This window comes from Achromobacter sp. HZ01 (assembly GCF_003267925.1).
Classification (GTDB): domain Bacteria; phylum Pseudomonadota; class Gammaproteobacteria; order Burkholderiales; family Burkholderiaceae_B; genus Achromobacter; species Achromobacter pulmonis_A.
This window is the reverse complement of the sequence record NZ_LWKV01000002.1, coordinates 221,434-276,500: the sequence shown is the minus strand read 5'-3', so window position 1 is coordinate 276,500 and position 55,067 is coordinate 221,434. Positions and strand designations below refer to the sequence as shown.

Here is a 55,067-nt window from a genome sequence, read left to right as displayed (position 1 = left end):
AACTGGTGGCGCAGCCTGCGCGCCACCGGGGCGCCGGTTTCCAGCAGCGGCACGCCGGGGCCGGCGGCCGCCTCGATGGCCTCGCGCAGGAACGGGAAATGGGTGCAGCCCAGCACCAGCACGTCCGCGCCGGCCTCGCGCAGCTGCGCCACCGGGCCGCGCACCGCGGCCTCGGCCTGCGGCCCGTGCAGCACGCCTTGCTCCACCAGCCGCACCCATTCGGGGCAGGGTTGCAGCAGGATGCGCACCTCGGGCGCCTCGCGCCGCACCAGGGCGGCGAACTTGGCGCTGGCCAGCGTGCCGGTGGTGGCGAACACGCCGACCACGCCGCTCTGGGTCAGGTGGGCGGCCGGCTTGATCGCCGGCTCCACGCCGATGATGACCAGCCCGGGATGGCGCTGGCGCAGCTGCGCGATGGCGGCCGCGGTGGCGGTGTTGCAGGCCACCACCATGGCCTTGGCGCGGCAGGAGACGAAGTAATCGGCCAGCGTGGCGGCGCGCTGCGCCACGAACTGCGGCGTTTTTTCGCCATAGGGCACGTGCGCGGAATCGGCCACGTACAGCAGGGATTCCTGCGGCAGCGCGTCGCGGATCGCGCGCAGCACGCTCAGCCCGCCGACGCCGGAGTCGTAGATGCCGATGGGGGATTCGGAAAGCATGAAAGAAAAGCGGATTGGGGTGTGCGGCAGTGTAGCGCCGCGGCGCTCACGGCGATTCCTGGCGGTGGCGGCGGACCTCTTCGATCAGCCTGCGGGCCGCGCCCGACAGGGGCGCGTCGCGCCAGATCAGGTTCAGCGGCGCGCGCAGCGAGGCGGGCCGGCTGACGCTGACGTAGACCACGCCCTCGATGTTGACGCGGCGCAGCGACGCCGGCACCAGCGAGACGCCCAGCCCGGCGGCCACCAGGCTCAGCGTGGACAGCATGCGCGGCGCTTCCTGCGCGATGCGCGGGCTGAAACCGGCGGCGGCGCAGGCCGCCAGGATGGCGTCGTACAGGCCCGGCCCGCTGTGGCGGCGGTACAGGATCAGGGATTCGTCGGCAAGTTCGGACAGCGCGATGCGCTGGCGCGGGCGCCGCCGCACCGCCGGATGGTCGGCGGGAAACGCGGCCAGCATGGTTTCGTCCAGCACTTTTTCCACCACCACGCCGCGGTCCGGGCCATAGGGGCCGCGCACGAACGCCACGTCCACCCGGCCGTCGCACACGTCGTCCATCAGTTCGCCGGTGCTGCTTTCCTCCAGCACCAGCCGCACGTTCGGCGCCAGTTCGCGAAAGCGCCGGATCACCGAGGGCACGAACGGGTGGAAGGCGGCCGATCCGGTGAAGCCGACGGTCAGGCGGCCGGCCTCGCCCTGCGACACGCGGCGCACGCCTTCGACCGCCTGCTCGGTGAGCGCCAGGATCTTGTGCGCGTCCTCCAGCAGCGCGCGGCCGCTTTCGGTGAGTTCCATGCCGCGCGGCAGGCGGTGGAACAGCGTGACGCCCAGCTCCTCTTCCAGCACGCGGATCTGCTGGCTGAGCGGCGGCTGGCGGATGCCGAGCCGCGCCGCGGCCTTGGTCAGGTGGGATTCTTCCGCCACCGCCACGAAGTAGCGCAGCAGCCGCAAGTCGATGGACGCCATATGTACCCGATATGAGTCAGTAGATTTCCATATATTAGACATTATCTAGTGGGGAGAGTAGGCTGCAAACTCTTTACTGGTCACATAAAAATGAACGCAGCAGCACCCTCCACCACCGAGGCCGCCTTGCGGCCCCCGCCCACCTGTGGGCAACTGTTCTACGGATTCCTGATGTTCGGCCTGACGGCCTTCGGCGGCGCGCTGCCGCTGGCGCGCCGCATGGTGGTCGAAAAGCACCGCTGGCTGAGCGGCCCCGAGTTCACCGATCTGCTGGGCCTGTGCCAGTTCCTGCCGGGCGGCAACATCATCAATCTTTCGGTCGCGCTGGGCATGAAATTCCGCGGCCCGCGCGGCGCCTTCGCGGCGCTGATGGGCCTGATCCTGGCGCCGTCGATCATCGTGATCATGCTGGGCATGGTGTACGACCGGTTCCAGGACGATCCGCACATCCAGCACCTGTTCGCCGGGCTGGCCGCCGCCGCCGCGGGCCTGCTGATCTCGATGGCGGTGAAGATCGGCACCCCGGTTTTCAAGCGCCGCGACTGGCTGGCCGGCGCGGTCGCCACGGTGTGTTTCATCGCCATCGCCGTGCTGCGCATTCCGCTGCTGCCGACCATGGCGGTGCTGACGCCGCTGAGCATCCTGATGGTGTGGAGGCAGCGTCGATGATCCATACCCTTATCGCGCTGGGCCTGATCTTCGCCGAGCTGTCGGTGCTGGCCTTCGGCGGCGGCAACACCATCCTGCCCGAGATGCAGCGCCAGGTCGTGCAAGTGCATGGCTGGATGAGCGCGGCGGACTTTTCGGCCCTGTTCGCGCTGGGGCAGGCCGCGCCGGGTCCCAACCTGATGGTGGTCACGCTGGTGGGCTGGCACGTGGCCGGCGGCCTGGGCGTGCTGGTCACCACCATCGCCAAGTTCGGCCCATCCTCGGTGATCACCGTGATCGCGCTGGGCCTGTGGGAACGCTTCAAGGACCGCCCGTGGCGCGGCGTGATCCAGGCCGGCATTTTCCCCATGACGGTGGGCCTGGTGGCCGCCAGCGCGGCCCTGATCACCGAGGCCTCGGTGCACAGCTGGCTGCTGGGCGCGATCGCCGCGCTGGTGGCGCTGCTGGGCAGCGTGACCCGCATCCATCCGCTGTGGCTGCTGTTCGGCGGGGCGCTGGCCGGTTTGCTCGGCATCGGTTAGGGTAGGGGCTTGCCTCGCCACGCGCAGGAGCCCGCCATGCCCCCGCTCAAGGATTTCGAGCCCGAGACCGCCGCCGCCAGCCTGCCGTTCTTCCATGCGCACCGGCGCCTGGTGCTGTGCGCCGCGCTGCTGCTGGCCGGCGCCGGCGTGCTGTACGCCGCGGGCCTGCCGCTGGTGCTGGCGCTGCTGCTGGGGTTCGACCTGGGGGCGCTGGTCTTCCTGATCCTGACGGCACGCGTATTCGGCCGCACCAGCGCCCAGGCCATGCGCCGCCACGCGCAGGAGCAGGACGTGGGCCGCACGGGCGTGCTGTGGAGCAGCGTGGCGCTGTCCTGCATGGTGATGACGGCGCTGTGGGTGGAGCTGCGCATCGAGGAAGGCGCCAGCAGCGTGCTGGCCATGCTGGCCGCCGCCGCGACCATCATCCTGTCGTGGCTCTACATGAACATGATCTTCGCGCTGCATTACGCCCACGGCTATTACGGCCACCGCAACGCCATGCACAAGGGCCTGGACTTTCCCGGTACGGAAGATCCGGACTACTGGGACTTCGCGTACTTCGCGCTGGTGCTGGGCATGACCTTCCAGGTGTCGGACGTGCAGATCGTGAACCGGCGGCTGCGCCGCACCGCGCTGACGCACAGCGTCATCGCGTTTTTCTTCAACGTGTTCATCATCGCCATCAGCGTGAACGTGGCGGCCGGGCGCGTCTAGGGCCTGTGCGTGGCTCCTTTTAGTGTGAACAGGCCCTAGGCCGCCGCCAGCCGCCACAGCGAGGTCACCTCGCGCGAGCGCGCCGCATGCAGCGGGTCGGCCGGGTCGGCGGCGCGGCCGTGGGTGGGCCGGGTGTCGAGCCGGCCCGCCACGCGCAGCCCGGCCTGGGCGATCCATTCCAGCAGCTGTTCGCGGCTGCGCAGGCCGAGGTGCTCGGCCAGGTCCGACAGGATCAGCCAGCCTTCGCCGCCTGGCGCCAGGTGCGCGGCCAGGCCGTCCAGGAAGCCGCGCAGCATGCGGCTGTCGGGATCGTACACGGCGTATTCCACCGGCGAGCTGGGGCGCGCCGGCACCCAGGGCGGGTTGCACACGACCAGCGCCGCGCGGCCTTCGGGATAGAGGTCGGCCTGCGCCAGTTCCACCCGGTCTTCCAGTCCCAGCCTTTGCAGGTTTTCGCGGGCGCAGGCCAGGGCGCGCGGGTCCTGGTCGGTGCCGACCACGCGCCTGAAGCCGCGGCGCGCCAGCACGGCGGCCAGCACGCCGCTGCCGGTGCCGATGTCGAAGGCGGCGTCGCCGGGCGGCAGCGGCGCCTGCGCCACCAGGTCCACGTATTCGCCGCGCAGCGGCGAGAACACGCCGTAGTGCGGATGGATGCGCGCGCCCAGGGCCGCGATCTCCACGCCTTTCTTGCGCCATTCGTAGGCGCCGATCAGCCCCAGCAGCTCGCGCAGCGAGGCCACGTAGGGTTCGTCGGCCGGGCCGTAGGCGGCTTCGCAGGCCTGGCGCGCGTCGGGCGCGCGGCGCAGGGCGATGCCGTGGCCCGCGTCGAAGCCGATCAGCAGCATGCCCAGTATGCGGGCGCGCTGCGACTGGAACTGGCGGTGCTGGTTGAAGGCGTCGCGCAGCGTGGCCGCGGGCTTGCGCGGACGCTTGTCGACGCGCCGCGCCATGGCCTGCAGCAGCTGGCGCGCGTTGTGGAAGTCGCCGCGCCACAGCAGGCCGACGCCCTCGCAGGCCTGGCGGTAGGCCTGGTCCGCGCCGAGCGTGTCATCGGCCAGCACCACGCGCCGGGGCGGCGCGGCGCCGCTTTCGGAACGCCAGCGCGCGGCGCGGGCAAGCTGGTTTTCTTCCCAGTGGATTTCGGGCGGGTTCAAGGCGTCGCTCCGGCGGGCCGGCGCGCGCGGGACAGGGCAGTCATTCGGGATGCAAAAGAAAAGGGCGCGGGCTGCCAATGTAGCAGCTTCGCGCCCCGCCGCCGGCTATTGCGCGCGGGCGGCCGGCGTCAGGCGCTGGCGGTTCTGCGTGACCGCCTCCAGCACCAGGCCGTGCAGGCGGGTGTCGCCGGCGTCGCCGTCGGGGCTGCGGGCCAGGAAGTCCAGGAGCTCGTTGCGCATGCGCGGCTCCCAGAATTTATGGATGTGGTTGGCCACGCCCTCGAGCGCCTCGTGGCGGTCGGGCATGGCTTCGAAGAACTGGCCGATGCGGTTGGCCATGCGGATGAGGTTGCCGATTTCCATGCGTGGTGTAGTCCGGTTCAGGTGACGATGCGCTCGGGATGGGAGTACAGCGTGGCGTCGTCGCCGCGCAGGAATCCCAGCAGGGTCAGGTTGGCGTCCTGCGCCAGGCGGATGGCCAGCGAGGTGGGCGCGGACACGGCCGCCAGCACGCCGATGCCGGCCGCCGCCGTCTTCTGCACCATTTCGAAGCTGGCGCGGCTGGTCACCGCGGCGATGCCGGCGTCGCCGCGCATGCCCTGGCGCGCCAGGGCGCCGATGAGCTTGTCCAGGGCGTTGTGGCGGCCCACGTCCTCGCGCACCAGCGCCAGCGCGCCGTCGGCGCCGGCCCAGCCCGCGGCGTGGGTGGCGCCGGTCAATTCATGCAGCGCCTGGCGCGCGCGCATGGCGCGCATGGCGGCCAGCACCGCCTGCACGCGCACCGGCGCGGCGCGGGTCAGGGGCGCGACGGGACGCAGTACTTCGGGCAGCGTTTCCACGCCGCACAGCCCGCAGCCGGTGCGCCCGGCCAGCGCGCGCCGGCGGGCCTTGAGACGCGCCTCGCAGGCGCTGGAGATTTCCACCTGCACCACGATGCCGTCGGGCCGCGGCAGCAGGTCCATGCCGCGCACGTCATGGACGCCGGCGACGATGCCTTCGGACAGCGCGAAGCCCAGCGCGAAGTCCTCCAGGTCGGCCGGCGTCGCCAGCATGGTGGCGTGGCTGATGCCGTTGAACTCCAGGGCCACCGGGGTTTCCTCGGCCACGTAGTCCTCGGCGCCGGCGCCGAAGGCGCCCGCGCGCAGGCGGGTGATGGGCACCCGCGCGCAGTCGGCGCGGGCGGCGGGAGCGGGGAAGGGCAGGGACATCATGGCGGTTCGCGGCCTTATTTACCGGCCAGCGCGGCGGCGTCTTCGCGTTCGCGTTCGCGCAGCAGCTTGTGCTGGATGTCGGCGAAGCGCGACCACTCGCGCTGCCATTCCGAGGGCTGGGACACGCGCGTGACCTGCACGGCGGTGACCTTGTACTCGGGGCAGTTGGTGGCCCAGTCGGAGCTGTCGGTGGTGACCACGTTGGCGCCCGATTCGGGGAAGTGGAAGGTGGTGTACACCACGCCCGGCTGCACCCGGTCGGTGATCGTGGCGCGCAGCACGGTCTCGCCGGCGCGGCTCTGCACGCCGACCCAGTCGCCGTCGCGCACGCCGCGGTCCTCGGCGTCCTGCGGATGCAGTTCCAGCAGGTCCTCGCTGTGCCAGGCCACGTTGGGCGTGCGGCGGGTCTGGGCGCCCACGTTGTACTGCGACAGGATGCGGCCGGTGGTCAGCAGCAGCGGGTAGCGGCGCGTGCTGCGCTCGTCGGTGGGCACGTACTTGGTGATCATGAAGCGGCCCTTGCCGCGCACGAACTCGTCCACGTGCATGGTGGGCGTGCCGTCGGGCGCCTCGTCGTTGCACGGCCATTGCAGGCTGCCCAGGCGGTCCAGCTTCTCGTAGGTGACGCCGGCGAAGGTCGGCGTCAGCCGCGCGATCTCGTCCATGATCTCGCCGGGATGGCTGTAGTTCATGGGGTAGCCCAGCGCGTTCGACAGCGCCACGGTGACTTCCCAGTCGGACTTGCCGTTCCTGGGCTGCATCACTTTGCGCACGCGCGAAATGCGGCGCTCGGCGTTGGTGAAGGTGCCGTCCTTCTCCAGGAAGGACGAGCCCGGCAGGAACACGTGCGCGTACTTGGCGGTCTCGTTCAGGAACAGGTCCTGCACCACGATGCACTCCATCGCCGCCAGCGAGGCCGCGACGTGCTGGGTGTTGGGATCGGACTGCACGATGTCCTCGCCCTGGCAGTACAGGCCCTTGAACGAGCCGGCCAGCGCCGCCTCGAACATGTTGGGGATGCGCAGCCCGGGCTCGGGCTGCAGGGTCACGCCCCAGTCCTGTTCGAACTGGCTGCGCACCGCGTCGTCGGAGATATGGCGGTAGCCCGGCAGCTCGTGCGGGAACGAACCCATGTCGCACGAGCCCTGCACGTTGTTCTGCCCGCGCAGCGGATTGACGCCCACGCCCTCGCGGCCGATGTTGGCCGTGGCCATGGCCAGGTTGGCGATCGCCATCACGGTGGTCGAGCCCTGGCTGTGTTCGGTCACGCCCAGGCCGTAATAGATGGAGCCGTTGCCGCCGGTGGCGTACAGGCGCGCCGCGCCGCGCACGGCCTGCGCCGGCACGCCGGTGATGGCCTCCATCGCCTCGGGCGAGTTCTCGGGCAGCGACACGAAATCGCGCCACTGCTGGAGGGACTTGGCCTCGCAGCGCGCGGCCACGAAGGCTTCGTCGATCAGGCCTTCGGTGGCGATCACGTGGGCCATGGACGACAGCAGCGCGGTATTGGTGCCCGGTCGCACCTGCAGATGGAAATCGGCCTTGATGTGCGGCGAACTCACCAGCTCGATGCGGCGCGGGTCGATCACGATCAGGCGCGCGCCCTGGCGCAGGCGGCGCTTGAGGCGCGAGGCGAACACCGGGTGGCCGCTGCTGGGGTTGGCGCCCATGACGATCACCACGTCGCTGTGCATGATCGAATCGAAGGTCTGAGTGCCGGCCGATTCGCCCAGCGTCTGCTTCAGGCCGTAGCCGGTGGGAGAGTGACAGACGCGCGCGCAGGTGTCGACGTTATTGGTGCCGAAGGCGGCGCGCACCAGCTTCTGCACCAGCCAGGTTTCTTCGTTGGTGCAGCGCGACGAGGTGATGCCGCCGACCGCGTCGCGGCCGTAGCGGTCCTGGATGCGGCGGAATTCCGAGGCCGCGTAGGCGATCGCCTCTTCCCACGACACTTCCTTCCACGGGTCGGTGATGCGCTGGCGGATCATGGGCTTGAGCACGCGCTCCTTGTGGGTCGCGTAGCCCCAGGCGAAGCGGCCCTTCACGCAGGAATGGCCACGGTTGGCCTGGCCGTCCTTCCAGGGCACCATGCGCACCACTTCCTGGCCCTTCATCTCGGCCTTGAAGCCGCAACCCACGCCGCAATAGGCGCAGGTGGTGACCACCGAATGCTCGGCCTGGCCCATCATGATGACGGTCTTTTCCTGCAGCGTGGAGGTCGGGCAGGCCTGCACGCAGGCGCCGCAGGACACGCATTCGCTGTCCAGGAACGGCTGGTCCTGGCCGGCCGCCACGCGCGATTCGAAACCCTTGCCGGAGATCGTCAGCGCGTAAGTGCCCTGGGTTTCCTCGCAGGCGCGCACGCAGCGGTTGCAGACGATGCACTTGGACGGGTCGTAGGTGAAGTACGGGTTCGATTCGTCCTTGGCGTCTTTCAGGTGGTTGGCGCCCTCGTAGCCGTAGCGCACGTTGCGCAGGCCCACCACGCCGGCCATGTCCTGCAGTTCGCAGTCGCCGTTGGCCGGACAGGTCAGGCAATCCAGCGGGTGATCGGAGATGTACAGCTCCATCACGCCGCGGCGCAGGTCGTGCAGCTTGGGCGTTTCGGTATGGACCACCATGCCGTTCTCGGCCGGCGTGGTGCAGGACGCGGGATAGCCGCGGCGGCCTTCGATCTGCACCAGGCACAGCCGGCAGGAGCCGAACGGCTCCAGGCTGTCGGTGGCGCACAGCTTGGGGATGTTGATGCCGGCCTCGGCGGCCGCGCGCATCAGCGACGTGCCCTCGGGCACGGTGACGGCCTGGCCGTCGATGGTGAGGGTGACGGTGACGGCGGATTCGCGCGCCGGCGTGCCCAGGTCGCGATCGCGCTTGATGACGGTTTCTAGCATGGCGGTCTCGGGTTCAGGCCGTGTGAGCGGCGGGCTGGGAGGATTCGATGCCGAAGTCCTGCGGGAAGTGGTTCAGCGCGGACAGCACGGGGTAGGGCGCCATGCCCCCCAGCGCGCACAGCGAACCGGCCAGCATCGTGTCGCAGAGGTCGCGCAGCAGGTGCACCTGCTGTTCGCGCCCGGGGCCGCCGGCGGCGATCCGGTCCAGGGTTTCGACGCCGCGCGTCGAACCGATGCGGCAGGGCGTGCACTTGCCGCAGGATTCGATGGCGCAGAACGCCATCGCATAGCGCGCCATGCGCGCCATGTCGACAGTGTCGTCGAAGGCCACCAGGCCGCCGTGGCCGATCATGGCCGAGATCTGCGCATAGGCCTCGTAGTCCAGCGGCACGTCCCATTGCGATTCCGGCAGGTAGGCGCCCAGCGGCCCGCCCACCTGCACCGCGCGCAGGGGGCGGCCCGAGGCGCTGCCGCCGCCGAAGCCGTACAGCAGGTCGCGCAGGGTCAGGCCGAAGGCCTTTTCCACCAGCCCGCCGTGCTTGAGATTGCCGGCCAGCTGGAACGGCAGCGTGCCGTGCGAGCGGCCCACGCCGTAGTCGCGGTAGTAGGCCGCGCCGCGCGCCAGGATGATGGGCACGGTGGCCAGCGAGATCACGTTGTTGATGACCGTGGGCCGGCCGAACAGGCCGGAGACGGCGGGCAGCGGCGGCTTGGCGCGCACCACGCCGCGCTTGCCTTCGATGCTTTCGAGCAGCGAGGTTTCCTCGCCGCAGATATAGGCGCCCGCGCCCACCCGGACCTCCATGTCGTAGCGGCGTCCGCTGCCGTGCACGTCCCCGCCCAGCCAGCCGGCTTCGCGGGCGCGTCCGATGGCGGCCTGCAGCGTGGCGATGGCCTGCGGATACTCCGAGCGCACATAGATGTAGCCCTGCGTGGCGCCCACCGCCAGGCCGGCGATGGTCATGCCTTCGATCAGCACGTAGGGGTCGCCTTCCATCAGCAGGCGGTCGGCGAAGGTGCCCGAATCGCCTTCGTCGGCGTTGCAGACGATGTATTTCTGGCCGGCCGGGGCCGCGGCCACGGTGCGCCACTTGATGCCGGTCGGGAACGCCGCGCCGCCGCGCCCGCGCAGTCCGGACTCCACCACTTCCTCGACGATCTGCGCCGGCGCCATGGCCAGCGCGCGCTGCAGGCCCTGCAGGCCGCCGTGCGCGGCATAGTCCTCGAGCGACAGCGGATCGGTCACGCCGACGCGGGCGAAGGTCAGGCGCTCCTGTTGCTTGAGATAGGGAATTTCCTCGGTCAGGCCCAGGCGCAGCGCGTGCGCGCCGCCGGCCAGCCAGCCGGCGTCGAACAGTCCGGCCACGTCCTCGGGCTGCACCGGGCCGTAGGCGATGCGGCCCTGCGGCGTGGCGATTTCGACCAGCGGCTCCAGCCACAGCATGCCGCGCGAACCGTTGCGTACGATCCGCACGTCCAGGCCGCGTTGCGCCGCGGCGCGTTCGATGTCCAGGGCCACGGCGTCGGCGTCCAGGGCCAGGGCCGCGGCGTCGCGCGGCACATAGATGACGATGGGGGCGTTCATGCGTCGGCCTCCCGCAGGCCGGCCAGCAGCCGGTCCAGCTTTTCGGGGGTGACGCGGGCCCGGGGCCGGCCGTCCAGCATGACCGCCGGCGACTGCGCGCACAGCCCCAGGCAGTACACCGGCTCCAGCGACACGGCGCCGTCGGCCGAGCGGGCGTGGAAATCGCAGCCCAGCGCGGCGCGCGCGTGTTCGGCCAGGCGTTCGCCGCCCATGGCCTGGCAGGCTTCGGCGCGGCAGACTTCCAGCCTGTGGCGCGCCGGCGGTTCGCTGCGGAAATGCGGATAGAAGGTGATGACGCCGTGGACCTCGGCGCGCGACAGGTTCAGGGCCTCGGCGATGGTCTGCACCGCCTCGGCCGGAATACAGCCCAGTTCGTGCTGCACCGCGTGCAGCACGGGCAGCAGCGGGCCGGGCTGGTCTTTCAGCCGGGCCAGTATGCGGGCGGTGGCCGCGATGGCCGGGGTGGGGGACGCCTGGGCCGCGTCCAGGGCCATCTGGCCGCCGCGGGCGCCGCCGCTGGACGCCAGATCGGATGTTGCCTCGCGCGCTTGCACGTCGGTCTCCTCCTGTATTGCTGTGGTGTGGGGGCCTGTTTTTGAGATTTATATGTTGTTAAAAGCATATAAAACGCCAGCCGCCCGCGTTATTTGTGTACTCTAGCTACCTAAACCTGGCTCATCAATAAGAAATAAATGACATATAAGTTTCGCATCGGCCTGCGCCCGCAATGGACGCTGGGCGGCGAGGACGGATCGGCGGCGGTGCCCCTGCAGGACATGCTGGCGCTGCTGGCGGCCATCGACGCCACGGGCAACATCGCCGGCGCCTGCCGCGCCTGCGGGCTGTCGTACCGGCATGCCTGGGGCGTGCTGCGGCGGTTCGAGGACATATTCGGGACCCAGCTGCTCATCACCGCCCGCCGCCAGGGCACGCAGCTGGCGCCGTTCGCGCAGCGCCTGCTGTGGGCCAACCGGCGCATCGAGGCGCGCCTCATGCCCACGCTGGAAAGCATGGCCTCGGAACTCCAGGAGGAACTGGAGCGCCTGCTGCCCGAGAGCGGGCCGCACCTGCGGCTGCATGCCAGCCACGGCTTCGCGGTCGAGTCGCTGATGCAGCACATGAGCGGGCGCAAGCCCGGCCTGGAGCTGCGCTACCGCACGGCGATCGAGGCGCTGGCCTCGCTGGAGCGCCACGAATGCGACCTGGCGGGTTTCCAGGTGCCGCAGGGCGAGTTCGAGGCGCCCATCATGGCGCGCTATGCGCAGTGGCTGCACGCCGACGACTGCCTGCTGATCCACCTGGCGGTGCGCAACGCCGGCCTGTTCGTCACGGCCGGCAACCCCAAGGGCATACGCGGCATGGCCGACCTGGCGCGTCCCGACGTGCGTTTCGTCAACCGCCAGATCGGCTCCAGCACCCGCCACCTGGTGGAGCTGATGCTGCAGCGCGCGGGGGTGACGACCGGCCAGGTGCAGGGCTATGACACCAACGAATTCACCCACATGGCCATCGCCGCGCACATCGCCAGCGGCATGGCCGATACCGGCATGGGGGTGGAGACCGCGGCCTGCCGCTTCGGCCTGGACTTCATTCCGCTGGTGCGCGAGCGCTATTTCTTCGCCATCCGCAAGTCGGCGCTGGAGACGGCGGCCATGCAAGGCCTGCTTTCCATCATGCGCAGCCCCGACTACATCGGCTATGTCGGCCAGCTGGCTGGTTATGACGCGCGCGACACGGGACGGCTGCAGACCCTGCAAGAAGCCTTTCCATCGGGGCCGGGCGCCGGGATATGATGCATCCATGAGCAAAGTGATACTCCTTGCCGATCATCGCAACGGCCGTCCGGCCGGCCTCGTCCCCGGAGAACTGCCGCCCGACGGCCAGCCCGCGCTCGACCGGCGCGCGCGGCCGCTGCGCGACCTGCGGATCTCGGTCACCGACCGCTGCAATTTCCGCTGTACCTACTGCATGCCGCGCGAGGTGTTCGACAGCAGCTATACCTTCATGCCGCATTCGGCGCTGCTGTCGTTCGAGGAAATCACGCGGCTGGCCGGCATCTTCACGCAGCTGGGCGTGGAAAAGATCCGCCTGACCGGCGGCGAGCCGCTGCTGCGCAAGCACCTGGAAAACCTGGTGGGGCTGCTGGCCGGGCTGCGCACGCCGCAAGGCCGTCCGCTGGACCTGACCCTCACCACCAACGGCAGCGTGCTGGCGCGCAAGGCCGCCGATCTCAAGCGCGCCGGGCTCACGCGGGTGACGGTCAGCCTGGACGCGCTGGACCCGGCCATGTTCCAGGACATGAGCGACAGCGGCTTCACGCCGGACGACGTGCTGCGCGGCATCGACGCCGCGGCGGCGGCCGGGCTGGCCCCGGTCAAGGTCAACATGGTGGTGCGGCGCGGCCTGAACGACGGCCAGATCCTGCCGATGGCCGAGCGCTTTCGCAACAGCGGCCACATCCTGCGCTTCATCGAATACATGGACGTGGGCAACACCAACGGCTGGAACCTGGCCGAAGTGGTGCCCAGCCGCGAAGTGCTGGACCGCATCGCCGCGGTCCACCCGATCGAGCCGATCAGCGACGGCGAGATGGGCCGCGTGGCCGAACGCTGGCGCTACCTGGACGGCGGCGGCGAAATCGGGGTTATCTCCAGCGTCACGCACGCCTTCTGCGGCGGCTGTACGCGCGCGCGCCTGTCGCCGGAAGGCAAGCTGTTCCTGTGCCTGTTCGCGCACGAAGGCTACGACCTGCGCGCGCCGCTGCGCGACGGCGCCAGCGACGAGGAGCTGGCGCGCATCCTGGCCGGCATCTGGGCCGGCCGCGCCGACAACTACTCGGAGCAGCGCGGCCGCAACATGGCGGACCCGTCGCGCAAGATCGAAATGAGCTATATCGGCGGCTGACGCCGCCGCCGCGCTACGCCAGCCAGTGGCGCAGGTCGTAATAGACCACCCGGTCGCGGTCGTGCACCGGCACGTCCGCGGGCAGCCGGGCCAGGCCGGTGGACCAGGGCATGGAGCTGATCACGCCCGAGCCCTGGTGGCGGTACGGGATCAGTTCGGCGCCGCCGTCCTCGGCCGGGCGGCGCTGCACCCGCAGGAATTCCTCGCGCGCGTCCTGGCGCGGCGCTTCGGTGCGCAGCGGCAGCCGGCTGACCGGCGGGAACAGGGTTTCGCGGCCCTGCATGCGGCGCACCAGCGGCGAGACCAGCATGGCGAACACCGCATACGACGACACCGGATTGCCGGGCAGGCTCACCACGGGCTTGCCGTCTATGGTGGCCAGCGCCACCGGCTTGCCCGGCTTCATGCGCACTTTCCACAGCGCCAGTTCGCCGCCCAGGGTGGCCAGGGCCAGCTTGACCAGGTCGCGCTCGCCCACCGACACGCCGCCCACCGTCAGCACCAGGTCGCAGTCGGCCAGCAGGGTCTTGAACGCCGCCAGCAGGTCCGCCTCGGTGTCGCGCGCATGCAGCACGTGCACCGGCTCGGCGCCCATGCCGCGCGCCAGCGCGGCCAGCATGGGACCGTTGGAGTTGTAGATCTGCTGCGCGGCGCGCGGCTGGCCGGGCTGGACGAGTTCGTCGCCGGTGGTCAGGATGCCGATGCGCAGGCGGTCGTAGACCCGCACGCGGGCCAGGCCCTGCGAGGCCATCAGCGCCACGTGCGCGGCTTCCAGCAGCGTGCCCGCGGGCAGCAGCGGCGCGCCGGCCAGGGTGTCCTCGCCGCGGCGGCGGATGTGTTCGCCCGGCGTGGGGCGGCGCGAGATCTGCACGCTGCCGTCGGCCTCGGCCGCGTCTTCCTGCATGACCACGCTGTCGGTGCCGGCCGGAATCAGGCTGCCGGTGAACAGGCGGATGGCGTGGCCGGGCTTGAGCGGTTCGGGCACGTCGCCGGCGTAGCAGCGCTGCTGGACCGGCAGGCGCGCCTCGGGCGTCCAGTCGGCCTCGCGCAAGGCGTAGCCGTCCATGGCACTGTTGTCGGCCGGCGGAATGTCCACGGTGGCGTCCAGCGCCACGGCCAGCACGCGGCCGGCGGCCTCGGCCAGGTCGACTTCGCTGCTGCGCTGCAGCGGCTGCGCGGCGTGGGCCAGCAGGGTCTGGGCTTGATCGAAATCGAGCATGGGTCAGTCTTCTTCTTCGCGTTTCTTGAATTGCGTGGCGAAATTGCAGGGCCGGTGGCGGCTGTCGAGCTGCTCGCGCAGGATGTGCTCCCAGGCGGTTTCGCAGGCGTTGTTCGAGCCGGGCAGGCAGAAGATCAGGGTCTGGTTGGCGAGGCCGGCGAAGGCGCCGGACTGGACCGCCGAGCTGCCGATCTGGCCGTGCGAGAGCTGGCGGAACAGTTCGCCGAAGCCGGGCACCTCGCGGTCCAGCAGCGGCTGCACCGCCGCCTGGGTCTGGTCGCGCGGGGCGAAGCCGGTGCCGCCGCTGGTGATGATGACCTGCACTTCCGGATCGGCGATCCATTCGCTCAGGATGCGGCGGATCTGGTAGCGGTCGTGCCTGACGATGTCGCGTCGCACACATTGATGGCCCTCGCGGGCCAGGCTCTGCGCCAGCAGGTTGCCGGAGGTGTCGTCGCCGGCGCTGCGGGTATCGCTGACCGTGAGCACGGCGCAGGCCAGCGAAACAGGGCGTTCTTCGTTCATGGATGCTCCTTCGTGGCGGGGCTTTCTTCATCCCAGGACTGCGTGCGGTCCTGGTCGGATTGTCGTTGTTCCACCCAGAAGCTGTCGCCGCCCGCGAGGGTCTCGCGCTTCCAGAAAGGCGCGCGGGTCTTGAGCGCGTCGATGATGTATTCGCAGCCCCGGAAGGCGTCGCCGCGGTGGGCGCTGGCGGCCGCCACGAAGACGATCTGCGCGTTGCGCGCGAGCGCGCCCACGCGGTGCACGATCACCGTGCCGGCGAGGTTCCAGCGCGCGCGGGCGGTGGCGGCGATCTCTTCGAGCTCGCGCTCGCACATGCCGGGGTAGTGTTCGAGAAAGAGCGTGTCGGTGGGCGTGTCGGGCGCGTAGTCGCGCACGTAGCCCACGAAAGTGACGATGCCGCCCACGCCCGGCCCGGCGCTTGCGCGCAGGGCGGCCGTAAGCGCGGCGCCGTCGAAGTCGGCTTCCTGGACGCTGATCATGGCGTTCAACCTCCGGTCACGGGTTCGAATACGGCGACCTCGTCGCCCGCGCGTATGACCGCCGTGGGCTTGGAGTGGGTCTGGTTGATGGCCAGCTTCAGGCGCGCGGCCGGCGCCAGCTGGGGATAGCGTTCGCCCAGCGCGGCGAGCAGCTGCGCGCCGGTGGATTCGCCCTCCAGGGGCCAGGCTTCGGCGCGCTTGCCGACCAGTTCGGCCACGCGCGCGAAGTACAGAAGATTAATCGTTGCGCCACTCACCGCTTTTTCCTCCCGCCTTGTACTTGAGGCGAACTTGTTCGATCACGATGCCCTTGTCGGCAGCCTTGCACATATCGTAGATGGTCAGCGCGGCCACGCTGCAGGCCGTCATGGCCTCCATTTCGACGCCGGTCTTGTAGCTGGTGCGGCAGGTGGCCAGGATGTCGATGCGGTGCGCCGAGTCGTCCAGCGCGAACTCCACGCCGACGAAGGACAGCGGCAGGCTGTGGCACAGCGGGATCAGCTCGGCGCAGCGCTTGGCGGCCAGGATGGCGGCCACGCGCGCGGTGTTGAGCACCTCGCCTTTGCCCTGGCCCGGCTGGGTCAGCAGGCCGTAGGCCACGGCGTTCATGCGCACGGAGGCGGCGGCGACGGCCACGCGCTCGGTGTCCGTCTTTGCGATGACGTCGACCATGCGGACCTGGCCGGCTTCGTCCAGGTGGCTCAAGGTTGGGGTGGACGTGGACATGGGTATCGGAAGCGAGAATTGTTAATGATTGAAAAGGGCGGCCCCGGCGGGCCGGACAAGGCCGCTGTTGCGCCTATGATAGACGAGCGGTGAAGGGGGCGCGATAATCGCGCCTGTAGTCATTAGAAGGACGGAATCGCACGGCCTTCAATTCGTATCAGGAGACGCGCAATGCCCTTGCGGATGCCAAAACTTCGGTTGTCAGGCCGGGTCGGCAAAATTCTTCTAGGCATTGCGGCATTCATACTCATCCTCTTCGGCGTCGCCGCCTGGCAAGTTCCCAAGGTCCTGGCCGACGTGCTCACGCAGGACGTCTCCAAGATGATCGGCCGCGATGTCTCCGTCGGCAAGATCAGCTTCAATCCCTTCACGCTGACCGTTCGCGCGCGCGACCTGGCCGTGGCCCAGCCCGGCTCGCAGACGCCGCTGCTCACGCTGGCCGAACTCGACGCCAGCGCGGCCTGGACCTCGCTGTTCTGGTTCGCGCCCGTGGTCGATCGCCTGACGCTGCGCGAGCCTAACATCGCCATCGTGCGCGAGGACGTCACGCGCTTCAATTTCTCTGATATTCAGCAACGCGTGGCCGAAATGGCGGCCGCCCAGCCCGAAGCGCCGCCCGAGCCCGACGCCGGGCTGCCCCGTTTCTCGCTGAACAACATGGTCATCGAGAACGGCTCCATCACGCTGGACGACAAGGTCACCGGCCGCAAGCAGGTGGTCGACGAACTGGGCGTGGGCGTGCCTTTCATCTCCACCTTCGGCTACGCCACCGACATCGACGTGCAGCCGCGCCTGCACCTGCGCATCAACGGCAGCCCCTTCGACCTGACCGGCGTGGCGCGGCCCTTCGACGTGGTGCCCTCGTCCACGCTGCGCGTGGCGTTCGACGGCCTGCAGCTGGAGAAGTGGGCCGACGTCTGGCCCATGCCGCTGCCGTTCAAGCTGGAAAGCGCGCTGCTCGATTCCAATCTGCAGGTCGTGTTCGAGCAACCCAAGGACGCGCCGCCCAAGATCCGCGTCATGGGCGACCTGGGGCTGCGCCGGCTGGACCTGCGCGACACCGCCGGCCAGGGCCTGGCGGCCTGGAGCGCGCTGACGGTCAGCCGCCTCGAACTCGAGCCCATCGAACGCCGCGTCTACGTGGGCGAGGTGGGCCTGTGGGCGCCGCAGATCCACGTGCGGCGCCAGGCCAATGCGCAGCTGAACTGGCTGGACGTGGTGGCCAAACTCAAGCAGCTCGGCGGCGTCGAGCCCACCGCCACGCCGGTGGCCGACAAGCTGCGCAAGGCCAGCGGCCTGAAGCCGGCCGAGCATCCGGCAGCGCCCGCCGCGGCAGCCGTTGCGGCGCCGGCGGCCACGCCCGCCGATGCCGGCGCGGCGGCGCCGCCCGCCGCCCCCGCCGCCCCCGCCGCCCCCGCCGCCCCCGCCGCCCCCGCCGCCCCCGCCGCGCCGCCCGAACCCGCGGACTGGAAAGTCAATCTGGACGCCTTCAACCTGCACGAGGGCGAGCTGTACGTCAACGACGCGGTCAGCAAGCTGGACTACGTCATGACCGGCCTGGCCGCCACCGTCGAAGGCGTGGCGCTGCCGCAGGTCGAGGGCGAGCCCATCAACCTGTGGCTGACCATGGACAACAGCACCGACGGCGGCTGGCTGCGCGCCAAGGGGCCGCTGGTCATCAAGCCGCTGTCGCTGGAGCTGGGCGTGCGGCTGGGCAACGTCGCGCTGGCGCCGCTGGCGCCGGCCGTGCGCAACGCCGCGCCGATCGCGCTGCTCGACGGCCGGCTGGCCGCGGCCGCGCAGGTGCACGTGCGCGAGCAAAACGGCGCGGTCGATGCGTCGGCGACCGGCGTGCAGGCCGACCTGACCGGCTTCAAGGCGCGCGACGAATCGCTCAAGCCGGCGCTGGACCTGGCGCTGCAGAGCCTGCGTGTCACCGCCGACCGCCTGGCCATGGGACCGGGCCAGAGCAATTTCACGCTGGCCGCGGCCGGCATCCAGGGCAACGGCAAGCTGGACCTGAAGGGCGTCTTCACGCCGCAGCCGCTGACGGTGAAGACCGCGGTGGACCTGTCGGGCCTGAACGTCGCCACCTTCGCGCCGTACGCGGCCTCCAGCCTGAACGCCACGGTGCGCGCCATCACGCTGGGCGCCAAGGGCAATGCGGAGTTCGCCGCCGCGGCCGGCAACGCGCCCATGAAGGCCGGCTGGAAGGGCGGGGTGGAAATCACCGACGTGGACCTGCAGGACCGCGTCAACAACGACGACTTCCTGAACTGGAAGCGGCTGGGTTTCTCGGGCATGGACATCTCGGTGGCGGGCGACAAGATCGGCGCCAGGCTGGGCGACATCGCGCTGGAGGATTTCTACGGCCGGGTGCTGCTCAATGCGCAGGGACGGCTGAACGTCATGGACCTGGTGGCCGCGCCCGGCCAGGCCGGCGGCTCGATCACCCAGGACACGCAGACGCCGGGCCGCAACAAGGCCCCGCCGGCGGCGGCGCCGGCCAAGGGCGGCGCCAGCGCCATGCCCGACATCGCGGTCAACAGCGTCACGCTGAACCGCGGCCGCATGACCTTCACCGACCGCTTCGTCAAGCCCAACTACGTGGCCGAGCTGTCCAGCATCGAAGGCTCGATCACGGCGGTGTCCTCCACCAATCCGCAGCCCGCCAAGGTCAAGGTCACCGGCCGCGTCTACACCACGGCGCCGCTGTCGATCAGCGGCATCGTGCAGCCCTTCGCCAAGTACCTGACGCTGGACCTCAAGGCGACGGCCAAGGGCGTGGACCTGCCGCGCTTCAACACCTATTCGGCCAAGTACGTGGGCTACCCGATCAAGCGCGGCAAGCTCTCGGTCGACCTGGAATACAAGATCAAGGACCGCGCGCTGCAGGCCACCAACCACGTCATCCTCAACCAGCTGACCTTCGGCGACAAGACCAACAGCCCCGACGCCACCAAGCTGCCGGTGCTGCTGGCGGTGGCGCTGCTGAAGGACGCGCGCGGCAATATCGACATCAACCTGCCGGTGTCCGGCTCGCTGGACGATCCGCAGTTCTCGGTGGGCGGCATCGTGGTGCGCGTGCTGATGAACCTGGTGGTCAAGGCCGTGACCTCGCCCTTCAGCCTGCTGGCCTCGGCCTTCGGCGGCGGCGAGGAGCTGTCCTACGTGGAGTTCGCGCCCGGCAGCGCGGCGCTGACCGAGGACAGCGTGCAGCGCATCGACACGCTGACCAAGGCGCTGGCCGACCGTCCCGCGCTGAAGATGGACATCAGCGGCCGCGCCGATCCCAAGACCGACATGGAAGGCCTGCGCCAGGCCTGGGTCGACGGCCAGATCCGCGCCGCCAAGGCCGCCGACACGGCCCCGCGCGGCAAGAAGCCGAACCCGGCCGGCGTGCAGGTGTCGGCCGCCGAGCGCGCCAAGTACCTGGAAGAGGTCTACGACGACACGGACATCGAGGACAAGCCGCGTAATTTCATCGGCATCGCCAAGTCGGTGCCGGCCGAACAGATGGAAGCAATGCTGCGCAAGGCGGCGCCGGTGGGCGAAGAGCAGTTGCGCCAGCTGGCCGACGCGCGCGCGCAGGCAGTCTACGAGAAGTTGCAAGCCCAGGAAGGACTCGCGGATCGGGTGTTCATCGTTGCGCCGCAACTGGACGCCGACGGCATCAAGGACGAGGGCCTGCCCTCGCGCGTGGACTTCTCTCTGAAGTGAACCCGGCTGGCCGCGAGGGGCGCGCCTGCGCCCCGGGCCGGCCTTTGCCAGGAGATGCTCGATGAAAGACCAGGACGCGCAGTTCGACAGCCTGCTTCCGCCCCTGCGGCTGGACCGGCGGGGATTCATCGCCACGTCGGTGGCGGCGGGATTCTCGCTTGCGGCCGGGCAGGCCGTGGCCCAGACCGCGATTTCCACCGACGCCTCCGGCCTGACCGCCGGCAGGATCGACGTCCCGGTGAAGGACGGCCGCATGCCGGCCTACCGCGCGGCGCCGCAGGGCAAGAAAAACCTGCCCACGCTGCTGGTGGTGTCGGAGATTTTCGGCGTGCACGAGTACATACAGGACGTCTGCCGCCGGCTGGCCCACCAGGGCTACCTGGCCGTCGCGCCGGAATTGTTCGCGCGCCAGGGCGACCCGTCCAAGTACACCGACATTCCGAAGCTGCAGGCCGAAGTGATCAGCAAGGTGCCGGACGCCCAGGCCCAGGCCGACCTGGATGCCGCGGCCGCCTGGGCCGCCGCCAACGGCGGCGACCCGGACCGCCTAGGCATACTGGGGTTCTGCTGGGGCGGACGCCAGGTCTGGCTCTACGCCGCCCACAACCCCAGGCTGAAGGCCGGCGCCGCGTGGTACGGCCAGCTTGGCGGCGAACCCAGCGAGCTCAAGCCCCGCTCGGTGCTGAGCCTGGTCAAGGACCTGAAGGCGCCGGTGCTGGGCGCCTACGGCGGCAAGGACGCCGGCATCCCGCAGACCGACGTGGACCGCATGCGGCTGGCCCTGGCCGAAGGCCCCGCGCCGGCCAAGGCCTCGCGCATCGACGTCTACCCCGACGCGCCGCACGCCTTCCACGCGGATTACCGCCCGTCCTACCGCAAGGCCGAAGCCGAACAGGCCTGGACCCGCATGCTGGACTGGTTCAAGCAGAAGGGGCTGTAGGATGGGTGCAGCGCGAGACGCTCCAGACAAGAACACGGGCGCCAAGCGCGCGTAACCCATCAGGCGGCGCAAGCCGCCGGGTTTCGTCGCATGCTGTTGTTGGCCTCTTGCCAAGAAAACCGGCGGCTTGCGCCGCCTGATGGGTTACGCGCGCTGGATACTTGAGTGCTTGCTTAAGAATTCTCGCGCTGCACCCATCCTACGCCCCGCTCAATCCCGCAACAACTCCACCCCTTCCACCGCCACCAGGGTCGAGCCATACCGGTCCAGCGCCCGCTCCGGCTCGACCCCGATGCGGCCCAGCGCGCCACGCCATCGCGCCGCGTTCGCGGCCAGGACATCGCGCCCCGGCAGCGGCCCGCGCGCCGCCACGATCACCCGGTTCGATTCGCGCAGGTTGAAGAAGGTCCCGAACACGGCCGCGTACGTGGCCGATTCCCGTTCGTACAGCCGGCTGTTGGTGAAGGTGTTGGCGACCACGATGCCGTCGTCCGTCAGGATCGCCTTGACGTGCTCCAGGAATTCCACCGTCATCAGGTGTTCGGGGATGTAGTCGACGTCGAAGGCGTCCAGCATCACCATGTCGTACCGCCGGTTCTCGCGATGCGCGCGTTCGATGTAGGCGCGGCCGTCCTCGATGTGCAGGCGCTGGCGCGGACCTTCGCGGTAGCCGAAATAGGCGGCGGCGACCTTGCCGACCGCGGGGTCGATTTCCACGGTGTCGATGACCGCCTCGGGCAGCAGCCTGGCCAGGGCGTTCTGCAAGGACGCGCCGCCCAGACCGACGATCAGTATGCTGGCCGGCGCCGGCTTGGCGTACAGCGCGCTCATCATCATGCGGGTGTAGGAGAACACCAGCTTTTCGGGGTCGGCCAGGTCCATGCAGGTCTGGCGGCCGAAGTCCACCATGGTGTTGAAGTTCATGCAGCGCTCGCCGTTTTCCTCGAACACCAGGACCGCGCCGAAGCGCGAGCGTTCGCTGTGCAGCAGTTCGGCGCCGGCCTGCACGCCGGAATGGAAGAGGGCGGCAAGGCCCAGGAACGAGGCGCAGAGCAGGCGGAGCATAAGAGGTGCCATCGATGGGGATGGCACATCATATCGCCCGCCTACTTGGCGTCTTCTCCCGGCAGGCCGTCGTTGACCTCGGCCAGGGCGTTCTTCATGTCCTCGTAGCTCATGACGCGTTCGTTCTGGAAGCCGCCCAGCACGCCGCGGCAGCCGTCGACGCCGGAACGCTTCATGTCGTCCATCATGGTCTTGCCCTGGGCCTGCCCCTTCTGAAATTCGGCGTCGTACGCGGCCGCCGAAAAGCCGTATTCCTGGGCGTACTGGAGCAGGTTCTTGCGGGAGTTGGACTGGTGCTGGGCCAGGTCGGGCTCGGAGGCGCCGCAGGCGCGGGCCGCGCCGTTGGAGGCGCCGGCGGCCATGACGAAGGAGTCGTACTGGATCTGTTCGCTGGCGTCGGGGGCCGCCCAGGCGGGGGCGGTCCATAGGGGAGCGGCTGCGCCCAGCGCCCAGGCCAGGCGGGTCAGGATCTTGCGCATCGGTGAATCTCCGCGGGCGTGGGTGTCTGTCACACGAAAATATCCCGCACATTATGACAATCAGCCGTTTCGAGGCCATGTAGGGGCGGTATAGAGTCGTATCAGACTGTGCATCTTCTTTTCCCCGGCCGGGCTTTGCAGCGCCCGGGCCGCGCAAGAACTATGATGGAGCCTGCGGGGCGATTCCGCCCCCGAAGCCGTATCCCTTTACCCCTGGAGATTCCCCATGACGATCAAAGTCGGCGACCGCGTGCCCGACGGCACCCTGACCGAATTCATCGAGACCGAAACCGCCGGCTGCTCGCTGGGCCCCAACGCGTTCCAGGTCGCCGATCTGGTCCGCGGCAAGACCATCGCGCTGTTCGCCGTGCCGGGCGCGTTCACGCCCACCTGCTCGGCCAAGCACCTGCCCGGCTACGTGGAGCAGGCCGACGCGCTCAAGGCCAAGGGCGTCGATGAAATCTGGTGCGTGGCGGTCAACGACGCCTTCGTCATGGGCGCCTGGGGCCGCGAGCAGAAAACCGACGGCAAGGTCCGCATGCTGGCCGACGGCTCGGCGCTGTGGACCCAGGCCCTGGGCCTGGAGCTGGACCTGGTCCAGCGCGGCATGGGCGTGCGCTCGCAGCGCTACTCGGCGCTGATCGTCGACGGCGTGGTCAAGCAGCTGAACGTCGAGGCGCCCGGCAAGTTCGAAGTCAGCGACGCCGCCACCATGCTGTCGCAGGTCTGACCCCCCAGCCGTTTCCGTTTTACCGCTCGACGCCGCGGGCCGCCTTTGCGGCCCGCGGCGCTACCGACAGCAGCGGTCGCCGACGCCATGCTCGCCACCCTTTCCTCATTCTCGTCGCTGTATTTCGCGACCTTGCTGATGCTGATCGGCACAGGTCTGTTCAACACCTACATGGGCCTTCGGCTGACCGCGCAATCGGTCAGCGAGGTATGGATCGGCGCCCTGATCGCCGGCTACTACCTGGGCCTGGTGTGCGGGGCGCGCCTGGGCCACCGCCTCATCATCCGCGTCGGCCACATCCGGGCCTTCGTCGCCTGCGCCGCCATCGCCACCAGCATGATCCTGGCCCAGACGCTGGTCGAATCCATGCCGCTGTGGCTGGTGTTCCGCGTCATCTCGGGCATCGTCATGGTGACCGAATTCATGGTCATCGAGAGCTGGCTCAACGAGCAGACCGAAAACCACCAGCGCGGCCGCGTGTTCTCCGTCTACATGGTGGTGTCCGGCCTGGGCACGGTGCTGGGCCAGCTGGCCCTGACCGCCTACGCCACGCTGGACCTGCGCCCGCTGACCCTGGTGGCGATGTGCCTGGTGCTGTGCCTGGTGCCCATCGCCGTCACGGCCCGCTCCCACCCGCCCACGCCGCTGCCCGCGCCGCTGGACATCCGTTTCTTCATGCAGCGCGTGCCGCTGTCGATGACGGTGCTGTTCGTGGCGGGCAACCTGTCCGGAGCCTTCTACGGCCTGGCGGCGGTCTACGCCGCCAAGCACGGGCTGTCCACCTCGCAGGCGGCCATCTTCGTGGCCGCCGCCGTGACCGCCGGCCTGCTGTCCCAATGGCCCATGGGCTGGCTGTCCGACCGCATCAACCGCGCCGGCATGATCCGTTTCAACGCCTTGCTGCTGGTGCTGCTGCCCATTGTCATGTGGGGCTGGATCGCGCTGCCGTACTGGGCGCTGGTCGCCATGTCCTGCATCTTCGGCGTGCTGCAGTTCACGCTGTACCCGCTGGGCGCGGCCTTCGCCAACGACCACGTCGAGTCCGAACGCCGGGTCAGCCTGTCGGCCGTGCTGCTCATGACCTACGGGGTGGGGGCCTGTGTCGGCCCCATGATCGCCGGCGTGATGATGTCGATGGCCGGCCCCAGCATGTACTACGTGTTCATATCGGCCTGCGCCGTGATCCTGGTCTGGCAGGTGCGTCCCACGCGCGTCACCGGCGCGCACCAGGTGGAAGAGGCGCCCACGCACTTCGTGCCCATGCCCGACACGCTGCAGAGCTCGCCGGCGGCGGCGGTGCTGGACCCGCGCGTCGATCCCGAGAACGACATCGCCATGGAGATGGTGCAGCCCGATCCGTCGGCGGCCGTTCCGCCCGCGGAACCGGCTGCGGCGGATGCCGCCGAAGCCGCGCCGGACGAAACGGCCGAGCCCGGCGACGAGCGCGAGATCCGCACCGGCACCTGAATCCTGCCCAGGGTCACCAGGGCGCCATCAGCACGATGGCGGCCAGGGCCAGGGCGATGCCCAGCAGGTTCAGGCGCGACAGCGGCTCGCGAAACGCCAGCGCGCCGACCAGCGTGCCCAGCGTGACGACCCCCATGTTCATCGACGCGAACACCAGCGCGGGGTGCTCGGGCAGCGCCTGGTGCGCGCGGATATAGGTCAGGATGTTGCCGAAGTTCGCCAGCCCCAGCGCCACGCCGGCGGCCAGGTGGCGGGCCTCCCAGCGCGTCCGCCGCAGCAGATGGAAGGCCAGCATCAGCAGGCCGGCGATGACGAAGGCCAGCAGCAGGCCGCCCGCGAACGCGGTGCCGGCGCGCGCCATCTGCTTGAACAGAATGTCGATGACGCCATAGCCCAGCCATACCGCCAGCGGCCACAGCCAGGTCGCGCGGCCGCCGCCGGGGCCGTCCTCGGCCGCGGGCGGGGCGCGGCGCAGCAGGCAGTACAGCGCGCCGGCGGCCAGCAGCGTCGCGCCCAGCTTGCGGGCGCTGGGCGGTTCGCCGAACAGCAGGAAAGCGGCCAGCAACGGAATGAACAGCGACAGCCGCTGCGCGGCGTCGCTGCGCACGATGCCGGCATGGCGCACCGCCTGCGCCATGGCCAGGAACACGCTGGGCAGGAGCACGCCCAGCGCGGCCAGCACCAGCCACGGCGTGCGCGGAGCCAGCAGCCCGGCGGCGTCCGGGCGCAGCACGGCCCAGCAGAGCAGGGCGGCGACCAGGTAATTCATGGCGATGGCCTGGCCCACGTCGATCCGCCAGCGCCGGGCCAGCTTGAGCAGCACGGCCACCGTCACGCTGCATGCGACGCTGGCCAGCAGGTACAGCAGGCCGGGCGTCAGCGGCACGCCGAGGGCTCCCCGCCGTGGCCGGCCGCGTCCACGCGCATGCCCAGGCGCGCCAGCAGGCGCTGGTCGGCTTCCATCTGCGGGTTGGCGGTGGTCAGCAGCGCGTCGCCGTAGAACATGGAATTGGCCCCGGCCATGAAGCACAGCGCCTGCAGCGCGTCGTCCATGGTCTCGCGCCCGGCCGACAGGCGCACCGCGGCGCGCGGCATGGCGATGCGCGCCACCGCGATGGTGCGCACGAACTCGAACGGGTCCAGCGCGTCCACGCCGGCCAGCGGCGTGCCTTCCACCTGGACCAGGTTGTTGATGGGCACGGATTCGGGGTAGGGGTCCATGCTGGCCAGCTGGGCGATCAGGCCGGCGCGCTCGCGCCGCGATTCGCCCAGGCCGACGATGCCGCCGCAGCACACGCTGATGCCGGCCTCGCGCACCCGCTCCAGCGTGTCCAGGCGGTCCTGGTAGGTGCGGGTGGAGATGATCTTGCCGTAGAACTCCGGCGAGGTGTCCAGGTTGTGGTTGTAGTAGTCCAGGCCGGCCTCTTTGAGCTGTTCGGCCTGGCCCTCGCGCAGCATGCCCAGCGTGACACAGGTCTCCAGGCCCAGCGCCTTGACCGCGCTGACCATCTCGGCCACCGCGTCCAGGTGGTGCGGCTTGGGGCTGCGCCAGGCCGCGCCCATGCAGAAGCGCTGCGCGCCGCCGGCCTGGGCCTGGCGCGCAGCGGCCACCACGTCGGCCAGCGGCATCAGCTTGTCGGCGTCCAGGCCGGTGTCGTAGTGCGCCGACTGCGGGCAGTAGGCGCAATCCTCGGGGCACCCGCCGGTCTTGATCGACAGCAGGCTGGAGAGCTGGATGACGTTGGGGTCGAAATGGGCGCGGTGCGTCTGCTGGGCGCGGAACACCAGGTCCATGAATGGCAGCTCATAGAGCGCCAGGATGTCGGCGGCGCTCCAGGCGGCGGGGGCGGCGGGCCGGGCGGGAGTCGGGACGGGAATGTAGGCGGTCTGCATGAACGGGCTCCTGTCGGTCTGGCGGAATCGAGCCGCTTGCTGGGCAAGGGCAGGTCCGGCGGATCGTAAGAAGCCGCGCAGGGTTTGCGCAATCGGCCTGGTATGGAAGAAATTAGCTGCTGATTGATGTATTTTTGGCGGAAATTAGCGGATTTTGGCTTGCCGCTTCCGTTAACTCGGCCGCATCTTCGGCGACGCGCCCGGGCCGATTATTTTGCATCTAATTGTAAATAACCCGGACCTCATTCCGGGCGCCGCCTGTCGGCCTTGCGGGCCGATTCATGCCCGGTGATGCCGCGGTCGCGCGCCCAGACGATGGCGGCGCTGCGGCGGTGCACGCCGATCTTGCTGTAGATGGTGGCCACGTGGTTGCGCACCGTGTTGCGCGACAGCTTCAGGGTCTTGGCGATGCCGTCGTCGTCATGGCCCTGGCACATCAGCCCCAGCACCTCGCGCTCGCGCGAGGTCAGCTGCGCCAGTTCGGCGACGTCGCGCGTGGCGGGAGCGGGTTGGCGCAGCTGCGCCAGTTTCTCGATGATGCCGCGGCTGAACCAGGAGGTGTCCTGCATGACGGCCTCGATGGCGGTCAGCAGTTCGGTCTCGGAGCGCTTGCGCTCGGTGATGTCGTGCATCACCACCAGCAGGCGCCGCTGGCCGCCGATCATGACGGGCTCGGCCGAGACCAGGCAGTCCAGCTGCCCGCCGTCATGCGTGAGCAGCGCGGCCTCGCGGTTGCGCAGGCTTTCGCCGCCGCGCAGGCTGGCGGCCAGGCCGTCGTAGGACTGCAGGCCCAGCTCGGTCAGCGCCTGGCCGACGCTTTTTTCCGCGGGCACCCCGGTGGCCGCCACGCAGGCGTCGTTGACGTCCAGCACGCTCAGGTCGTCGGCCTCGCACAGCGCCATGGGCACGGGCGCCAGGCGGAAGGCCTTGGAGAAGCGCTCCTCGCTTTCGCGCAGGGCCAGTTCGGTGCGCTTGCGGGCCTCCAGGTCGATGAAGGTGAACAGCATGCAGGGCTCGCCGTTCATGTCGATGGGCTGGCCGGCCACGATCACGAACTTCTCGCCGCCGTCGGCCAGTTTGACCACGCCTTCGCGCTGGGGGATGGTCCGGCCCTCGTCGAGCCGGGCGACCGCGGCTTCCTTGTCCTCGCCGCCGTCCAGCACGTCGAGCTCATAGGTGGACTTGCCCAGCACGGTATCGCGCGTATGGCCGGTCATTTCCAGAAAGCCCTGGTTGACCTTCACGTAGCGCAGATCGGCCAGCCGGCAGATCAGGGCGGGAGCGGGATTGGCGTTGAAGGTGCGCTCGAAGCGCTCCTCGGCGTTGATCTGTTCGGTCTGGTCGTGCAGGATCAGCACGCGAAAGCCCGCGCCGTCGCCGTTTTCCAGGTTCAGGCCGCGCGCGCACACGTTGCGCAGGAATTCCTCGTCGTCCTTGCGCCGCAGGTCCAGCATCAGCTCTTCGAACGCCTGGCCGGCGGCCAGGCGGTCCAGCGGATACTGGCGGGCAGGCAGGCGGTGATGGTTGCGGTACGTGAGGGTGTAGCGCTTGCGGTAGCCGGCGGGCGTCTCGCCCAGCTCTTCGAGCTTTCCGGCGCCGTGCAGGGCCAGGGCGCTGTCATTGGCCCAGGCGATGGCGCCATTGGATTCCAGCAGAATGATGCCTTCGTTCAGGCCGGCGATGATGTCCTGCAGATGCTGTCGGTGCGCATGGGGCGCGGCGGCTTTCGCGGTCACGTAGTCCTCTTCATTTCGCAGGGCACGAACGTAAAGGATGACGGCGCGGCCCGCTGCTGTCCAGATGGCGAAACGGACGAGTCTGCGCGTACCGGGCGCAGACCCGGCAGGCTTTTCGGATAGGCCCGTGCGGCGCGGTCCCGAATCTAATATACTCAAAAAATATTAACGATCCGTGCAGCGAGCTTGCCGGCCGGCGCGGCGCGGCCGCGGCTGTTGCAGGGATTCTGGTCATCATCGCCATGAAACAAGCCCCGCCCGTCGTCAAAACCCGCGCGACCGAAGCCGCCTACGATGCGATCGAACAGATGATCGCGACGCTCAAGCTCGAACCCAACCAGCCCATCGTCGAAAGCGACCTGATCCAGATGACCGGCCTGGGCCGCACGCCCATCCGCGAGGCGCTGATGCGCCTGGTGGCCAGCGGCCTGATCGAGCAGCAGCCGCGCCGCGGCCTGCGCGTGAGCGAAATCCGCATCGCCGAGCACCTGATCCTGATCGAAACGCGCCGCGTGCTGGAACGGCTGATCGCCATGTCCTCGGCGCGCCGCGCCACGCCGGAGCAGCGCGCCAAGCTGCTGCAGCATGCGCATGACATGGTCGACGCCGCCAGCCGCGGCGACCTGGCCGGCTACATGCACGCCGACCAGGCCCTGGACCGGGTCAATCACGAAGCCAGCCGCAACCCCTACGCGGTGCAGGCCATCATTCCCATGATCATCCAGTGCCGGCGGTTCTGGTACGCCTTCCAGCACGAAGGCGACCTGGAGCGCGGCGCCCAATGCCACCTGATGGAGGCCGAGGGCATCTACGCCAACGACCCCGAGCGCGCCATGGCCGGGGCCGACGCGCTGATGAGCTACCTGATGGAATTCACCCACACGGTGATCGAAGGGTGAGGAAGCCGGGCGGCCATCGGGGCCGCCCGGCGCCGCTCAGTTGACGTACCAGATGGTCTTGACCTGCTGGTACTGGTCCAGCGCTTCCAGGCCGTTGTCGCGGCCGCCGAAGCCGGACTGCTTGTAGCCGCCGAAGGGCGTGGTGATGTCGCCTTCGGAGAAGCCGTTGATGGACACCGTGCCGGCCTGGATGGCCCGCGCCACGCGTTGCGCGCGGCGCACGTCGCGGGTGTAGAGCGAGGCCGCCAGGCCGTAGTGGCTGTCGTTGGCCAGCTCGATGGCCTCGGCCTCGGTCTCGAAGGTCGTGACGGCCAGGATGGGGCCGAACACCTCTTCCTGGAACAGCCGCGAGTCCGCCGCCACGGCGTCGAACACCGTCGGCTCGATGTACCAGCCGCTGCCCAGTTCCGCGTGGATGCGCCCGCCGTGCGCCAGGCGCGCGCCCTGCGCCGCGGCGCCTTCGAGGAAACCGCGCACCTTGTCGAAATGCGCGCGCTCGATCATGGGGCCGATCTTGACCTCGGGATCGGTGGGCAGGCCCACCTTCCATTCCGACAGGCGCTGGCGCAGCCGTTCGAGCAGGGCGTCCTTGATGCCGGCCTGGACGATCAGGCGCGAGCCGCAGCTGCAGTTCTCGCCCATGTTCCAGAAGGCGGCCGCCAGCACGTGGTCGGCCAGGCCGTCCAGGTCGGCGTCCTCGAAAATCACCTGCGGGCTTTTGCCGCCGCACTCCAGCACGATTTCCTTCAGGTTGCTCTCGGCCGAGTACTTGAGGAAGTAGCGCCCCACCTCCGTGGAGCCCGTGAACGAGACCACGTCCACGTCCATGTGGCGGCCGAGCGCCTGGCCCACCTCTTCGCCCAGGCCGGTGACCAGGATCAGCGCGCCGGCCGGAATGCCGGCCTGGTGGGCCAGCTGGGTCATGCGGTAGGCGCTCAGCGAAGTCAGCTCGGCCGGCTTGACGATCACCGAGTTGCCGGCGGCCAGCGCCGGCGCCACTTTCCAGGCGTACATCTGCGCCGGGAAGTTCCACGGCAGCACCGCGCCCACCACGCCGATGGGTTCTTTCACGATCAGGCCCAGCGCCTCGGAGCCGGTCGGCGAGATGCGGCCGTAGCACTTGTCCACGGCTTCGGCGTACCAGCGGAACGTGTCCAGCGTGGCCGGCAGGTCGGTGTTCAGGCATTCGGTGATGGGCTTGCCGGCGTCGATGCAGTCCAGCGCCGCCAGCTCTTCGGCGTGCTCGGTCAGCAGGTCGGCCCAGGCCAGCATGACGCGCTTGCGCTCGGCCGGCGCCAGGCCGGACCATTCGCCGGACTTGAAGCTGGCGCGCGCGGCGCGCACGGCCAGGTCCACGTCGGCCGCGGTTCCGGCCTCGATCGCGCCGATCACGCTGTTGTCGATGGGCGTGGTGTTCTCCAGGCGGGCGCCGGGGGCGGCGTGGCCGGGAATCAGGTGGCCCGCCCAAAGCTGGCCGGCGCGGGCCTGCTCGAATATCCGCTCTTTGGTTTGAGGCATGGCTCGCTCCTTATCCCTGGTAGGCGTCGAGCATCGCGATGAACGCGCGCTCGTCCTCGGCCGACAGCGGCGCCAGCGGCAGGCGCACCGTGCCGGCGTCCACGCCGTGGCGACGGCAGCCGAGCTTGGCCTTCTGGTTGTAGTCGCCCGATTCCATGGCCTGGATCACGGGGTACATGCCGCTCATCAGGCGGCGCACTTCGTCCCAGCGCTGTTCGCCGGCGGCCTTGACCATGGCGGCCTGCTCGGCCGGGAACACGTTGGCGCCGCCGCTGATCCAGCTGCGCACGCCCCAGAACAGGAAGTCGGCGGCCATGTCGTCGGACCCGCTGACGATCTGGAAGTCCGGGATGCGGGCCTGGATCAGGGCCAGCGCGCGGTTGAAGTTGCCGCTGCTTTCCTTGATGCCGACGATGTTGGGGATGCGGGCCAGCTCGGTGATGGTTTCGACCGCGATCTGCACGCCGATGCGCGCCGGGAAGTCGTACAGGATGATGGGCAGCGGCGTGGCGGCGGCCACCGTGCGGAAGTGCTCCAGGATGCCGGCCTGTTCCGGCAGGCTGTACGGCGGCGCGGTCAGCATCAGGCCCTGGTAGCCCAGTTCCTGCGCCTGCCGGGCGTTGCGAATGGCCTGCGGCGTGGACAGCGCGTTGATGCCGGCGATGAGGGTGATGCGCCCGCGCGCGGCCTCGGCGACGGTGCGCAGCACCAGCTCGCGCTCGGCGTCTTCCAGCGCGTAGAACTCGCCGGTCGTGCCGCAGGCCACGATGCCGGCCACGCCCGCTTCCACGAAGCGATCCACCAGCTGCCGCAGGGCGTCGGCGTTGACGCCGCCGTCCGCGCCGAACGGCGTCACGATGGGTACCAGGACTCCTTCGATATTCATAACTCTTCCTAATGCAAAAAAGGACCCGTATTAGCGGGAGAAAGCCGGGCCGCGCGGGCCCGTCAGCCAGATGGTTCAGAACCCCACGATGCGCTGCGGCAGCCAGGTCGCCAGGACCGGGAACAGCGCCACCAGGGCCAGCGTCACGAACTGCACCAGGATGAAGGGGATCACCCCCCGGCATACCTGGCCGTACTTCATGTCGGGCGGGGCGATCGACAGCAGGTAGAAGATCGACGAGGCCATGGGCGGCGTCAGGTAGCTGGTCTGGATCACGATGATCACCAGCGTGCCGAACCAGATCGGGTCCACGCCCGCGGCCGTCAGCACCGGCAGGAACAGCGGCACGCAGATCAGCACGTTGGCGGTCCAGTCCAGCACGAAGCCCAGCAGGAAAACGATGACCAGGAACAGCACCAGCGTGCCGTTCACGCCCAGGCCCAGGTCCGCGGTCAGGCCCTGGATCAGGCGCGAGCCGCCGTTGGCCGCGAAGATGCCGGTGAACATGATGCCGCCGGCCACGATCAGCAGGATCATGGCCGAGATCCGCACCGTGATCGCCAGCGACTCGCGCAGCATCGGGATGCTGAACTGGCCGTAGCAGATGCACAGGACCAGGGCGCCGATCGCGCCGACGGCGGCGGCCTCGGTCGGCGAGGCGATGCCGGCCATCAGCGAGCCCAGCACCGCGAAGATCAGCAGCATCGTGGGCACCAGCCCGCTCAGCGTGATGCGCAGCTTGTCGGCCAGCGGCAGGCGCATGTCCTCGGCGTCGGCGGGCGGGCCTTTCTTCGGATTGAGCACGCACACGCCGATGATGTACAGGATGAACAGGCCCACCATGATGAGGCCGGGAAACAGCATGGCCGCGAACAGTTCGCCCACCGAGATCTGGGCCAGCGAGGCGTACACCACGGCCACCACCGAGGGCGGAATCATGGTGCCCAGCGAGCCGCCGGCGCAGATCGTGCCGGCGATCAGCGAGTTGTCATAGCGAAAGCGCTGCATCGCCGGAATCGCCATCAGGCCCACCATGACCTCGACCGCGCCGACCACGCCGGCCGCGGCCGCGAAGGTCGCGCCCATGGCGATGGTGGCCACGGCCAGGCCGCCGGGCAGGCGTCCCAGCCACAGCTGCATGGTGCGGAACAGGCGCGCGGCGATCCCCGAGCGTTCCAGGATCGCGCCCATCAGCACGAACATCGGAATCGCCGACAGGACGTAGTTGGTGGCGGCGGAATACAGCCCGCCGTAGAGCTGGTTGAAAACGTTTCCGCCAAAGGCGAACCAGCCGCCGACGATGGCGGGAATGATCAGCGCGAGGGAAACCGGGATGCCCAGGAAAATCAGCAGGAACATCCCGGGGAACATCAGGGCGGCGACAGTCGGATTCATCAATGTTCCTTCGTGGCCGATGCGCGCTGGCCCGCGAAGGCGCGCAGTCCTTCGGCCGCGAGTTGCAGGGTCATCGCGATCAGGCCGATCGCGATCAGCAGATAGAAAGGCCACATCAACGGCGCCCAGGGGCTGACCGTCTCGACCTCCTGGCGCACCCAGGCGCGCCAGGAGTGCGACAGCGCGATCCAGGACAGCACGCCGAAAAACGGCGCCAGGATCAGCAGGTAGGCGACGCCCTGGACCGCGTCGTTGACGCGCGCCGGCAGGCGGTTGCGCAGCACGTCGATGCGGATGTGGCCGTCTTCGCGCAGCACATAGGCCATGCCCAGCAGGAACACCGCGCCGTTGCTCATGTAAGCGATGTCGAACGCCCACGCGGTGGGCGCGTCGAACACGTAGCGCGCGAAGACTTCGTAAACCATCGCCAGGGTCAGCACCGCCGCCGCCAGGCTGGCCAGCAGGGACGCGAACCGGGATACGCCATTGGCGAACCGGGCCAGGACATCGAGCATGATCGCCTTCCTCGCCGTGCGTCAGTTGCGGACCAGATAGCCGCTCTCGGCCTTCCAGCGCTCGTGATAGGCCTGGTAGTCGGCCAGCACCTCGGCCATCTCAGGCTTGCCGGCGGCCTTGCGGGCCTCGGCCGTCTTGCGCATCCAGTCGTTGCCGGCGTCGGACAGCTGCTTCACGAACTCGGGGGCCAGCGTGATGATCTCGTTGCGGCCGCTGCGGTATTTCGCCATGGCCTTCATGTCGGCGTCGTAGAAGTAGTCCAGGCTCTGCTGCGTGGTGAGTTCGGCGGCCGCCTCGATCAGCGGCTTGAGGTCGGCCGGCACCTTGTCCCAGGTTTCCTTCTTCACCACCACTTCCCACATGAAAGTGGGCTGGTGCACGCCCGGCACCACGATGTACTTGGCGGCCTGGTGAAAGCCCTCGGGCATGTTGGCCGACGGCGGCGCCCACTCCACGGCGTCCACGCCCTTGCGCTGCAGCAGCGTATAGGTCTCGCCCGGCGGCACCACGGTCGGCACGGCGCCGAAGTAGTCGCGCATCACTTCGGCCCAGGGGCCGGAGGTGCGGTACTTCAGGTTCTTCAGGTCCTCGGCGTTGCGGATGGGCTTGTTGGCGTGCGCCATGATCTCGGAGGAGCCGATGCCCACGATCATGGTCTTCAGGCCCTGGCCGGCGCGCAGCTTTTCCAGCCGCTGCTTGCCGCCGCCCTCGTACAGCCAGGCCTTGTAGGCGTCGGGGCCCATGCCGCCCGGAAAGCCCGAGAAGATGGCGTTTTCCGGATTCTGGTTGACCAGGTAGCTGGAGGTGGAATGGCCGGCCTCGACCACGCCGTCCTGCACCGCGTCGAACACTTTCAGCGCCGGCACGATCACGCCCGCGCCGAAGGGCTGGATCTCCACGCGCCCGCCGGTCAGGGTCTTGGCGTTGGCGGCGAAACGTTCCAGGAAATTCTTGTAGAAGGGCGAGCCTTCCGGAACCGAGGTCGGCACTCGCCAGGTGACGTCCGCCGCGGCGGCGGAACCGGCGGCGCATGCCGAAATGACGGCGGCGGCCAGGGCGCGGGTCAGTGTTTTCATGGTTTCCCCTTGTGGATGTGGAAATCGGAGCGGTGATTTGCGGCACAGTCTAATATCCATTAAATATATCAACAACATATTTAAGGGTAAGTCCTAGGCGGCTGGCGCCGCAGGCAGGCAGGGGAAGGGGGGAGGGGAAGGGCGCAATCAGGCTGGCGCCGAAATGACAAAAGCCCTGTAAGCAAGGGCTTACAGGGCTTTCCTGAATTCTTGGCGGAGCGGACGGGGCTCGAACCCGCGACCCCCGGCGTGACAGGCCGGTATTCTAACCAACTGAACTACCGCTCCGCAGCGGTGTGCTTGACGACTTTCATCGCTGCGGTGTCAAGGCAGCGGTACTGCAAAATAGGGCCAGCGAACTGGCGTCCCCTAGGGGATTCGAACCCCTGTACTCACCGTGAAAGGGTGATGTCCTAGGCCTCTAGACGAAGGGGACTTGGACTGCGTATCGCACGAACTGCTGCGATATTACTACCGTACTACTTACTGGTGGAGGTAAGCGGGATCGAACCGCTGACCTCTTGCATGCCATGCAAGCGCTCTCCCAGCTGAGCTATACCCCCCAGGTTACCTTGTTGCCACAGACTGCCGGCAACCAGGCCTTACACCCTAAAAAGCAAAAAGCCCCGAATACGGAGCTTTTGAAAGATCCCGTTCAAGGAGCTTTTGGCGGAGCGGACGGGACTCGAACCCGCGACCCCCGGCGTGACAGGCCGGTATTCTAACCAACTGAACTACCGCTCCGCAGCGGCTTACTCAAACTAGATCACTTCAACTGCATCTAGGTACTGCATTTACTACCAGCGAACTGGCGTCCCCTAGGGGATTCGAACCCCTGTACTCACCGTGAAAGGGTGATGTCCTAGGCCTCTAGACGAAGGGGACTTGGACTGCTTTCTTCGCTTTGGACTGGTGGAGGTAAGCGGGATCGAACCGCTGACCTCTTGCATGCCATGCAAGCGCTCTCCCAGCTGAGCTATACCCCCGTTTTCTAATCAATTCCGACTGGCTTTCAAGTGTTGCGTCTGCTTCACTTTTCTGCTCGTCACCGGTTTTGTTTAGTGCCGTTGGCGAAGAAACGAGATTATGCACGAACTAAATTTTGCGTGCAAGTCGGTTTGCGGCAAAAAACAAAAAAGTTGTGAAAAAGTGGGGGCGGCGGTGGACCGTCGAGTGACGGTTGCGTATTTGTTGGGCAGCCCGGGAAAGTCTTTTCCAAGCCAAGTCCAGGAAAATCAAGGGCTTGCGGGAATATCATCGCAATAGCGAAAATTTTGCCGTTTTGCCACACTTGGCCGACGGCATCGATCAGGACGGAACGCGATGAGCAGGACTTCTTTTCCCACGCGCCCGCTGGGCAGCACCGGCATGGCGATCACCCGCATCGGCCTGGGCGCCTGGGCCATCGGCGGCAACGGCTGGGCGGTGGGCTGGGGCCCGCAGGACGATGCCGATTCCATCGCCGCGATCCGCAGGGCCGTGGAGCGCGGCATCAACTGGATCGACACCGCGGCGGTGTACGGCCTGGGCCATTCCGAAGAAATCGTGCGCCGCGCGCTGGCGCAGATGCCGGCAGCGGAACGGCCGTACGTATTCACCAAGTGCGGCCTGACCTGGTCCGCCGAGCAGCCGCAGGCCATGCCGCGGCGCACCGGCGCGCCGGCCAGCATCCGGCGCGAACTGGAGGACTCGCTGCGCCGCCTGGGGGTGGAGCGCATCGACCTCTACCAGATGCACTGGCCGGCGGGCGACGGCACGCCGCTGGAGGCGTACTGGCAGGAGCTGCTGGACCTCAAGCGCGAGGGCAAGGTGCGGGCGGTGGGACTGTCGAACCACAATCTCGCGCAACTGCAGCACGCCGAGGCGCTGGGCCACGTGGACACGCTGCAGCCGCCGTTCTCGGCCATCCAGCGCGGCGCCGGCGGCGACCTGATTCCCTGGTGCGCGCGCAACGGCACCGGCGTCATCGTCTACAGCCCGATGCAGTCCGGCCTGCTGACCGGGCGCTTCAGCCTGGAGCGCGCCCGCGCGCTGCCGGCCGACGACTGGCGCGCGCGCAACGCGGAATTCGCCACGCCCAACATCGAGCGCAACCTGGCGCTGGCCGAGGCCTTCAAGCCGGTCGCCGAGCGCCACGGCGCGACCGTCGCCGCGGTGGCGGCGGGCTGGACGCTGGCCTGGCCGGGCGTGACCGGGGCCATCGTGGGCGCGCGCAGCGCGGCGCAGGTGGACGGGCTGCTGGGCGCCGCGGAGCTGGAACTGGACAGCGAGGACATGGACGCCATCGCCGAGGCGATCGAGCGCAGCGGCGCGGGCTTCGGCCCGCTGCGCCCGCCCGAAGAGAACGGCGCGCTGCCGGATTATCTGTTCGCCTGACGTTTACGCGCGGCGGCTCTTGCGGCCGCTGCCCACGGCCGCGATCAGCGCCAGCCCGATCAGGGCCAGCGCGGTCTTGTCGCCGAAGCGGGCGTAGGGCGTCAGGCCCGTCATGCCCTGCACGGACACCGGCAGCACGCCAGCCTGCAGCGGCGCAAGCTGCGCCGCCACGCGGCCCTTGGCGTCGATGGCGGCGGTGATGCCGGTATTGGTCGAGGTCAGCATGGGCCGCGCCGTTTCGATGGTGCGCAGGCGGCCGATCTGCAGGTGCTGGCGCAGCGCCCAGGTGTCGCCGAACCAGCCCAGGTTGCTGACGTTCACCAGGATGGTGGCGCCCGGTTCGCCGTTGGGGCCGGGCTGCAGCGCGGGCAGCAGGTCGGGGCCGAACAGGTCTTCGTAGCAGATGTTGAACGCGATGTGCTGGCCGCCCACGGCGAACGGCGCCTGGCGCCGCGCGCCGCGGTCGAAGTCGCCCAGCGGAATGTTCAGCATGTCGACGAACCAGTGAAAGCCCGGCGGCACGTATTCGCCCCAGGGCACCAGATGGCGCTTGTCGTAGCGCATCGCGGTGGCGCCGGCCACCAGGTGCTCCACCGGCGTATTGCCGTCGAAGCCCATGACACTGTTGGTGTAGCGGTCGCGCCCGTCCACGCGGTCGTGTAGCGGCACGCCCATGGCGATGACGGTATTGCGCTGCGCGGCCACGCCGCGCCAGGCGTCCCAGACGCGCGGATCGAGCTGGTCCTGGAAAACGGGCAGCACGGTCTCCGGCAGGATGACCAGCTGCGGATCGGGCACGCCGGGCGCCGGCGGCATGGCCGCCAGGTCCAGGTGGCGCGCCAGGCTTTGTTCCAGCAGCGCCGGGTCGAATTTCTGCGATTGCTCGATATTGCCCTGGACCAGGCGCACGTTGAGCGGCTCGCCCGCGGGCGCCGACCAGTCGATGCGCGACAGCGGCCAGCCGGCCGCGGCCAGCGCCAGCGCGATGCCGGCGGCCAGCGCGTGGCGCGAGCCCTGCCGCGATTTTTTCGAGGGCTGCCACAGGCTGGCGAGCGCGGCGGCGGCGAAGGCGGAAATGAACGCCATGCCGTGCACGCCCAGCAGCGGCGCCCAGCCGGCGATGGGGCCGTCGACCTGGGCGTAGCCGATGTTCAGCCACGGAAAGCCCGTCAGCAGCACGGCGCGCAGCCATTCGAACGCCGCCCACATCGCGGCCCAGGCCAGGGTCGCCGACAGGATGCGCGCGGGCGCGGCGTCCGGCGCCAGCGGCGCGTAGCGGCGCGCCAGCGCGCCGGCGGTGGCCGGAAACAGCGCCAGGAAAGCCGACAGCGCCAGCACCGCCGCCACCGACAGCGGCGCCGACAGGTCGCCGTAGCGGTGCAGGCTGATGAAGATCCAGTACAGCCCCAGCGCGTAAGTGCCGAAGCCGAACAGCCAGCCGCGGCCCCAGGCCTGGCGGGCCGAGGGCGCGTACAGCGTCACGCGCGCGGCGATGGCCAGCATCAGGATCTGGGTGCCGGCCAGCGCCCAGTCGGGCAGGGGGCCGGGCGAGAAAGTCAGGGCGTGCACGGCGCCGGCCAATAGCAGGCCGGCGGCGCCGCGCAGGATGCGGCCGCGCGTGGGACTCGTCATGCGTCGGTAGAGGGCAGGGAGGCTGAGGGGGGAGCGTTGCGCTTGACGCGCAGCCAGATGGCGCGGCGCGCGTCGCCGCGCGCCACTTCCAGGCGCAGGCCGTCGAATTCGGCGGTGTCGCCGCGGCGCGGGATGCGGCCGAGCTGGCCGCCCATCCAGCCGCCGACGCTGTCGTACTCGTCGTCGGGCAGCTGGCAGCCGAACACTTCGTTGAAATGCGAGATATCGGTGGCGGCCAGGACGCGCCACTGGTTCTCGCCTTCCGGGAAGATGGAGTCTTCCTCGGTTTCGTCGAATTCGTCTTCGATGTCGCCGACGATCTGTTCCAGCACGTCTTCCATCGTGACCAGGCCGGAGATGCCGCCGTGCTCGTCGATGACGATGGCCTGGTGGTTGCGGCTGGCGCGGAACTCGTGCAGCAGCACGTTCAGGCGCTTGGATTCCGGAATGAACACGGCCGGGCGCACCAGCGTGCGCACTTCGATGCCGGGTTCCAGCATGCAGCGCAGCAGGTCCTTGGCCAGCAGGATGCCGATGATGTTGTCGCGGTCGCCTTCGTAGACGGGGAAGCGCGAGTGCGCGGTCTCGATGACCGAGGCGACCAGATGGGCGAGGGGCTGGGTGACGTCGAGCAGGTCCATGCGCGAGCGCGGGACCATGATGTCGCCGACGGTGCCTTCGGACACGGCCAGCGCGCCCTTGATCATTTTGTAGGACTCGGCATCGAGCAGTTCACGCTCGTGCGCGGCTTCCAGGACGGCCTTGATGCCTTCGCGGTCCTCGGGCTCGCGGCGCACGAGGGAAAGCAGGCGGTCTAGAAGGGATTTGGTGGCGGGTTTGGTAGAGCGAGCAGGCGTCGCTTCAGGAGCAGGGTAAGGGTCAGACATCGTCCGGGAGGACAGGTTGCGGAACGGCCAGCATAACCGAAACTGGCTTCCGATTTGTAACGCGGTGGTCCGAAATGCGCGGAACCCCCGCCATCTGCGCCTTGCTGCACGCCATTTTTCGGCAATTTCTCAGGGTTGTCCCGAGGGGCCGTTTTCAGGACTCAAGGTAGGGGTCGGCGATGCCCATGGCGGCCAGCGTGGCGGTTTCCAGCGCTTCCATGCGCTTGGCCTCGCGGGCCTTGATGTGGTCGTAGCCCAGCGCGTGCAGCACGCCGTGGACGGTCAGGTGGGCGGCGTGGTCCAGCAGCTGCTTGCGCTGTTCGCGGGCCTCGCGCACCAGCACCGGCACGCACATGACGATGTCGCCGCGGGCCACGCCCAGCGGGTCCACGCCGTATTCGAAGGTGAGCACGTTGGTGGCGTAGTCGCGCCCGCGGAAATCGCGGTTCAGGCGCCGGCCCTCGGCCGCGCCGACCAGGCGCAGGCTGAGCTCGGCGGCCGAGAATTCCACCAGGCCGTCGCCGGCCGCGCCGGCCAGCGCGCGTTCGGCCCAGCGGCGCAGGCGCCAGCGCGGCAGCCGGTCTTCCTGCACGCCGTACTGCACCGACAGCGACAGTCCGGGCTTCGCGGGATCACTGTGCACGGGTCACTCCTCGCTTTCCGCGGCGCGGTCGTAGGCGTCGACGATGCGCGCGACCAGCGGATGGCGCACCACGTCCCGGCTGGTGAAGCGGGTGGTGGCGATGCCCTGCACGTCGTGCAGCACCTTGACCGCGTGCGCCAGGCCGCTGTCCTGGCCGCGCGGCAGGTCCACCTGGGACGGATCGCCGGTGATGACGGCCTTGCTGCCGAAACCGATGCGGGTCAGGAACATCTTCATCTGTTCCGGCGTGGTGTTCTGCGCCTCGTCCAGGATGACGAAGGCGTGGTTCAGCGTGCGTCCGCGCATATAGGCCAGCGGCGCGATTTCGATGGTCTGCTTTTCGAACAGGCGCTGCACCTTCTCGAAACCCATCAGGTCGTAGAGCGCGTCATACAGCGGCCGCAGGTACGGATCGACCTTCTGCGCCAGGTCGCCGGGCAGAAAGCCCAGGCGCTCGCCGGCCTCGACCGCCGGGCGCGTCAGCACCAGGCGCTGCACGGTGTCGCGCTCCATCGCGTCGATGGCGCAGGCCACCGCCAGCCAGGTCTTGCCGGTGCCGGCCGGGCCGACGCCGAAGGTGATGTCGTGCTTGAGGATGTTGTTGAGGTAGTCGCGCTGGCGCGGCGTGCGCGGACGCAGGTCGCTGCGCTTGGTGCGCAGCGCGATGCCGTCGCTTTCGTCGTCCAGCGGCGGCAGCGGGTCCAGCGCCTGGGCCTGCTCTTCCTTCAGCTGCGCTTCCTGGCGGCCGACGCCGATCTCGACCAGCCCCAGCTGGATGTCGTCGACCGACAGCGCGCGGTGCACGGCCTGTTCATGGAAGCGGCGCAGGACGCGGGCGGCCAGCTCGGCCAGTTCGCCCTCTATCGTGACGCGGCTGCCGCGGCGCGACAGCTTGACGTTCATGCCGTCGGCCAGCTGCCGCAGGTTTTCGTCCAGCGGGCCGCAGAGGTTGGCCAGATGGGTGTTGTCGCCGTCCAGGACGACGACGGCGGGCATGCTGCGACGGGCGCGGGAGCGGGGTGTGGTCATTCGGCCTCTGGGGAATCGCGGTCCACGTCGGCCACCCGCGCGCGCAGCGAATTGGTGTGCGCTTCGGTGATGATGACGTCGACCATTTGTCCGATGAGCCGCGCGGGAGCGGCGAAGTTGACGATGCGGTTGTTCTCGGTGCGGCCCATCAGTTCGTTGGGGTCGCGCCGCGACGGGCCCTCGACCAGCAGGCGCTGGCGGGTGCCGATCATGTTGCGGGCGATTTCGGCGGCCTGCTGGTTGATCAGCGCCTGCAGGCGCTGCAGGCGGCGCAGCTTGACGTCCTGCGGGGTGTCGTCGTGCAGGTCGGCCGCGGGCGTGCCCGGACGGCGCGAATACACGAACGAGAACGAGGTGTCGAAACCGACGTCCTCGATCAGCTTCATGGTCTTTTCGAAGTCTTCCTCGGTCTCGCCCGGGAAGCCGACGATGAAGTCCGAGGACAGCGTCAGGTTCGGACGGGCGGCGCGCAGGCGGCGCACCACGGACTTGAACTCCAGCGTGGTGTAGCCGCGCTTCATCGCGGCCAGCACGCGGTCGCTGCCGGCCTGCACCGGCAGGTGCAGGAATGACACCAGCTTGGGCAGGCGGGCGTAGGCGTCCACCATGCGCTGGGTCATTTCCTTGGGGTGCGAGGTGGTGTAGCGGATTCGTTCGATGCCGGGAATCTCGTGCACGTATTCCAGCAGCATGGCGAAGTCGGCGATTTCGCCGCTGTCGGCCATGCGCCCGCGGTAGGCGTTGACGTTCTGGCCCAGCAGCGTCACTTCCTTGACGCCCTGGTCGGCCAGGTCGGCCACCTCGACCAGCACGTCCTCGAAGGGACGCGAGACTTCCTCGCCGCGGGTGTAGGGCACCACACAGAAGCTGCAGTACTTGCTGCAGCCTTCCATGATGGACACGAAGGCCGTGGCGCCCTCGACGCGCGGCGGCGGCATGTTGTCGAACTTCTCGATCTCCGGGAAGCTGATGTCCACCTGCGAGCGGCCCTCGGCGCGGCGGCGCTGGATCAGCTCGGGCAGGCGGTGCAGCGTCTGCGGACCGAACACCACATCCACGTAGGGCGCGCGCTTGACGATGGCCTCGCCTTCCTGGCTGGCCACGCAGCCGCCCACGCCGATCACCAGATCCGGGTTGATCTTCTTCAGGTGCTGCACGCGGCCCAGGTCGGAGAACACTTTCTCCTGCGCCTTTTCGCGCACCGAACAGGTGTTGAACAGGATGACGTCGGCTTCTTCCGGGTCGTCGGTCAGCTCCAGCCCCTGGTCGCCGCGCAGCACGTCGGCCATCTTGTCGGAGTCGTACTCGTTCATCTGGCACCCGAAAGTGCGGATGTACAGCTTGCGGGGGGAGCCGCTGCCTGCGGTCATGGGCGCGTCGGCCGTGCGGTCGTGCGCGGCGTTCGCGCGCTTGATGGAGATTTCTTGCATGGTGGTCGCCGTGACGGGTGTAGATCCCGGGGGCAGAAAGAGGGGAAACGCGGAATTTTAACCCTTGCGTGAAATTTGTTTCTTGGAATGCGGCGCAAGGGCCGTTACGATAGCGTGCCCGCCGCCATTCAGGCGGTTGTAACCAATCTCATTCCCCCCGATAGCGGTGCCGATGACCCCCAATCCCCCGATTCCTCCGGTATCCGTCGCCGGGGCCGAAAGCGCCGCCGGCGCGCCCGCGGCAGGCAGTTGGCGTAATCCGTTTTCGCCGCTGACCTGGGTGCTGCTGGGCTGCGCGCTGGCGCTGGCCGCCGGCGCCAGCGCCCTGTGGATAGACCTGCCCCTGGCCGTGTGGATCAAGCAGTCGGTGACCGAGAACGTGAACGAATCGTTCGAATGGGTGGGCGAACTGGGCGAAAGCGGCCGCTACATCGGCGTGGCGCTGGCGTTCTACGTGATCGGCCTGGTCGGCCTGGCGCGCGGCTGGCGCAATCCCATGCGCATGAGCTATGCCAGCATGGCCCGCGGCAGCCTGCTGATGCTCTCCACCATGGCGGTGGGCGGGCTGGTGGTGCTGGTGCTCAAGCGTTCGGTGGCGCGCGCGCGCCCCGAGCTCTATTTCGAGCAAGGCGTCTACGGGCTGGGCGAATCGTTCTCGCGCTCGCAGCTGTTCAACTCCTTCCCGTCCAGCCACACCTACGCGGCGTTCGCCGTGGCCGTGGTGCTGGGCATCCTGGCGCCGCGCTGGCGCTGGGTCTTCCTGCTGCTGGCCGCGCTGGTGGCCGTCAGCCGGCTGGTCAACCTGGACCACTATCTGTCCGACGTCATGACCGCCGCCGGCATCGCGGTGCTGGTGGGCCACATGCTGGCGCCGCGTGTGCTGGACGGGCGCTACCAATGGCCGCTGCGCGCGCCGTGGCGCTGGTGGCGCAAGAGCCCCGGCCCGCAAGCCTGAGGCCCGGGCGCCCCGGCTCAGGCGAAGTTCACCACCACGCGCCGGTTGCTGCGGCTTTTCTTTTCGATCTTGGTCACGGCCACGGCGCCGATTTCGGCCGTATTGGCCACGTGCGTGCCGCCGCAGGGCTGGCGGTCCACGCCCGGAATCTCGACGATGCGGATGCTGGCGGTGCCGGCCGGCGGCGCCGCGCCCACGGTGCGCACCAGGTCCGGCTCGGCCGCCAGCTGTTCCGGCGTGATGGTGTCGACGCTGACGCCGATGGCGGCGCCGACCAGCGCGTTCAGGCGCTCGGTCAGGTCGGCCTTGTCCAGCGTGGACTCGGGCAGGTCGAAATCGATGCGCGCCGAATCGGGCGAGATATTGCAGCCGGTCACCGGCGCCGGCACCAGCGATCCCAGCAAGTGCAGACAGGTATGCAGGCGCATGAGCCGGTGGCGCCGCGGCCAGTCTATGGCCACCGTCACCCGCTCGCCCACCTGGGGCAGCGCGTCGCCTTGCGGCACGTGCAGGATGCGCTGGCGGTCGTCCGCGTACAGCGTATCGGCCAGCATCAGCACGCGGCCGTCGGCCAGGGTCAGCGTGCCGCTGTCGCCGGCCTGTCCGCCGCTGCGCGCATAGCAGACGGTCTCGTCGAGTTCGATGCCTTCGGGACCGACCGCGACCACGGTGGCCTCGCACCGGTCCAGGTAGGGGTCTTCGTCGAATCGCTTGCGCGGGGCGGGCATGGATGGATCTCCTCCGGATAGGGTGTCAAAGGGATGCGCAAGAGGCGCTCAGGACAGGGTCCGCAGGCCTTGCGCCGTTGCGATCTGCGCGCTGAGGCGGGGCGGGCCGTCGGCCTGTTCCAGTTCGATGAGGTGGTCCGCGCCCATCCAGGCCAGGCCCTGGCGCAGCAGCCCGGCCTGCGGATGGCTGCCGCTCAGCCGCAGCAGCGCCAGGTCCTGGCGCGGCAGGCTCACGCCGGGGTAGTCCGGCACGTCCCATTGGATCAGCGTGGGCAGCAGGCCGTCGCCCGCGGCAACGCCGGCCTCGCGCCAGGCCGGCAGGCTGCCGTCGTCCGGCACCGTCAGCCGCCAGCGCAGCGCGCCGCGCGTCATGGCGATGGCGGGGGCGAGGCGGTCGGGGTGCTCGGCCTGCATGCGGCTCAGATCCAGCGGCGCCTCGACCCGGGCGGCCCAGTGGGCCAGGTATGGGCCCTGGGCCAGCCGGGCGCGCACGGCGTCCTGGTCCAGCCCGAACCAGCGCGGCCGCGCCGGCGGCTCGGCCCGCGGGTCGATGGCGATGACTTCCAGGTAGATGCCCTCGGCCATGCCCAGGACCCGGTTGTGGGTGCCCATGCGCGGATGGGCGCCGCCGCCGGCCGGCGAGATGCCGAGACGCTCGGCGACGTAGCGCGTGCCGCTGTCGAGGTCCGCGGCGGCGATGACGAGGTGATCGATGGCGAGTTTCATGATGGGCTATGGTAGCCCAGCATCGCGCCTCAGCCGATTTCGCGCCGCGTCAGGATACGGTCTATCAGTCCCCACTCCAGCGCTTCCTCCGCGCTCATGTAGCGGTCGCGGTCCAGGGTGCGCTCGACCTCTTCGTAGCTGCGCCCGCAGTGCTGCGCGTAGACGCGGATCACGCGGTCCTTGGTGCGCTGCATTTCCTCGGCGTGGATCAGCACGTCCGAGGCCTGGCCCTGGAAGCCGCCCAGCGGCTGGTGCACGTGCAGGCTGGAATTGGCCAGCGCGCAGCGCTCGCCGGGCTGGCCGGCCATGAGCAGGAACGAGCCCATGGAACGGGCGGTGCCCATGCACAGCGTATGCACCGGGGCGGTGATGTACTGCATGGTGTCGTACATGGCCAGGCCGCTGGTGATGACGCCGCCGGGCGAGTTGATGTACAGGTGGATCGGCTTGGTGGGGTTCTCGGATTCCAGGAACAGCAGCTGGGCGCAGACCAGCGCGGCCACCGAGTCGTTGACCTCGCCGTTCAGGAAAATGATGCGCTCGCGCAGCATCCGGGAATAGATGTCGAAGGCCCGTTCGCCGCGGCCCGACTGCTCGACCACCATCGGCACGTATTGCATGACGCCCTGCATGGACTGTCTCCTGTGTTGCGTGGGTTTTCGTTTTCAGGCCGCGCACATGAACGGCGCGGCGTCGTTCGCGGCGATGCGTCCGCGGACGTCCTCCAGCGCATGGATGATCCGCAGCACGGTGCGTCCGTCGCCGGTCGGCTGCAGCTGGAAGGTCACCAGGCTTTCGAGAAAGGGCGGCTCGTTCTCGCGCAGGCGCAGGCGCAGTTCCTCGGCGGGCGTCGCATCGACCGGCTCGGGGCTGGCCAGCGCCTGGCCGGGCAGCCACTGCTCGCGGAACTCGGGGATGCTGATGGCGCGCCAGACCTTCTCGGGCGGCGCGTCCAGCTCGTACTCGAGCACGATGTCCTGGGACGGGTCTTCGGGAGCGGTCGGATTCATTGGTCCATGTCCTTGAGCAGGGCCTTCAGGGCGTCGACGCGGGCCGGCCAGTAGGCGCGGTACTTCGCCAGCCATCCGGCGATGAGCGCCAGGCCGTCGGGGTCGACCTGGTAGTTGACGTAGCGGCCCTGCCGGCTTTCCCGCACCAACCGGGCCTTGCGCAGCACGGCAAGATGCTGCGACATGGCGGGCTGGCTGATGTCCATGCCCGCGCGCAGCGCGCTGGCGTTCATGCCGCCCGCGGCCAGCTTCTCGAATATCGCGCGCCGCGTCGGATCGGCCAGGGCCTTGAAGATGTCGTTTTCGATCATGTCAATACATTAGCGGATACTTATGTATTGAGCAAGCGGTCTTTCAAGGCAGGGAAATCAGAAACGGCGCTGAGGGGCTGTGGCGCAATCGCGCAGCCAGGGTTTCGTTTCGCGCATGGCACCGCGCCACCAGTCCGGCCAGGACATCCATGGATTCAACGCGGTGTACCTGCGCCAGGTGCTGGAACCGTCGAATTTCTTCGACCGTGCAGCTGCGGCGCGCCGCCAGCAGCAGTCCGTAGACTTGCAACAGCCGTAGATTCTCCGGGTGTATCAAGCCCAGCAGCTTTTCGACCACATCGAGCTTTTCATGCAGATGCAGAAGCGCGTCCGCCTCGGTACGGACTCCATATCGTTTCCAGGCTGGTTCGTGGTGGAAGAGCCGATTGCGGAACTCGCGGACCGTGGCTACCAGATCGTGAGCCTGGGCCAGCGTGGCGCCGGCGCGGCGTACTGGCCAAGGGCCACGAAACACGGCTGACAAATGCTTGGGCCAGATCAGCCCACGCCCCATGAATTCCGCATCGAGCAGGTAGCCCCACGTCGAGAATTCCGCCTTCGCCAGAACGTCGGCGTGGCGGGGAGTGATCCGCCCACGCACATGATGGCGGCCGCGCATTTCATTGATGGTCTTGCGGGTGGCTTTGACAAAATTTTCATGCACCGCCTGCACTGCACGAGGCGGCGGCGCGTCCGCCTTGTAGCTACGATATTTCAGCTTCGAGGCCGACCACCAGAAGGCGCCCATGTCCGCGACCAGTGCCTGGTCGATGGCGTTACGCAGGGCGATCTCCACTGAGCTGACCAGCGGATACAAGGCGCTGCATACATGGACATTCCAGAGGTAGGCGCCGATCAGCTCCACGTCATTGGAAGGCCGGAAGACGCGGGCGTAGCTGGCGATGCGTTCATTGCTGATCAGCGCGTCGATCAGTACGGGACGGTATTGCAGGGTGTGAGGCATGGCCGGGCGGTCTCCAGTGTGCTCCAGCCTGTCCTGGATCAGGCTTGACCCGGACGGACAGGCGCGCGTACGATCCAGTACAGGTTGGTGATGCCTTCCAATGGGTGCGCAAGGCGCCTACGACCCATCATGTAAGACCTGATTTCACCCCGGCCTTGAGCCGGGGATTTCATTTCCAGGGACGGAAATGTCACGCGGCGCGCAATAAAAAACCCGCCACGCGGGCGGGTCGTCGGTTGGGGAAGGAACGCGGCGCGCTCAGGCGGCTTCCTCGCCTTCCTTCTTGACCGGCTTGACCAGGTCTTCGCGCTTGACGCCCATCCACATGGCCAGCGCGGCGGCGACGAACACCGACGAGTAGATGCCGAACCAGATGCCGATGGTCAGGGCCATGGCGAAGTAGTGCAGGCTGGGGCCGCCGAAGAACAGCATGGCCAGCACCATCATCTGGGTCGACCCGTGGGTGATGATGGTGCGCGAGATGGTCTGCGTGATGGCGCTGTTGATGACCTCGTGCACGTCGGCCTTGCGGTACTTGCGGAAGTTCTCGCGGATACGGTCCATGATGACCACGGATTCGTTCACGGAGTAGCCCAGCACCGCCAGCACGCCCGCCAGCACCGACAGCGAGAATTCCCACTGGAAGAAGGCGAAGAAGCCCAGGATGATGACCACGTCGTGCAGGTTGGCGATCACGCCGGCGACGGCGAACTTCCATTCGAAGCGAAAGCCCAGGTACACCATGATGCCGATGACCACGACCAGCAGCGCCATCAGGCCGTTGTGCAGCAGCTCCTGGCCGACCTGCGGGCCGACGAATTCCACCCGCCGCAGTTCGACGCCGGAATCGGCGGCCTTGAGCGCGGCCATGACGGTTTCGCTCTGGGTCGCCGAGGTCTGGCCTTCCTGCAGGGGCAGGCGGATCATGACGTCGCGCGAGGTGCCGAAGTTCTGCACCTGGAAGTCGGTGTAGCCCAGCTTGGAGACCACGCCGCGCACGTTCTCCAGCTGCGCGGTCTGGGCGTAGCTGACTTCCATGACCGTGCCGCCGGTGAATTCGATCGACAGGTGGAAGCCGCGGGTGGCGATGAAGAAGACCGCCGCCACGAAGGTGACGAGGCTGATGATGTTCAGCACCAGCGCGTGGCGCATGAACGGGATGGTGCGGTGAATCCGGAAAAATTCCATTTTTTGCCCTGGCTATTCGGTGGCGGGCGGCATGGCCGCCCGCAAGCATGTTCAGTTGGTCTTCGGCTTCCAGACTTCGCCGATGGAGATGGACGCGAGCTTCTTCTTGCGGCCGTACCAGAGGTTGGCCAGCGCGCGCACGCCCACGACCGACGAGAACATCGAGGTCAGGATGCCCAGGCAATGGACCACCGCGAAACCGCGGATCGGGCCGGAACCGAACGCCAACAGCGCCAGGCCGACGATCAGCGTGGTCAGGTTGGAGTCGAGAATGGTGCCCCATGCGCGCTCGAAGCCGTGGTGGATGGCCTGCTGCGGCGAGGCGCCGCCGCGCAGTTCTTCCCGGATGCGCTCGTTGATGAGCACGTTCGAGTCGATGGCCATGCCCAGTGTCAGCGCGATGGCCGCGATGCCCGGCAGGGTAAGGGTGGCCTGCAGCATGGACAGCAGCGCCAGCAGCAGCAGCACGTTCAGCGTCAGGCCGATGGTCGAGAACACCCCGAACAGGTGGTAGTACAGGATGATGAACACGGCGATGGCCAGGAAGCCGTACAGCGTCGAGTGGAAACCCTTGGCGATGTTGTCGGCGCCCAGGCTCGGGCCGATGGTGCGTTCCTCGATGATGGACATGGGCGCGGCCAGCGCGCCGGCGCGCAGCAGCAGCGCGGTGTCGGCGGCCTCTTCGGAGGTCATGCTGCCGGAGATCTGGACCTGGCCGCCGGCGATTTCGCTGCGAATGACCGGGGCCGTGACCACTTCGCCCTTGCCGTTTTCGAACAGCAGGATGGCCATGCGCTTGCCGACGTTGTCGCGGGTCACGTCGCGGAAGATGCGCGCGCCCTTGGAGTCCAGCGTCAGGTGCACGGCGGCCTGCTGGGTCTGCGAATCGCGGCCGGGCTGGGCGTCCTGCAGGTTTTCGCCGGTCAGGATGACCTGGCGGCGCACCAGGATGGGACGGCCGTCGCGGTCGTTGTAGCGTTCCAGGCCGAAGGGCACGGTGCCGCCCAGCAGGGCGGCCTGCGCGGCCGGGGTATCGTCGACCATGCGGATTTCCAGCGTGGCGGTGCGGCCCAGCAGTTCCTTGGCCTTGGCCACGTCCTGCACGCCGGGCAGCTGGACCACGATGCGGTCGCCGCCTTGCTGCTGGATGACCGGCTCGGCCACGCCCAGTTCGTTGATGCGGTTGTGCAGGGTGTTGATGTTCTGCTTGAGCGCGGAGTCCTGCACGCGGGTGACGGCGGCCGGATTCAGGGCGCCCATCAGCAGGGGCTTGCCGTTTTCCTCGCGCTCGGTGAATTCCAGGTCGGGCAGGCGGCTGCGCAGCGTGGAGATGGCGCGGTCGCGGTCATCGTTGTTGGCGAAGGTGGCGGCGATGCCCAGGCCGGAGCGTTCGACGCCGGCCACGTTGACCTTCTGGTCGCGCAGCACCGAGCGCACGTCGGCGGCCAGCGAGTCGTAGCGGGCGGTCAGCGCGCCCTGCATGTCGACCTGCAGCAGGAAGTGCACGCCGCCGCGCAGGTCCAGGCCCAGGTACATGGGCTTGGGCGCGAACCAGCCCAGCGAGCGCATCCAGGCCGGCGAGGCCGGCAGCAGGTTCAGCGCGACCGTGTAGTGGGGATCGTCGGCGACGGTGTTGAGGGAACGGTCGAGCAGGTCGCGGGCCTGCAGCTGCAGGTCGGTGGAGGCGAAGCGGGCGCGCACGGTGCCCAGCGTGCCGTTCTGTTCGTAGTAGACCCCTTCGTTGGGGATCTTGGCGTCGGTCAGCACCTGTTCGACCCGGCTCAGCATGGCGTTGTCCACCTTCACGGTGGCCTTGGCGCTGGAGACCTGGACGGCGGGCGACTCGCCGTAGAAATTGGGAAGCGTGTACAGCAGGCCGATGAGGACCGCGATCAGGACCGTAATGTACTTCCAGAGAGGATAGCGGTTCATTGCCGGCTACTTCATGAGAGAGTGATAGAAGGGCCGCCCGGGCGACGGGCGCGGCGGGCGGCGGGGACCATCGGGCGCAGGAGCCCGGCGGGCCCCTGTGGGACGCTTACAGGGCCTTGATGGTTCCCTTGGGCAGCACGGTCGAGACCGAGGACTTCTGCATGATGACTTCGACCGGCTTGTCGGCCAGTTCCGAGACTTCCACGGTGACGTAGCTGTCGTTGACCTTGGTGACCTTGCCGAGCAGGCCGCCGGCGGTGACGACTTCGTCGCCCTTGGCCAGGGCGGCGAGCAGGTTGCGGTGTTCCTTTTGGCGCTTCATCTGGGGACGGATCATCAGGAAGTAGAGGATCACGAACATCAGGATGATGGGCAGCATGCCCATCAGCGCATTGCCTTCGGGAGCGGCGGCCTGGGCCACGACGAGGCTGGCGGTATCGATAACGGACATTGAATTCTCCTGCGTTTAGTATGTTTGGAGGGTCATGTTTGTATTTTTCTGCACCCATCCCCGCGCGAGCCATGGATAGGGCAAGCCGACTATTGTATATAGGGGCCGGCGGCCTGTTCAAATTCTAATCCACCCCTCGCGCGCGGTCGGCGGCGAAGCGGGCGCGCCAGGCCTCGAAGCGGCCCTCGGCGATGGCCTCGCGCATCTCCTGCATGATGGTCAGGTAGAAATGCAGGTTGTGCAGGGTGTTCAGGCGCGCGCCGGTGATTTCGTTGGCGCGCTGCAGGTGGTGCAGATAGGCGCGCGAGAAATTCGCGCAGGTGTGGCAGCCGCAGCTCGGGTCCAGCGGGCGGGTGTCGTCGCGGTACTTGGCGTTGCGGATCTTGACGTCGCCGTAGCGGGTGAACAGCCAGCCGTTGCGGGCGTTGCGGGTGGGCATGACGCAGTCGAACATGTCCACGCCGCGGGCCACGCCCTCGACCAGGTCTTCCGGCGTGCCCACGCCCATCAGGTAGCGCGGCGCGTGCTGCGGCAGCCGCGGCGTGACGTGCGCCAGGATGCGCATCATGTCTTCCTTGGGCTCGCCCACCGACAGGCCGCCGATGGCGTAGCCGTGAAAGCCGATATCCTGTAGCCCGGCCAGCGATTCGTCGCGCAGCGACTCGTACATGCCGCCCTGGACGATGCCGAACAGGGCGTTGGGGTTGCCCAGGCGGTCGAATTCGTCGCGCGAGCGGCGCGCCCAGCGCAGCGACATGCGCATCGAGCGGGCGGCTTCCTCGACGGTGGCGGGGCGGCCGTCGATTTCATAGGGCGTGCATTCGTCGAACACCATCACGATGTCCGAGTTCAGCGAACGCTGGATGCGCATGGACTCTTCGGGCGTCAGGAACAGGCGCGCGCCGTCGATGGGGGAGGCGAACTTGACGCCTTCCTCGGTGATTTTGCGCATGCCCTGCAGGCTGAACACCTGGAAGCCGCCCGAGTCGGTCAGGATGGGCTTGTCCCATTGCATGAAGCCGTGCAGGCCGCCGTGCTTTTCCATGATCTGCGTGCCGGGACGCAGCCACAGGTGGAAGGTGTTGCCCAGCACGATCTGGGAGCCGATCTCTTTCAGTTCGTGCGGCAGCATGGCCTTGACGCTGCCATAGGTGCCCACGGGCATGAAGATGGGCGTCTCGACCACGCCGTGGTTCAGCGTGATGCGGCCGCGGCGGGCGCCGCCGTCGGTGGCGAGCAGTTCGAAGTTCAGTCCGGTCATGGGGCAGGGGATTCGATGAACATGGCGTCGCCGTAGCTGAAGAAGCGGTAGCGCTCGGCGACGGCGTGGGCGTAGGCGCGGCGTATCGGTTCGACGCCGGCCAGCGCCGACACCAGCATCAGCAGGGTCGACTGGGGCAGGTGGAAGTTGGTGACCAGCGCGTCGATGACACGGTACTGGTATCCGGGCGTGATGAACAGGCGGGTGTCGCCCTGGGCGGGCGCCAGCGGCAGGCCGGGGGCGGCGCGGCCCTCGGTCTGGGCGGCGGCCGATTCCAGCGCGCGCACGCTGGTGGTGCCCACGGCGATGACGCGGCCGCCGCGGCCGCGGGCCGCGGCGATGGCGTCGACCGTGGCCTGCGGCACGGTGTACCACTCGGCATGCATGACGTGGTCGGCCAGGTTGTCGACCCGCACGGGCTGGAAGGTGCCCGCGCCCACATGCAGCGTGACGAAGGCGCGCGCCACGCCCAGCGCCTGCAGGCGGTCCAGGGTGGGCTGGTCGAAATGCAGGCCGGCGGTGGGCGCGGCCACCGCGCCCGGTTCGCGCGCATAGACCGTCTGGTAGCGTTCGTCGTCGCCGGCGTCGGCCTGGTGCGTGATGTAGGGCGGCAGCGGCGTCGCGCCGTGGGCGTCCAGCAGTTCCAGCACCGGGCCGGGGAAGCGGATGTCGAACAGTTCGCCGTCCCGGCCCAGCACGGTGGCGTCGAAGGCCTCGGCCAGGCGCAGCACCATGCCGGCGCCGGGCGACTTGCTGGCGCGCACATGGGCCAGCACGCGGTCGGGCTCGGTGATGCGCTCGACCAGCACCTCGACCTTGCCGCCGGTGATCTTGTGGCCGGTCAGGCGCGCCTTGATGACGCGGGTGTCGTTGAAGACCAGCAGGTCGTCGGGGCGCAGCAGCGCGGCCAGGTCGGCGAACTGCCGGTCGTGCAGCTGGCCGGCGCGATCCAGGTGCAGCAGGCGGCTGCCGGTGCGCTCGGCGGCGGGCGTCTGGGCGATGAGCTCAGGCGGCAGGTCGTAATCGAAATCGGAAACGGTAAGGGACTGGGTCACGCGGGTATCCGCCCGGACAGGACGGCAGAAAAGGGCGGCCGTTGATGGCACGGACGGGCCGGGCAAGCCCGGCGCAACCCGGTATTGTAAAGCGGCCGCCGCGCGCGGGTTTTGTTCAGGGGGACGGATTCCAGCCCAAACGGCGCGAGCAGTCGGCCGCCGCCGCGACCAGGGCCCGCACCGGCAGGCCCTGTGGCGCCAGGTCGAAGCCGCCGTGCAGCCCCAGGCCGGTGATGGCGCCCGCCAGCCGGCCCTGGGCGTCCATGACCGGCACGGCGGCCGAATCGATGCCATGCAGCAGGTTGCCGCTGACGCTGGCGTAGCCGCGCTCGCGCGTGGCCTGCCATTGCCGGCGCAGCAGGGCGGCGGGGTCGGCCGGCGGTTCGGGTGCGTCCAGGGCGCGGGCGGCGTCGGCGTGCTGGGCCAGCAGCGCGTCCCATTCGGACAGCGCGCGCGGCAGCACCAGGGTTTCAGGCAGCCAGGCGGCGTAGACGCGGCCCGTGGCGCTGTTGAGCAGCGGCAGCACCGAACCCACCCGCACGTTGACGGTCACCGGCAGCCGCGCGTCGCGCCACTGCACGATGGTCGGGCCGTGCTGGCCCCACACCGAAATGAACACCGTCTGGCCGATGGCCGCGCTCAGGCCATCCAGGCAGCCGGCCGCCAGCTTCACGAAATCCACTTCGGCCAGCGCCGCCAGGCCCGTATGCAGCGCCTGCGGGCCCAGCCGGTAGCGGGCGCTGGCGGGGTCCTGCTCGACGTAGCCGCGCCGCTCCAGCGAGACCAGATAGCGGTGCACCTTGGCGCGCGGCATGTCCAGGCTGCGGCCCAGCTCCGACACCGACAGCGCGCCGCCCAGCTCGGCCAGCCGGGTCAGCACGTCCAGCGCGATTTCGGCGGACTGGATGCCGGTACTGCTGTTTGTTGACATGGGATCGTCGCTTATTAGAATACGTGTATCACTAAAAAATACATCAGCCGCAAGCGGCGGACAATCGCGGAGACAAGCCAGCCATGAAGATGTCCATCTTCTCGGTCCAGGACCACTATCCGTCCCAGCCGCGCACGCTGGGCCAGCTCTACAGCCAGGTGCTGGAGCAGGCGCGGCGCGCCGAACAGCTGGGCTACGACACCTTCTGGGTGGCCGAGCACCATTTCCACGAATACGGCGCGGTGCCCAACCCCGCCGTGTTCCTGGCGGCGCTGTCGCAGCAAACCAGCCGGCTGCGGCTGGGCACCGCCATCTCCATCCTGACCTTCCACAACCCGCTGACGGTGGCGGAAAACTATGCCCTGGTGGACCAGCTGTCGCAAGGGCGGCTGGCGCTGGGCGTGGGCTCGGGCTACCTGAAGCATGAGTTCGACGGCTACGGCATCGACCCCGCGACCAAGCGCGAGCGCTTCGACGAGAACTTGATGCTGGTCGAGCGGCTGCTGCGCGGCGAACGCGTGACCCACGAGGGCAGGTTCAACACCGTCCGCGAGGTGCGCCTGAACGTGCAGCCGGTGCAGGACCCGGTGCCGCTGTACGTGGCCATCCTGCGGCGCGAGGCCGCCTACCACGTGGGCCGCCAGGGCCGGCGCATGCTGTTCGTGCCCTACGCGGCGGTGGACGATTTCGAGGAAATCGGCCAGATGATGCAGGACTACCGCCGCGGGCTGGCCGAGGCCGGCATCGGGGACGCCGCCGGCATGGCGGCGGTCGCGCTGCACACACACGTGGCCGCCACCGACGAGGAGGCGCGCCGGCGCGCCGCGCGCGCCTTCGACCTGTACGTGGATACCCGGCTGTACGCGCGCAAGCAGGTCTACGACGACATCATCGCCAGCGGCCTGTCGCTGTTCGGCTCCCCGGCCACCGTGGCCGCCAAGCTGGCGCGGCTGGCCGACATGGGCCTGGACCACGTGCTCGGCCTGCACAACTTCGGGCTGATGCCGCAGGACCTGG

The 55,067-nt window shown here is 68.7% G+C and carries 53 protein-coding genes and 6 tRNA genes (2 of these 59 only partly in view); 13 read left to right on the top strand and 46 right to left on the bottom strand.

Annotation, left to right across the window (positions count from 1 at the left end):
- Positions 1-659, bottom strand: the 5' portion of a protein-coding gene (gene murI / locus A6B37_RS10385) for a glutamate racemase (protein WP_111825693.1). 145 nt of this gene lie to the left of the window's left edge; 659 of the gene's 804 nt are visible here — the first part of the coding sequence; it begins with the start codon at positions 657-659; its stop codon lies beyond the left edge, outside the window.
- Positions 660-705: 46 nt separating this feature from the next.
- Positions 706-1,623 (bottom strand): LysR substrate-binding domain-containing protein, encoded by a 918-nt coding sequence (locus tag A6B37_RS10380; protein ID WP_111825692.1) that lies wholly within the window; start codon positions 1,621-1,623, stop codon positions 706-708.
- Between the two features lie 90 nt (positions 1,624-1,713).
- Between A6B37_RS10380 and A6B37_RS10375 the strand changes: the two genes are divergently transcribed.
- The 3 genes from A6B37_RS10375 to A6B37_RS10365 are packed head-to-tail and all read left to right on the top strand — an operon-like array spanning position 1,714 to position 3,527.
- Positions 1,714-2,292, top strand: a complete 579-nt coding sequence (locus tag A6B37_RS10375) for a chromate transporter (protein ID WP_111825691.1) — start codon at positions 1,714-1,716, stop codon at positions 2,290-2,292.
- Entirely contained in the window at positions 2,289-2,813 is a 525-nt protein-coding gene (locus A6B37_RS10370; protein WP_102773743.1) for a chromate transporter, read from the top strand. The genes A6B37_RS10375 and A6B37_RS10370 overlap by 4 nt, the downstream gene beginning before the upstream one ends.
- Before the next feature lie 36 nt (positions 2,814-2,849).
- Positions 2,850-3,527 carry a DUF1345 domain-containing protein gene (locus tag A6B37_RS10365; protein WP_102773742.1) on the top strand — a complete coding sequence of 226 codons (678 nt, stop codon included), beginning with the start codon at positions 2,850-2,852 and terminating at the stop codon, positions 3,525-3,527.
- Between the two features lie 35 nt (positions 3,528-3,562).
- Here the strand turns inward: A6B37_RS10365 and A6B37_RS10360 are convergent, their stop codons facing one another.
- From A6B37_RS10360 to A6B37_RS10335, 6 genes are all read right to left on the bottom strand, one after another.
- Positions 3,563-4,681 carry a methyltransferase gene (locus A6B37_RS10360; protein WP_111825690.1) on the bottom strand — a complete coding sequence of 373 codons (1,119 nt, stop codon included), beginning with the start codon at positions 4,679-4,681 and terminating at the stop codon, positions 3,563-3,565.
- A gap of 105 nt (positions 4,682-4,786) precedes the next feature.
- A complete protein-coding gene (locus tag A6B37_RS10355; RefSeq protein WP_111825689.1) occupies positions 4,787-5,044 on the bottom strand; it encodes a formate dehydrogenase subunit delta in 258 nt (85 codons plus the stop codon).
- A 17-nt stretch (positions 5,045-5,061) separates the two neighbouring features.
- Positions 5,062-5,889 (bottom strand): formate dehydrogenase accessory sulfurtransferase FdhD, encoded by an 828-nt coding sequence (gene fdhD, locus A6B37_RS10350; protein ID WP_111826306.1) that lies wholly within the window; start codon positions 5,887-5,889, stop codon positions 5,062-5,064.
- A gap of 17 nt (positions 5,890-5,906) precedes the next feature.
- Complete coding sequence (gene fdhF, locus A6B37_RS10345) at positions 5,907-8,783, bottom strand: formate dehydrogenase subunit alpha (RefSeq protein ID WP_111825688.1); 2,877 nt, start codon at positions 8,781-8,783, stop codon at positions 5,907-5,909.
- Between the two features lie 13 nt (positions 8,784-8,796).
- The gene (locus A6B37_RS10340) at positions 8,797-10,368 is read right to left on the bottom strand and encodes an NADH-quinone oxidoreductase subunit NuoF (protein ID WP_111825687.1); all 1,572 of its coding nucleotides are present in this window, start codon (positions 10,366-10,368) and stop codon (positions 8,797-8,799) included.
- Positions 10,365-10,922 carry a formate dehydrogenase subunit gamma gene (locus tag A6B37_RS10335; protein ID WP_102773737.1) on the bottom strand — a complete coding sequence of 186 codons (558 nt, stop codon included), beginning with the start codon at positions 10,920-10,922 and terminating at the stop codon, positions 10,365-10,367. The genes A6B37_RS10340 and A6B37_RS10335 overlap by 4 nt, the downstream gene beginning before the upstream one ends.
- Positions 10,923-11,060: 138 nt before the next feature.
- Between A6B37_RS10335 and A6B37_RS10330 the strand changes: the two genes are divergently transcribed.
- Entirely contained in the window at positions 11,061-12,161 is a 1,101-nt protein-coding gene (locus A6B37_RS10330) for a substrate-binding domain-containing protein (RefSeq protein ID WP_111825686.1), read from the top strand.
- Positions 12,162-12,168: 7 nt separating this feature from the next.
- Positions 12,169-13,272 carry a GTP 3',8-cyclase MoaA gene (gene moaA / locus A6B37_RS10325; RefSeq protein ID WP_111825685.1) on the top strand — a complete coding sequence of 368 codons (1,104 nt, stop codon included), beginning with the start codon at positions 12,169-12,171 and terminating at the stop codon, positions 13,270-13,272.
- A 13-nt stretch (positions 13,273-13,285) separates the two neighbouring features.
- Here the strand turns inward: moaA and glp are convergent, their stop codons facing one another.
- The 5 genes from glp to moaC are packed head-to-tail and all read right to left on the bottom strand — an operon-like array spanning position 13,286 to position 16,221.
- Entirely contained in the window at positions 13,286-14,491 is a 1,206-nt protein-coding gene (gene glp / locus A6B37_RS10320; protein WP_111825684.1) for a gephyrin-like molybdotransferase Glp, read from the bottom strand.
- Positions 14,492-14,494: 3 nt separating this feature from the next.
- Complete coding sequence (gene moaB, locus A6B37_RS10315; RefSeq protein ID WP_102773733.1) at positions 14,495-15,016, bottom strand: molybdenum cofactor biosynthesis protein B; 522 nt, start codon at positions 15,014-15,016, stop codon at positions 14,495-14,497.
- A complete protein-coding gene (locus tag A6B37_RS10310; RefSeq protein WP_168202168.1) occupies positions 15,013-15,495 on the bottom strand; it encodes a molybdenum cofactor biosynthesis protein MoaE in 483 nt (160 codons plus the stop codon). The genes moaB and A6B37_RS10310 overlap by 4 nt, the downstream gene beginning before the upstream one ends.
- Before the next feature lie 5 nt (positions 15,496-15,500).
- Complete coding sequence (locus A6B37_RS10305; RefSeq protein ID WP_102773731.1) at positions 15,501-15,752, bottom strand: MoaD/ThiS family protein; 252 nt, start codon at positions 15,750-15,752, stop codon at positions 15,501-15,503.
- Entirely contained in the window at positions 15,733-16,221 is a 489-nt protein-coding gene (moaC, locus tag A6B37_RS10300) for a cyclic pyranopterin monophosphate synthase MoaC (protein WP_102773730.1), read from the bottom strand. Before moaC ends, A6B37_RS10305 begins: the two co-directional genes overlap by 20 nt.
- Before the next feature lie 171 nt (positions 16,222-16,392).
- On the opposite strand from moaC, the gene A6B37_RS10295 reads away from it, so the two are divergent.
- Positions 16,393-19,941, top strand: coding sequence for a DUF748 domain-containing protein (locus tag A6B37_RS10295; RefSeq protein WP_111825683.1), 3,549 nt, complete (start codon positions 16,393-16,395; stop codon positions 19,939-19,941).
- Positions 19,942-20,002: 61 nt separating this feature from the next.
- Positions 20,003-20,881, top strand: a complete 879-nt coding sequence (locus tag A6B37_RS10290) for a dienelactone hydrolase family protein (RefSeq protein WP_111825682.1) — start codon at positions 20,003-20,005, stop codon at positions 20,879-20,881.
- Positions 20,882-21,091: 210 nt separating this feature from the next.
- Here A6B37_RS10290 and A6B37_RS10285 read toward each other — a convergent pair whose 3' ends face one another.
- Both A6B37_RS10285 and A6B37_RS10280 read right to left on the bottom strand, forming a co-directional pair.
- Positions 21,092-21,946 (bottom strand): fused MFS/spermidine synthase, encoded by an 855-nt coding sequence (locus A6B37_RS10285; protein WP_246842442.1) that lies wholly within the window; start codon positions 21,944-21,946, stop codon positions 21,092-21,094.
- A 41-nt stretch (positions 21,947-21,987) separates the two neighbouring features.
- Positions 21,988-22,425, bottom strand: a complete 438-nt coding sequence (locus A6B37_RS10280; protein ID WP_111825680.1) for a hypothetical protein — start codon at positions 22,423-22,425, stop codon at positions 21,988-21,990.
- A 226-nt stretch (positions 22,426-22,651) separates the two neighbouring features.
- Between A6B37_RS10280 and A6B37_RS10275 the strand changes: the two genes are divergently transcribed.
- Together A6B37_RS10275 and A6B37_RS10270 are read left to right on the top strand one after the other, a co-directional pair.
- Complete coding sequence (locus A6B37_RS10275; RefSeq protein WP_102773725.1) at positions 22,652-23,155, top strand: peroxiredoxin; 504 nt, start codon at positions 22,652-22,654, stop codon at positions 23,153-23,155.
- An 87-nt stretch (positions 23,156-23,242) separates the two neighbouring features.
- Positions 23,243-24,622 (top strand): MFS transporter, encoded by a 1,380-nt coding sequence (locus tag A6B37_RS10270; protein ID WP_111825679.1) that lies wholly within the window; start codon positions 23,243-23,245, stop codon positions 24,620-24,622.
- Positions 24,623-24,635: 13 nt separating this feature from the next.
- Here A6B37_RS10270 and A6B37_RS10265 read toward each other — a convergent pair whose 3' ends face one another.
- The 3 genes from A6B37_RS10265 to A6B37_RS10255 all read right to left on the bottom strand — a co-directional run bounded on the left by A6B37_RS10265 (position 24,636) and on the right by A6B37_RS10255 (position 28,251).
- Positions 24,636-25,502: an EamA family transporter gene (locus tag A6B37_RS10265; protein ID WP_102774146.1), complete on the bottom strand. Its 867-nt coding sequence runs from the start codon at positions 25,500-25,502 to the stop codon at positions 24,636-24,638.
- On the bottom strand, positions 25,499-26,515 hold the full coding sequence (gene bioB, locus A6B37_RS10260; protein ID WP_102773723.1) for a biotin synthase BioB: 1,017 nt from the start codon (positions 26,513-26,515) through the stop codon (positions 25,499-25,501). The genes A6B37_RS10265 and bioB overlap by 4 nt, the downstream gene beginning before the upstream one ends.
- 242 nt (positions 26,516-26,757) lie before the next feature.
- The gene (locus A6B37_RS10255; protein ID WP_111825678.1) at positions 26,758-28,251 is read right to left on the bottom strand and encodes a helix-turn-helix transcriptional regulator; all 1,494 of its coding nucleotides are present in this window, start codon (positions 28,249-28,251) and stop codon (positions 26,758-26,760) included.
- Between the two features lie 242 nt (positions 28,252-28,493).
- Between A6B37_RS10255 and A6B37_RS10250 the strand changes: the two genes are divergently transcribed.
- Complete coding sequence (locus A6B37_RS10250; RefSeq protein WP_102773721.1) at positions 28,494-29,150, top strand: GntR family transcriptional regulator; 657 nt, start codon at positions 28,494-28,496, stop codon at positions 29,148-29,150.
- 36 nt (positions 29,151-29,186) lie between these two features.
- Here the strand turns inward: A6B37_RS10250 and A6B37_RS10245 are convergent, their stop codons facing one another.
- From A6B37_RS10245 to A6B37_RS10195, 11 genes are all read right to left on the bottom strand, one after another.
- Entirely contained in the window at positions 29,187-30,668 is a 1,482-nt protein-coding gene (locus tag A6B37_RS10245) for an aldehyde dehydrogenase (RefSeq protein WP_111825677.1), read from the bottom strand.
- Between the two features lie 10 nt (positions 30,669-30,678).
- The gene (dapA, locus tag A6B37_RS10240; RefSeq protein WP_111825676.1) at positions 30,679-31,554 is read right to left on the bottom strand and encodes a 4-hydroxy-tetrahydrodipicolinate synthase; all 876 of its coding nucleotides are present in this window, start codon (positions 31,552-31,554) and stop codon (positions 30,679-30,681) included.
- Positions 31,555-31,629: 75 nt separating this feature from the next.
- Positions 31,630-32,949: a TRAP transporter large permease subunit gene (locus A6B37_RS10235; RefSeq protein WP_111825675.1), complete on the bottom strand. Its 1,320-nt coding sequence runs from the start codon at positions 32,947-32,949 to the stop codon at positions 31,630-31,632.
- Positions 32,949-33,464 (bottom strand): TRAP transporter small permease, encoded by a 516-nt coding sequence (locus tag A6B37_RS10230; protein ID WP_102773717.1) that lies wholly within the window; start codon positions 33,462-33,464, stop codon positions 32,949-32,951. The genes A6B37_RS10235 and A6B37_RS10230 overlap by 1 nt, the downstream gene beginning before the upstream one ends.
- A 21-nt stretch (positions 33,465-33,485) precedes the next feature.
- On the bottom strand, positions 33,486-34,541 hold the full coding sequence (gene dctP / locus A6B37_RS10225; protein WP_102773716.1) for a TRAP transporter substrate-binding protein DctP: 1,056 nt from the start codon (positions 34,539-34,541) through the stop codon (positions 33,486-33,488).
- Between the two features lie 211 nt (positions 34,542-34,752).
- A tRNA-Asp gene (locus tag A6B37_RS10220) sits at positions 34,753-34,829 on the bottom strand.
- A gap of 72 nt (positions 34,830-34,901) precedes the next feature.
- A tRNA-Glu gene (locus A6B37_RS10215) sits at positions 34,902-34,977 on the bottom strand.
- A 51-nt stretch (positions 34,978-35,028) separates the two neighbouring features.
- Positions 35,029-35,104 (bottom strand) — tRNA-Ala (locus tag A6B37_RS10210).
- 104 nt (positions 35,105-35,208) lie between these two features.
- Positions 35,209-35,285: transfer RNA gene (locus A6B37_RS10205), tRNA-Asp, on the bottom strand.
- Positions 35,286-35,350: 65 nt separating this feature from the next.
- Positions 35,351-35,426: transfer RNA gene (locus A6B37_RS10200), tRNA-Glu, on the bottom strand.
- Between the two features lie 25 nt (positions 35,427-35,451).
- Positions 35,452-35,527 (bottom strand) — tRNA-Ala (locus A6B37_RS10195).
- 382 nt (positions 35,528-35,909) lie between these two features.
- Between A6B37_RS10195 and A6B37_RS10190 the strand changes: the two genes are divergently transcribed.
- On the top strand, positions 35,910-36,917 hold the full coding sequence (locus A6B37_RS10190; protein WP_168202206.1) for an aldo/keto reductase: 1,008 nt from the start codon (positions 35,910-35,912) through the stop codon (positions 36,915-36,917).
- A 3-nt stretch (positions 36,918-36,920) separates the two neighbouring features.
- On the opposite strand, the gene lnt is transcribed toward A6B37_RS10190, so the two are convergent.
- From lnt to miaB, 5 genes are all read right to left on the bottom strand, one after another.
- Positions 36,921-38,549, bottom strand: a complete 1,629-nt coding sequence (lnt, locus tag A6B37_RS10185; protein ID WP_111825673.1) for an apolipoprotein N-acyltransferase — start codon at positions 38,547-38,549, stop codon at positions 36,921-36,923.
- Complete coding sequence (locus tag A6B37_RS10180) at positions 38,546-39,436, bottom strand: transporter associated domain-containing protein (protein ID WP_102773714.1); 891 nt, start codon at positions 39,434-39,436, stop codon at positions 38,546-38,548. Before A6B37_RS10180 ends, lnt begins: the two co-directional genes overlap by 4 nt.
- Before the next feature lie 154 nt (positions 39,437-39,590).
- Positions 39,591-40,079 (bottom strand): rRNA maturation RNase YbeY, encoded by a 489-nt coding sequence (gene ybeY, locus A6B37_RS10175; RefSeq protein ID WP_168202167.1) that lies wholly within the window; start codon positions 40,077-40,079, stop codon positions 39,591-39,593.
- Between the two features lie 3 nt (positions 40,080-40,082).
- Positions 40,083-41,108 (bottom strand): PhoH family protein, encoded by a 1,026-nt coding sequence (locus tag A6B37_RS10170; protein WP_102773713.1) that lies wholly within the window; start codon positions 41,106-41,108, stop codon positions 40,083-40,085.
- Positions 41,105-42,538, bottom strand: coding sequence for a tRNA (N6-isopentenyl adenosine(37)-C2)-methylthiotransferase MiaB (gene miaB / locus A6B37_RS10165; RefSeq protein ID WP_111825672.1), 1,434 nt, complete (start codon positions 42,536-42,538; stop codon positions 41,105-41,107). The genes A6B37_RS10170 and miaB overlap by 4 nt, the downstream gene beginning before the upstream one ends.
- Positions 42,539-42,710: 172 nt before the next feature.
- On the opposite strand from miaB, the gene A6B37_RS10160 reads away from it, so the two are divergent.
- Positions 42,711-43,493: a phosphatase PAP2 family protein gene (locus tag A6B37_RS10160; protein WP_111825671.1), complete on the top strand. Its 783-nt coding sequence runs from the start codon at positions 42,711-42,713 to the stop codon at positions 43,491-43,493.
- Between the two features lie 17 nt (positions 43,494-43,510).
- Here the strand turns inward: A6B37_RS10160 and A6B37_RS10155 are convergent, their stop codons facing one another.
- The 12 genes from A6B37_RS10155 to A6B37_RS10100 all read right to left on the bottom strand — a co-directional run bounded on the left by A6B37_RS10155 (position 43,511) and on the right by A6B37_RS10100 (position 54,050).
- Positions 43,511-44,221, bottom strand: a complete 711-nt coding sequence (locus A6B37_RS10155; protein ID WP_111825670.1) for an alanyl-tRNA editing protein — start codon at positions 44,219-44,221, stop codon at positions 43,511-43,513.
- Between the two features lie 48 nt (positions 44,222-44,269).
- On the bottom strand, positions 44,270-44,947 hold the full coding sequence (locus A6B37_RS10150; protein WP_111825669.1) for a VOC family protein: 678 nt from the start codon (positions 44,945-44,947) through the stop codon (positions 44,270-44,272).
- Between the two features lie 29 nt (positions 44,948-44,976).
- Positions 44,977-45,579, bottom strand: coding sequence for an ATP-dependent Clp protease proteolytic subunit (locus A6B37_RS10145; RefSeq protein ID WP_102773708.1), 603 nt, complete (start codon positions 45,577-45,579; stop codon positions 44,977-44,979).
- A gap of 33 nt (positions 45,580-45,612) precedes the next feature.
- The gene (locus A6B37_RS10140; RefSeq protein ID WP_102773707.1) at positions 45,613-45,957 is read right to left on the bottom strand and encodes an SRPBCC domain-containing protein; all 345 of its coding nucleotides are present in this window, start codon (positions 45,955-45,957) and stop codon (positions 45,613-45,615) included.
- Positions 45,954-46,268 carry a metalloregulator ArsR/SmtB family transcription factor gene (locus A6B37_RS10135; RefSeq protein WP_102773706.1) on the bottom strand — a complete coding sequence of 105 codons (315 nt, stop codon included), beginning with the start codon at positions 46,266-46,268 and terminating at the stop codon, positions 45,954-45,956. Before A6B37_RS10135 ends, A6B37_RS10140 begins: the two co-directional genes overlap by 4 nt.
- 43 nt (positions 46,269-46,311) lie before the next feature.
- Positions 46,312-47,232 carry a CAAX protease gene (locus A6B37_RS26160; RefSeq protein WP_210405789.1) on the bottom strand — a complete coding sequence of 307 codons (921 nt, stop codon included), beginning with the start codon at positions 47,230-47,232 and terminating at the stop codon, positions 46,312-46,314.
- A 258-nt stretch (positions 47,233-47,490) separates the two neighbouring features.
- Positions 47,491-48,420 (bottom strand): protein translocase subunit SecF, encoded by a 930-nt coding sequence (gene secF, locus A6B37_RS10125; RefSeq protein WP_102773705.1) that lies wholly within the window; start codon positions 48,418-48,420, stop codon positions 47,491-47,493.
- 51 nt (positions 48,421-48,471) lie between these two features.
- The gene (secD, locus tag A6B37_RS10120; protein ID WP_102773704.1) at positions 48,472-50,352 is read right to left on the bottom strand and encodes a protein translocase subunit SecD; all 1,881 of its coding nucleotides are present in this window, start codon (positions 50,350-50,352) and stop codon (positions 48,472-48,474) included.
- A 106-nt stretch (positions 50,353-50,458) separates the two neighbouring features.
- Positions 50,459-50,803 (bottom strand): preprotein translocase subunit YajC, encoded by a 345-nt coding sequence (gene yajC / locus A6B37_RS10115; protein ID WP_102773703.1) that lies wholly within the window; start codon positions 50,801-50,803, stop codon positions 50,459-50,461.
- Between the two features lie 124 nt (positions 50,804-50,927).
- The gene (tgt, locus tag A6B37_RS10110; RefSeq protein ID WP_102773702.1) at positions 50,928-52,064 is read right to left on the bottom strand and encodes a tRNA guanosine(34) transglycosylase Tgt; all 1,137 of its coding nucleotides are present in this window, start codon (positions 52,062-52,064) and stop codon (positions 50,928-50,930) included.
- On the bottom strand, positions 52,061-53,119 hold the full coding sequence (gene queA / locus A6B37_RS10105; RefSeq protein WP_111825668.1) for a tRNA preQ1(34) S-adenosylmethionine ribosyltransferase-isomerase QueA: 1,059 nt from the start codon (positions 53,117-53,119) through the stop codon (positions 52,061-52,063). The genes tgt and queA overlap by 4 nt, the downstream gene beginning before the upstream one ends.
- Before the next feature lie 115 nt (positions 53,120-53,234).
- The gene (locus A6B37_RS10100; protein ID WP_102773700.1) at positions 53,235-54,050 is read right to left on the bottom strand and encodes an IclR family transcriptional regulator; all 816 of its coding nucleotides are present in this window, start codon (positions 54,048-54,050) and stop codon (positions 53,235-53,237) included.
- Positions 54,051-54,133: 83 nt separating this feature from the next.
- Between A6B37_RS10100 and A6B37_RS10095 the strand changes: the two genes are divergently transcribed.
- On the top strand, positions 54,134-55,067 hold the 5' portion of the coding sequence (locus A6B37_RS10095; protein WP_111825667.1) for an LLM class flavin-dependent oxidoreductase. 65 nt of this gene lie beyond the right edge of the window; the window shows 934 of its 999 coding nt (coding positions 1-934); it begins with the start codon at positions 54,134-54,136; the stop codon falls past the right edge of the window.

Coding starts and splice junctions, on each gene's coding strand:
- A6B37_RS10380 (WP_111825692.1), bottom strand. CDS start 1,623: ATGGCGTCCATCGACTTGCGGCTGCTGCGCTACTTCGTGGCGGTGGCG.
- A6B37_RS10375 (WP_111825691.1), top strand. CDS start 1,714: ATGAACGCAGCAGCACCCTCCACCACCGAGGCCGCCTTGCGGCCCCCG.
- A6B37_RS10370 (WP_102773743.1), top strand. CDS start 2,289: ATGATCCATACCCTTATCGCGCTGGGCCTGATCTTCGCCGAGCTGTCG.
- A6B37_RS10365 (WP_102773742.1), top strand. CDS start 2,850: ATGCCCCCGCTCAAGGATTTCGAGCCCGAGACCGCCGCCGCCAGCCTG.
- A6B37_RS10355 (WP_111825689.1), bottom strand. CDS start 5,044: ATGGAAATCGGCAACCTCATCCGCATGGCCAACCGCATCGGCCAGTTC.
- fdhD (WP_111826306.1), bottom strand. CDS start 5,889: ATGTCCCTGCCCTTCCCCGCTCCCGCCGCCCGCGCCGACTGCGCGCGG.
- fdhF (WP_111825688.1), bottom strand. CDS start 8,783: ATGCTAGAAACCGTCATCAAGCGCGATCGCGACCTGGGCACGCCGGCG.
- A6B37_RS10340 (WP_111825687.1), bottom strand. CDS start 10,368: ATGAACGCCCCCATCGTCATCTATGTGCCGCGCGACGCCGCGGCCCTG.
- A6B37_RS10330 (WP_111825686.1), top strand. CDS start 11,061: ATGACATATAAGTTTCGCATCGGCCTGCGCCCGCAATGGACGCTGGGC.
- moaA (WP_111825685.1), top strand. CDS start 12,169: ATGAGCAAAGTGATACTCCTTGCCGATCATCGCAACGGCCGTCCGGCC.
- glp (WP_111825684.1), bottom strand. CDS start 14,491: ATGCTCGATTTCGATCAAGCCCAGACCCTGCTGGCCCACGCCGCGCAG.
- moaB (WP_102773733.1), bottom strand. CDS start 15,016: ATGAACGAAGAACGCCCTGTTTCGCTGGCCTGCGCCGTGCTCACGGTC.
- A6B37_RS10310 (WP_168202168.1), bottom strand. CDS start 15,495: ATGATCAGCGTCCAGGAAGCCGACTTCGACGGCGCCGCGCTTACGGCC.
- moaC (WP_102773730.1), bottom strand. CDS start 16,221: ATGTCCACGTCCACCCCAACCTTGAGCCACCTGGACGAAGCCGGCCAG.
- A6B37_RS10295 (WP_111825683.1), top strand. CDS start 16,393: ATGCCCTTGCGGATGCCAAAACTTCGGTTGTCAGGCCGGGTCGGCAAA.
- A6B37_RS10290 (WP_111825682.1), top strand. CDS start 20,003: ATGAAAGACCAGGACGCGCAGTTCGACAGCCTGCTTCCGCCCCTGCGG.
- A6B37_RS10285 (WP_246842442.1), bottom strand. CDS start 21,946: ATGCTCCGCCTGCTCTGCGCCTCGTTCCTGGGCCTTGCCGCCCTCTTC.
- A6B37_RS10280 (WP_111825680.1), bottom strand. CDS start 22,425: ATGCGCAAGATCCTGACCCGCCTGGCCTGGGCGCTGGGCGCAGCCGCT.
- A6B37_RS10275 (WP_102773725.1), top strand. CDS start 22,652: ATGACGATCAAAGTCGGCGACCGCGTGCCCGACGGCACCCTGACCGAA.
- A6B37_RS10270 (WP_111825679.1), top strand. CDS start 23,243: ATGCTCGCCACCCTTTCCTCATTCTCGTCGCTGTATTTCGCGACCTTG.
- bioB (WP_102773723.1), bottom strand. CDS start 26,515: ATGCAGACCGCCTACATTCCCGTCCCGACTCCCGCCCGGCCCGCCGCC.
- A6B37_RS10250 (WP_102773721.1), top strand. CDS start 28,494: ATGAAACAAGCCCCGCCCGTCGTCAAAACCCGCGCGACCGAAGCCGCC.
- A6B37_RS10245 (WP_111825677.1), bottom strand. CDS start 30,668: ATGCCTCAAACCAAAGAGCGGATATTCGAGCAGGCCCGCGCCGGCCAG.
- dapA (WP_111825676.1), bottom strand. CDS start 31,554: ATGAATATCGAAGGAGTCCTGGTACCCATCGTGACGCCGTTCGGCGCG.
- A6B37_RS10235 (WP_111825675.1), bottom strand. CDS start 32,949: ATGAATCCGACTGTCGCCGCCCTGATGTTCCCCGGGATGTTCCTGCTG.
- A6B37_RS10230 (WP_102773717.1), bottom strand. CDS start 33,464: ATGCTCGATGTCCTGGCCCGGTTCGCCAATGGCGTATCCCGGTTCGCG.
- dctP (WP_102773716.1), bottom strand. CDS start 34,541: ATGAAAACACTGACCCGCGCCCTGGCCGCCGCCGTCATTTCGGCATGC.
- A6B37_RS10190 (WP_168202206.1), top strand. CDS start 35,910: ATGGCGATCACCCGCATCGGCCTGGGCGCCTGGGCCATCGGCGGCAAC.
- lnt (WP_111825673.1), bottom strand. CDS start 38,549: ATGACGAGTCCCACGCGCGGCCGCATCCTGCGCGGCGCCGCCGGCCTG.
- A6B37_RS10180 (WP_102773714.1), bottom strand. CDS start 39,436: ATGTCTGACCCTTACCCTGCTCCTGAAGCGACGCCTGCTCGCTCTACC.
- A6B37_RS10170 (WP_102773713.1), bottom strand. CDS start 41,108: ATGACCACACCCCGCTCCCGCGCCCGTCGCAGCATGCCCGCCGTCGTC.
- miaB (WP_111825672.1), bottom strand. CDS start 42,538: ATGCAAGAAATCTCCATCAAGCGCGCGAACGCCGCGCACGACCGCACG.
- A6B37_RS10160 (WP_111825671.1), top strand. CDS start 42,711: ATGACCCCCAATCCCCCGATTCCTCCGGTATCCGTCGCCGGGGCCGAA.
- A6B37_RS10155 (WP_111825670.1), bottom strand. CDS start 44,221: ATGCCCGCCCCGCGCAAGCGATTCGACGAAGACCCCTACCTGGACCGG.
- A6B37_RS10150 (WP_111825669.1), bottom strand. CDS start 44,947: ATGAAACTCGCCATCGATCACCTCGTCATCGCCGCCGCGGACCTCGAC.
- A6B37_RS10145 (WP_102773708.1), bottom strand. CDS start 45,579: ATGCAGGGCGTCATGCAATACGTGCCGATGGTGGTCGAGCAGTCGGGC.
- A6B37_RS10140 (WP_102773707.1), bottom strand. CDS start 45,957: ATGAATCCGACCGCTCCCGAAGACCCGTCCCAGGACATCGTGCTCGAG.
- A6B37_RS10135 (WP_102773706.1), bottom strand. CDS start 46,268: ATGATCGAAAACGACATCTTCAAGGCCCTGGCCGATCCGACGCGGCGC.
- A6B37_RS26160 (WP_210405789.1), bottom strand. CDS start 47,232: ATGCCTCACACCCTGCAATACCGTCCCGTACTGATCGACGCGCTGATC.
- secF (WP_102773705.1), bottom strand. CDS start 48,420: ATGGAATTTTTCCGGATTCACCGCACCATCCCGTTCATGCGCCACGCG.
- secD (WP_102773704.1), bottom strand. CDS start 50,352: ATGAACCGCTATCCTCTCTGGAAGTACATTACGGTCCTGATCGCGGTC.
- yajC (WP_102773703.1), bottom strand. CDS start 50,803: ATGTCCGTTATCGATACCGCCAGCCTCGTCGTGGCCCAGGCCGCCGCT.
- tgt (WP_102773702.1), bottom strand. CDS start 52,064: ATGACCGGACTGAACTTCGAACTGCTCGCCACCGACGGCGGCGCCCGC.
- A6B37_RS10100 (WP_102773700.1), bottom strand. CDS start 54,050: ATGTCAACAAACAGCAGTACCGGCATCCAGTCCGCCGAAATCGCGCTG.